This window comes from Arthrobacter sp. SAFR-179 (assembly GCF_059414945.1).
This window is the reverse complement of sequence record NZ_JBPFDM010000006.1, coordinates 57,672-114,742: the sequence shown is the minus strand read 5'-3', so window position 1 is coordinate 114,742 and position 57,071 is coordinate 57,672. Positions and strand designations below refer to the sequence as shown.

Genomic DNA, 57,071 nt, shown 5'->3' with positions numbered 1-57,071 from the left:
CCTTCCACGGCGGCGTCCGCGGCAATCTTGTGCACGCATTGGCCGAACTCCGGGTTGGGGTCCGGCATGAAGTACGCCGAGATGCCCTTGTTGCGTGCTTCCCAGGAGGCGCCGCCGTCGAGCGACCGGTATACGCCGCCGGTGCTCATGGCAACGTGCACCGTTTCCCCGGCCGGCTGGACCACGATCGAATGCGCCGCCGCCCCGCCGTAGCCTGCTCCCCATTCATTGCGGTGCGGGTGGTCCCAAAGGCCGCGGTTCAGCTCGAAGTGCTCACCGCCGTCAGTGGATTTCCACACGGAAATCGGTTCGGCTCCCGCCCACACAACTCCGGGACGCGACTCGGCATCCGGGTAAATCTGCCAGACGCGCTCAAGTGCTGCCCCCGTATCCTCCGGGAACGTGATGGCGCCCTGTTCCGGCTCGGACCAGGTGGCACCGAGGTCATCCGAGTGGGCCACCGTCGGTCCCCAATGCGGGCTGCGGACACCCACCAGGATGCGGGTGCGGCCCTCCCTGGTGTCGATCCCGATGCTGGGGATCTCCGCCATGAGGAAGTGCGGGCCCGTGAAGGACCACTCCTGCCGGTCCGGGCTGGTGGCCAGCCAGAGACCTTTCTTGGTGCCGATTGCCAGGACGAATGATTCTGCCGCCGTTGCCATGGGCTCCATGCAACCACCGGAGGGGTCCGGCCGCAATGGTTTTTACCCCTGCGGTGCCCCCTTCGGACCCGGCAGGGGCTTCAGTCGACGAACTCGGACTGCGTTTCGATGAAGTCCCAGTCCGCAGCAGTCAGTACGGCAGCGGGATTGCCGGGATGCGGGCCGCCGGCTTCGGCAATGCCCTGGAGGACCGGGAGCGGCAGTTCGTCGGCGCGGAGGTTCCCGCGCAGCCACTCCTTGCTGTCGAGGTCCAGGTCCAGCCACCACATGAAGATTTCCATGACGCACGCTCCTTGGGTCGTTTTAAACGTTAGGCGCGGCCCCGACGGCGGACAAGGTGCTGCAGCGGAAGCAGGTGTGTGCAGTCGGGTTTCGGGTACTGGCAAGTAACCTGGCCAGCCGCTGCCCGAAAAAGACGAGTATCCCCTACTGGCGACTGCCCCGGGAGGCGGCCCCTAGCCTGAAATCTCAAAGCAAGCTGACCGTGCTGCTGGGGCATACGGCGTCACCGCTGGCCTTCCTCGCCATGGTCCGTTTCACACATATATGGGGAGAAAACATGAAACGCACCTTAGCCACACTGGGAGTGGTGGGGCTCGGCCTCATCAGCCTCACCGCACCCGCCATGGCCGCGGGGGAAAAAGTCACCGTCTGCCACAGCGACGGCAGCACCTGGGCGCCGTTGGAATTCAATATCAATGGGCTGGGCGGCCACGACCAGCACCCGCTGGACATCATTCCGCCGACGTCGCAATCAGCAGGCAAGAACTGGACCGCTGCCGGAAAGACTCTCTACGTCGCCCAGTGCGCACCGCTGCCGCCCGGCGAAGTGCTCGATCCGGTGGATCCACCCGTCGTCGTCGATCCTCCCGTCACGCCCGTGGAGACGCCTCCTGCAGAGGAGCCGGTCGTCGTCGTCGAGCCCGTGACAGAGCAGCCCGTTGTGCAAATACCGGCAGAAACGCCGGCAGCACAGACACCCGCCGCGGTAGCCCCGGCCGCCGAAACGCCCGCAGCCGTAGCCCCGGCCGCTGCACCCGCACAGCCGGTGCCTGCCAAGCAGGTTGCCGCCGCACCAAAGGCAGCACCCAAGGCCGCCCCGGCCGCAGCCCCGGTCAGCGTCGGCACGAACCAGGGCTACAACGCGCAGACGGCGGTGGGAGCATCGGACGCCGGCTCAGGCTGGCTTGCAGGCGTGGGAGCGCTGGCTGCCGCAGCGGCAGCAGTGGCCGTACGCCGCCGGACCCGTCCAGAGCAGGCCGGCTAGCCGGCAAACCGCCACTACCCGTGGCCCTTTGACAAGGAAGGCGTCCTGCCAGTGCCCGGCAGGACGCCTTCCTTCCAATCCCGCCAACCGTCAGGAGTGCCATGCGCCAGGATCGAAGCCGGCATGCAGCGCCCACGCGGCTCCGCATCCTTCGCTGGAACCGGGGCGATGCGGCTATCCTGCTGTGCGGGTTCCTCGCGTTCCTGTCCTTCACCCTCGGTGCCCCCCTGTTCCACGCGGCGCCGTTCCATCCGGCACCATCGTCAGCGGCCGGGGACACCTCTCCCTCGGCCGCCCTGGTTCCCGGGGGCACCGCTTCGGGCAGCCTTGGCTTAGGAAACGGGGCGGCTCCCATCGCGGAAACCGGCCTGCAGGATGGGTCAGCGCTGCAGGACCCGGCCCCCGGCAGAACGGCAACGGAGGCAGCGGCGGGACCAGAGCTTCCGCCGGCCGCCCAGCCGGTCCGCATCCGTTACCCGTCGGCGGCCGTGGACGTGGCCATCCATCCGCTGGACCTGGACGGCGAAGCCCAGTCCAGCCGGACCATAGAACCTCCAGCCACCAAGGACGGCTACTGGCTCACCACGTTTGGCGTTCCGGGCAACGGCTCCGGCAACACCACCTACATCATCGGCCACAGCTGGGAGGGCGCGGACGCTCCCTTCAACCACCTGAGTTCAGCGGCAGCCGTGGGCGACCGGCTCGAAGTGCAAACAGCGGCCGGAACCATCAGCTACCAGGTGGACAGCATCACTACCTACCTGAAATCAGGGCTCAAAGACAGCCCCGTCTGGGACATGGTGCCCAACCGGCTGGTCCTCATCAGCTGCTACACCGAGGATCCCTGGGGCAAGAACGTGGTGGTCACGGCGTACCCAGCATTGTCCTGAGTCCTTCCTGCTATGCCCCCTGGCACCCGGGGAGTTATGGGCCCAACGTACCTGTTCACAGCCAGCAGGGCGGGCGGACAATTGTCACCATGACATGGGAAAACTTCGACGCCGCCCCGCTGCTGATGGGAATTATGCCTAAACAGCACCCGGAGGTTCTCCGGACTGCGGCCACGCTTGCGGCCCGGCTCTCCGCGCCGCTGGTCTGCGCCTATGTGGACGAAGCCAGCTACCTGGTGGAATGGGATCCCGCCCGTTCCGCCCACCGGCTTTCCCTGCACCCGGACAAAGATGACGACATGCTGGCGCTGACAACGGAGTTGAAGGAACAGGTCCAGGCGGCAGTGGACAAGCTCCCGTCCGACGGCGGGCCCATCCAGTGGTCCTTCCGCACCCTTTCGGGGGACCCCGCCCGGGCCCTGGCCCAACTGGCGGCCGAAGTGGATGCCCCAATGATCATTGTGGGCACCTCCGAACGCGGATTCACGCACCGGCTCTCCGAGGCACTCAACGGCTCGGTGGGGCAATGGCTAAGCCACCACCAGGGCCGCCCTGTGCTGGTGGTTCCCTACCGGATGCCCGCCCACGAGGACAGGCCCTGAGCGGGAGGATTTCGGGGAAAATACCCATGGTGGAGGCCTGCTTAAAGTAAAGCGAAAGTAGTTATTCGTGGTGCTGGCGCAGGGCCGGTACCAGCCAGTAAGCTGATTCAAGCAAGGCCGGTCCACACCACTGGTAACCGGGATTGCCCAAGAGCTGCTCCGGAGTGCGTATCCCCCAATAACGCACTCCGGAGCTTTTTTGTGTCCTGAAACCGCAGGCCGGACCGTTGCCGGATACCCCTCGGGGGTACTTGCGTTGATACCCCTCCGGGGTATAGGTTCAACCTATGAACGCTATCGAAGAAGCCGTCGCCGCCTTGGAAGGTGAAGCCTCGGCCACGGAGGCCAGCGCTGCAGCCCACCACGGTTACACGGGAAACAAGGATGCATACCTTCGCCGGCTGAAGCGCATCGAGGGGCAGGTCCGGGGCATTGCCCGGATGGTGGATGAGGACAAATACTGCATCGACATCCTCACCCAGGTTGCCGCCGTCACCAAGGCCCTGCACGCCGTCAGCCTCGGGCTCGTCGAGGAACACATCGGCCACTGCGTGGTGGGTGCCGCCTCGGAACCGGACCCGGAAGCACGCGCTGAGGCCATCGATGCCAAGGTCAAGGAAGCCGCCGACGCCATCGGCCGCCTCCTTCGCTGACACCATTCCACACCCAAACCCCGGCCACCGCCGGCACCCTACAAAGGAGCAAGCCATGAGCACCACCTCCCCCACCACCACCATCAGCGTCTCCGGCATGACCTGCGGGCACTGCGTGTCGGCCGTCAGTGAAGAACTCGAAGCCCTGGAGGGCGTTGAAGCAGTGGACGTCGATCTGAACGCCGGCGGCATTTCAACAGTGACCATTACCTCAAGCAAGGAACTCCACCCTTCCGAGATCGGGGAAGCCGTCGCCGAGGCGGGCTACCTGGTCGTCGCCAACGAGGCCTAGAAGCCCCAACACCCCCGGAAAGCTGACATGAGCCACCAAGAACTGCTGCACCAACCCGGTACCCGAATCGTCGAACTGGACATCGAGGGGATGACCTGCGCGTCCTGCGTCAACCGGGTGGAGAAAAAGCTCGGGAAGCTCGACGGCGTGTCAGCAACGGTCAACCTCCCGCTGGAATCCGCCTACGTCACGGTCCCAGAGGGCATCACCGACGAACAGCTCACGTCAACGGTGGAAGCAGCCGGCTACAAGGCACACGTCCGCCAGCAGCGCGCTGAAGCCCAGCCCGCAGACCAGACCACCGCGATCCCCGCATCGAGCCTCCGTCCGCGCCTCATCCTCGCCGCGGTGCTGACCATCCCGGTGTTCCTGGTCAGCATGGTCCCCGCGTTCCAGTTCCCGAATTGGGGCTGGATGGCGGCGGTGCTGGCGTTGCCGGTGGTCACGTGGGCGGCCTGGCCCTTCCACCGGGCGGCAGCGGTCAATGCGCGCCATCTGGCCTCCACCATGGATACCTTGGTGTCACTCGGGGTGGCGGCCGCTTACCTGTTTTCGGCGTGGCAGCTGCTGGCGGACCCCCGCATGACGGAGCATCCCGGCATGGAGGGCATGCCCGGGGGCCTGTACTTCGAGGTGGCGTCGGTGGTCACCACCTTCCTGCTCCTGGGCCGGTACCTGGAGGCCAATGCCAAGCAAAAGGCAGGCGACGCGCTCCAGGCCCTGCTGAACCTGGGCGCCAAAGACGCCACAGTCCTGCGTGGCGGCCTGGAAGAGAAGATCCCTGCGGACCGCCTGCAGGTGGGCGATGTCCTGGTGGTCCGGCCGGGCGAGAAGATCGCCACAGACGGCGTGGTGGTGGACGGCGCCTCCGCCGTGGATGCCTCCCTGGTCACGGGTGAGTCCGTCCCCGTCGAGGTGGGCCCGGACAGCCGCGTCACCGGTGCGACCATCAACACCTCCGGCCGCCTGCTGGTCAGGGCAACAAGGGTTGGCTCGGAAACCACGCTGGCCCAGATGGCACGCCTGGTATCGCAGGCACAGACCGGCAAGGCCCCCATCGCGCGGCTCGCCGACCGCATCAGCGCCGTCTTTGTCCCGGTGGTCCTGGCCATCGCCGCCCTGACGTTCATCCTCTGGCTGGTCCTCGCCGGCCCGGGAGCCGACGGAAGCAACCTGCGGGAGGCGTTCACGGCCGCCGTCGCCGTCCTGGTGATCGCCTGCCCCTGCGCGCTGGGCCTGGCCACTCCTGTTGGCCTGTTGACCGGCACCGGCCGCGGCGCCCAGCTGGGCATCCTGATCAAGGGCCCGCAGGTATTGGAGGACACCCGAACCGTGGACACCATCCTGCTGGACAAGACCGGGACCGTCACCACCGGCGTCCTCGCCGTGGACGCCACGGCGGCGTTCCCCGGCTTCCAGGAAGGGGACGTCCTCCGGCTCGCCGGAGCCGTTGAGGCCGCCAGCGAGCACCCGGTGGCCCGCGCCATTGCGGCAGCAGCAGCTTCCGCCGCATCTTTGGCCCATGCAGGGCACGACGGCGGCCCGTCGCCTTCCGCGCACTTGGCGGCAGTTCACTTGCCGGCAGTCCAGGGGTTCAGTTCCGCCCCCGGCGGTGGCGTATCGGGGACCGTCGAGGGCAGGCGCGTGATGGCTGGGCGGAGCGGCTGGCTGGAGCAGAACGGCATTGCCCTGGACGCCGGCCAGCAGGCACAGCTGGCCGCTGCCGAGGAAGGCGGCGCCACGGCCATCTGCGTCGCAGTGGATGGGACACCGGCCGGAATCATCAGCCTCAGGGACACCGTCAAGGAAGGCTCCGCCGCCGCCGTCGACCGGCTGAAGGCGTTGGGCCTGCGGCCCATCCTGCTGACCGGGGACAATGCCGCCGTCGCCGCCCGGGTGGCTGCCGCCGTCGGCATCGCTCCGGACGATGTCCATGCCGGTGTCCTGCCGGAAGGGAAGGTGGAGGCAGTCCGGAAGCTCCAGGCGGGCGGGGCCACGGTGGCTATGGCCGGGGACGGCGTCAATGATGCCGCAGCCCTTGCACAGGCGGACCTCGGAATTGCGATGGGCTCCGGGACTGACGTGGCCATCGAAGCCGCCGACCTGACGGTGATGGGCAACGACCTCGCCCAGGTGGCCCAGGCCATCGAACTGTCCCGGAAGACCCTGGGCACCATCAAAACCAACCTGTTCTGGGCGTTCTTCTACAACGCGGTGGGCATCCCGGTGGCCGCCCTGGGCCTGCTCAACCCAATGATCGCCGGCGCCGCCATGGCGGCGAGTTCGGTCTTGGTGGTGGCCAACTCGCTGCGGCTGCGCAGCTTTGGGAAACGCTGAGGACTCAGGCGGCGCCGTAACGAACCGCGGCGCGCGCCCTGGCCTTGGCTGCTTCGGCCTCCCGGTCCTTCGGTGGAGCCTGCGTCACCAGGGAATCCAGCAGGTGCTGCGTGATGTGGGCTATCTGGTGCACGGCCTCGTCAAAGGCCTCCTGGTTGGCCTTGGACGGTTTGGTGCTGCCGCTGACCTTGCGGACGTACTGCAGCGCTGCCGCATTCACCTCCTCGGACGTGGCGTGCGGCTCGAAGTTGTGGAGGGTTCGGATATTCCGGCACATAACGCCATGCTAGGCTCTTCCAACGCCTGGGATCGACCCCTTTTTTCATGGTCTTCATCCGGCGTCGATGGGGAGCCCGGCATGGGCAGGGCTGCCCATCGACACTGTTGGGGGGCCGGGATAGGTTTTAGGCAATGGATCTTCCGGATGAGCCGGGGGGCCGCTGGGGATGCCGATCTGGTTCGGATCCACTACCTAACAAGGAGAAACTGATGGCTATTTGGGGTGCAGACGTTGAGCAGCTTCGCCAGCTCGGCAGCAAGCTTCAGGCAGGGGCGTCCGAGATCGAGACGCAGAAGTCCACTCTTACCAAGGTCCTGAGCGGCACCGACTGGAAGGGCCCGGACGCTGACAAGTTCCGCCAGGAGTGGTCCGGAACCCACACCACCATGCTGACCAAGGTTGCCGAGGCACTGAAGGAAGCCGGCAGCCAGGCCAAGCGCAACGCCGAGCAGCAGAGCCAGGCATCGAACTAGGCTTATTGCCATATTTTGGCGGGCAGGGACACCGAAAGGTGTCCCTGCCTTTTTGGTTGGCGTCCGACGGCGGCCCCTGGCTTGGCGGGCCTTCGCACCTAGGGTACGGGCTCGACGTCGTTCGCGTGGTCCAGCGGCGACGCCGGCACTTGGGTGACCCTGCCGCCGTCGTTCGAAGCGGTGGCGGGCGAACGCAACTCGTCGAGCCGGACCAGAATGACCCCGCCCACGATCAGCAGGCCGCCCACGAGCTGGATGGCACCGGGAAGTTCCCCCAGCAGCAGCCACGCCCAGACAACGGCGAACAGCACCTCGGTTAGTGACACGAAGGACGCCACTTTGGAACCGAGGGCCCGGGCCGCCATGACGCCCGATACGTATGCCAGCACGGTGGCCAGCACCACCAGCCCGGCCAGCGAAACCCACCACGGCACGGTCCATGGGCCCAGGGCTGTGTCCGCGGTGCCGAAGGCCATGGGCAGCAGACCGGTGGCGGCAGCGAGCCACATGACCGCCGCACCCACCATGAGGCCGCCGGAGGCCAGCACGATGGGCGGCAACGTGTCATTTTCCTTTGCCGTGATGAAGAAATAGATGGCCAGGCAGACCGCGGCCGCCATGCCCCACAGCACCCCCACCAGGTCAACCTTGACCGCTCCGGTGAGGTCAAGCACCAGCACCAGCCCGGCCAGGGACAGCAGCGTCCCGCCGGCGGTCAGCACGCGCGGCCGCCGGCGGCTCGCGGCCCAAAGCCACAGGACGATGATCACCGGGGCCAGGTACTCCAGCAGGAGCGCGACGCCCACGGAGAGCCGGGCCACCGCATTGAAGTAGAACAATTGACAAGCCGCCACCCCAATGAGCCCGAACAGCACGATGATGAGCCAGTTGTCCTTCAACTGGCCCCAGCGGCCCTTCAGTGCCCACGCTGCGGGCAGCGCAAGGATCAGGGCGGCTCCCGTCAGGCGGGCCGTCACGGCAGCCCCCGGCGTCCAGCCGGTTTCCAGCAGCGATTTGGCGAAGGATCCGGACAGGCCAAAAACAGCAGAGGAGAACAGCGCGATACCCAACCCGGAGGCCTGGAAGCCGGTACGCCGGGTGGGCAGTTCCCGTGCGGGGGTGTGGTTTTGGGCGGCAGGCACCGTCGCCTCCTGTCAGGAGTAAAGTGGGGTAACGCCCATGACACTACGCTTGGGTGCTGTAAGGAGTCAACATGGTTTTCGCCCCTGACACTGAAGTGGCGCTGCGGACGGTGGTGAACCTCATCAACACATCCGCAAACGGCAGGGAAGGGTTGGCCTCCGTTGCGGACCTGGACAGCTTCCTGGCCATGGAGGGATTTTCCGGTTCCCGCAGCCGCGATGCCGGGGAACTGGAAAGCGTGCGGCAGTTGCGGCGGGAACTGTGGGCACTGTGGACGGCGGATGAGGACGCCGCCGTGGAGACGGTCAACCGGCTGCTGCGGGACGCCAACGCGCTGCCGCAGCTGATGAAGCACGACGGATGGGACTGGCACCTTCATGCCACAGCGCCGGAGGCACCCCTTGCGGACCGGATGAGCACCGAGGCGGCCATGGCCCTGGCTGATGTGATCCGCAGCAAGGAGATGGAGAGGCTGCGGGTGTGCGGGTCAGAGGACTGCGATGCGGCGGTGCTGGACCTGAGCCGCAACCGGTCCAAGCGGTACTGCGATACCGGCAACTGTGCCAACCGGGCGCATGTTGCGGCCTACCGGGCCCGGCAGGCTGCCGCCGGTTAGCGGTTACGGTGCACGTTGTCCTGGGATCCGGGCTCCGGCGGCATCAAAGTGCCGCAGCTACCGTTGGGGCGTGCCGTCCGTGTCCTCGCCGGATGCGGGCGGGTTCTGGCTGCCGGGAGCACCAAAGCCGTGGCCCGGGGGTGCCTGGGATGGCCTCTTAGGTGCCGAGCTCAGGTTCACCCCTGATCCCTTGCCCAGGTGTTCGGCGTTCTCCTTATAGCTCATCGACAGCATTGCGGCCACCACCAGGGTGGCAATAAAGGCGATGCCGGCGGCGGTGAAGGCAAGGTCGAACCGGGGTGCGCGGGCGCTTCCCCCGGAGGCGAAGATCAGCACTGCAACGAAGGCGACGACGGCCCAGAAAGCCGAAAACATCAGCGGCCCCTTCACCGAGGTCCGCAGCCTGCGCGGTTTTCCTTGATGCTGGTCAGCCACAGTGGTTCCTCCCTGCAGGCGGCGCACGGCCGGCCTGGTTTACGAATTGCGGTGCTGCGCCGGATTTTCTACAGAAAGTAGAAGGGCGCTCCTCCTAGTTTACGGCTTCCCCGCGCCGGCACGGGCATCGTGCCGCAGCGTCAGTCCGGAAAGTACCCACAGGACGCCGGAAATAATGGCGCCTCCACCGGCCACGCCCAGCAGTGCATGGGCGCCCAGGTTGATGAAGAAGGGCAACAGCACTGCAGTTCCGATCCCGATCGCGCCGGACGCGATCCAGTCGCGGGCAAGATCATGGCGCCCCCTGTACTGCAGGCCGCAGGCAAGCTCGAGAATGCCGGCCACGCCCAGGCCCAGGGCTGCGATCACACCGAACAGCAGGTCACTGTGCAGGAGGAGCACGGCAAAACCGGCGCCCGCCAGGACGGCTGCGCCGGCGGACAGCAGCTTGCCGGGCGCCGAATTCTGCGCGAAGCCGGCTGCAGGGACGGTCCGCAGGGAGAGCAGGCCGGACGCCAGGAGGTAGAGTCCACCGGCCCAGCCCATGACCTCCACGGACGGTGACGTCCAGAAGACGGTAATGGCACCAAACACCAGGGCGACGGCGGCGCGGAGCAGGACCGGCTTCCAGAGGTAGTTACGGGGCGTGGTTCCGGGAGCAGCGCCCGCGGGGGTGGATGGTTGCGTCACCGGTCCAGTTTAGTGGCGGCAGCTCGAAGATCTAACCGGGCTGCGTCCCGCCGGATCGTCATGCTGCGCCACGCCCCAGGGCAGAACCTCACTGTCAGGCAGAGCCCAGCACCATCCAGCGGTCCGACCGGGCACGCAGGCCAAGGGTCACGGCACGCGCCGCCATGTACCCCAGCGCGAAGGCCACCCAAAGCCACGCGAGCCCGGCGCTGCCGGCAGCACCCGACAGCGCAACCCCTGCCAGGAGCGGCGCGTAGACCGCAAGGTTCACCAGCCCCGCCAAGGCGAGGTACCGGGCGTCCCCCGCGCCGATCAGCACACCATCCAAAACAAACACGTAGCCGGCGATCGGCTGCCCGGCCGCCAGGATCCAGAGGGCAATGGTGAGCACCTGCTGCACTTCGGGATCCGTGGTGAACAGCACTCCGGCCCACGGGGCGGCCGCTGCCAACAGCAGGCCCGTCACCACGCCGAAGCCCGCACCCCAGCGGATCATCGTCCGGGTCAGCAGCCGGGCCCTGTCCGCATTGGACGCACCAAGCTCCTTGCCAATGAGAGCCTGCGCAGCGATCGCCAGGGCATCCAGGGCGAACGCCAGGAAGGAAAAGATGGTCATGGCCAACTGGTGGGCGGCAAGGTTGACCTCGCCTTGGGCCGTCACCACCAGCACCGTGGCCAGGATGGCGGCGCGCAGGCTGAGCGTGCGCAGCATCAGCCAGGATCCCACCCGCGTCGTGCTGCGGATCCCGCGCCAGTTGGGAAGCAGGCTGACGCCATGCCGGACGGCGCTGCGCCGCACCATCACCACGTAGACACCCGCCATGGCCCACTGTGCCAGGCTGGTCCCCACCGCCGAGCCCACCACGGACATTCCCAGGCCGTACACAAGCCACAGATTCAGGAGGATATTGACAGCGAATCCTGCCGTGGCCACCACCAGCGGCGTGCGGGTATCCTGCAGTCCGCGGAGCACGCCGGTGCCCGCGAAGATCAGGAGCATTGCCACCAATCCGGGCATGGACCAGCGGAAGTAGTCGATGGCAAAGGTCCGGACGCTTCCCTCGGCGCCCATCAGGTCGATCAGCGGCTCGGCCGCCGCGAAGCCCGCCACGGCGAGGAGCACGCCGAGGAGCAATGCCAGCCAGACGCCGTCGCGCCCTGCCGCAAGGGCTTTGCCCAACTGCCCGTCACCAATGGCGCGGGCCACGGCGGGCGTGGTGGAGTAGGCCAGGAAGACCATGAGTCCGACGGCGGTCTGCAGCACCGCGGATGCCAGCCCCACACCTGCGAGCTGGGCAACACCAAGGTGCCCCACGATGGCGGAGTCCGCCAGCAGGAAGAGTGGTTCAGCCACCAGCGCGCCGAAGGCCGGGACGGCAAGGCGGAGAATCTCGCGGGCATGGCCCTGGGTGCCGGTCACGGCGGCGGGAGCGGGTTGTTGGGGCACGGTGCCAGCTTAATGGTGACCGGAGACAGTGAGGCCCGGCATGAGAAAGGCCACAGTCCGTCACAATTAGTTGACAGTTCAACTATTAGCTTGGGAGGGTGGTATCCATGAACCAGTCACGACTCACCACCACCGCCCTCGCCACCCTGCGCATCATCCTCGGCTTCCTGTTCGCAGCCCACGGATGGCAGAAGTTCAATGAATGGACCATCGCCGGCACCCAGGCATCGTTCGCCAAGATGGGCGTACCGGCAGCGGAGGTCATGGCACCCGCCATCGCCGTACTGGAACTCGCGGGCGGCATTGCCCTCATCCTGGGGATCCTCACCCGGATGGTGGCCGCCCTCCTCGCCCTGGACATGCTGGGCGCCCTCTTCCTGGTGCACGCTCCCGCCGGCGTCTTTGCCGCCAACGGCGGCTACGAACTCGTCCTACTCCTGGCGGCGGCCGCATTCGCCCTGGCACTCACCGGCGCCGGCCGGCTTTCCCTGGACCGCGCCCTCTTCGGCCGCGGCAATTCCCGGCTGGCCGTCCTGGCCTAGGAACACCTGCCCCAAAGCGTCCGACGTCGGCTGGACACCAAGGTGCCCGGCCGCCGTCGGGCATTTAAGGCGCTGCCCCAAGGCCCTCCGGACGCGCCGGCCCATCTCCGACAGAACATTCGGGACCCGTCGGGAAAGTTGGGAAAACGCTTGCTAAGGCGGTGTGAGGGCTGGTAAACCATAAGTTGTTGCAGCGAGAGCTGCATCACCCGCACCCAGGTCTCAGTTATCCACAACGGGTATTTCCCCGGAACCTCATTCCCCGCGCTTTGATCCAACTGGAACGCTGGCGCGTACTTGAATCGTTCCAATACCGCTCCCTGGGAACCGCTTTGCCGCTCATCGAAGGAGATGTCAGTGAACAAACCCCCGCAAGCGATCCCCCGGCCCCCGGAAGGGCCGCCATCCCGCAGACGCCCCGCCATGTCCGCCGTACGTGCGCTGACGGCCACAGCAGCGTCAGCCGCCCTGGCCTTCACCGGCCTGCCCGTGGTCCACGCCGAGACTGCACTGCCTCCCGTGGGAAGTGGATTCAAGTTCGACTTTGGCCCCGGCGCAACCGCCGAGGGGTATACAGCCGTGGATGCCGGCGCGCAGTATTCGGCGGCAGCAAAATTCGGTTTTACGGACACCACCGTCACCTCCGGCGCTGACCGCGGGACGGGTGATGCCCTCCGGTCCGACTTCGTCCAGGCCCAGGGCAGTACCTTCCTGCTTGACCTGCCCAATGGCGACTACACGGTAAAGCTCATCGCCGGCGACGCCACGGAAGCGACAAACATCGCCATTACCGCGGAGAAAATCGCCAAAGTCCAGGCCACGGACAAGCCTGCAGGCCAATACCTGGAGATGGAATTCCCCATCTCCCTGGTGGACGGACAACTCAACCTGGACTTCAGCGGTACTGCCGCCAAGATCAATTCACTGGTCATCGCTGCGCGGGCCCCCCGCACGGCTACCACTGACCCCGGCGTCTACCTTGCCGGAGACTCCACAGTCCAGACCTACGATGCCGGGTACGTCCCGCAGGCAGGCTGGGGACAAATGATTGACCGCTACTTCGACAGTGCGGTGACGTTCCGGAACCATGCCATCGGCGGCCGGAGCTCCAAGAACTTCATCAGCCAGGGCAGGCTGGACGAGATCCTTCGGGTCATCAACCCCGGGGATTACCTGATGGTGCAGTTCGGCCACAACGACGCCACCATCGGAGTGGATGACCGCTACGCCTCCCCCGCGGACTACAAGGAATACCTGCGGACCTATGTCCACGGGGCGCGCCAGCGCGGCGCGGTCCCCATCCTGGTCACCCCTGTGGGCCGGCGCGATTACGACGAAGCCACCGGCAAGTTCAACGTCAGCTTCCCGGAATACGTCGCAAAGATGCAGGAGCTGGCAGCCGAAGAGAGCGTGGCCCTGGTGGATCTCTCCGCTTCCAGCCGTGCCTACTACGACGCCATTGGACCCGAGGACACCAAGTCTGTGTTCCTTCATGTGGACGCCGGGATCTACCCCAACCGGCCCACCGGAACCGTGGACAACACGCACTTCCAGGAGTACGGCGCCATCCAGATCGCCCGCCTGGTGGCCAACGGGGTGAAGCAGCTCAACCTTCCCCTTGCTGCGCGCGCCAAGGAAATCGCGCCGCCGTCGTCCGTTCCCGCACAGCCGCAGGGTCTGGTGGCGGGCAGCATCTCGAACGCCGGCGCGCTCTTGAAGTGGCAGCCGGTTGACGGCGCGGACATCTACAAGGTGTACCGGAAGCTGGCAGCCGAACCGGACAGCGAATACAAACTCACCACGACGGCGACGGTAGCCACCGCCAACCTCGCAGGCCTTGCTGAGGGAACGGCGTACAGCATCCGGGTGGCGGCCATGAACGGCAAGGGCCTCTCCGAGCCCAGCTCACCACTGGCAGTCACCACAAAGCTGGCCAAGTACAAGTTTGACTTCGGTCCGGCCGGAGCGCCGGTGGAGCCCGGCTACACCGAGGTCAACCGGACCATGCCCTACACACCCGGGCGTGGATTCGGATTCAAGGACATCTCCGTGCTCAGCGACCGGGACCGGGGCGCCGTCACCAGCAACCTCCTGCGCGACTTCGTACTCAGTGGGTCCAGCTTCGAATTCCAGCTTGACGTACCCAACGGCACCTACGCGCTCAAGACCTACCACAGCGACTGGATCGGCTCCACCAGGACCGACGTGGCCGCCGAAGGCACCCCGTTCGGACAGGTGTCCTCCAGCAAGGCTTCCTCCGCCACCAAGATCATCAACCAGGTCCTGGTCACCGACGGCCAACTGAACCTCACCATCAGCGGTTCCGGCCAGCGGTTGAACGGGCTGGAGGTGACCCCGCTGCTGGTGGGGCCCACCAACCTGCACACCACCGCCGTCAATGCAGCAGCCGAACCGCCCACCGTGGACCTGGCCTGGGACGCGGTGCCTGACGTGAATTCCTACAAGGTCTTCCGGCAGGCATCCTTCGAGACCGAACCCCAGGTCATCGCGTCCGGCGTGAAGGACGCGGCATACCGGGACACCACCGCATTTGCAGGGCTGAACTACAAGTACTTCGTCACCGCCGTCGACAACACCGGCCTGGAATCGGTTCCCTCCAACACGCTGGAAACCGCCCTGGTGGATCCCGCCACCCCGGCGCCCGCAGCCCCCGGCAAGGTGGATGTCAAAGCCGTGGAAAAGACGAGCGTCACCCTGAAATGGCAAAAAATCAAGGATGCCGCGGCCTACCAGGTGTACCGCTCCACCTCCCCGGACGGCCCCTTTGAGTACGCAGGCCGCGCCACTGAGGTCAATTTCACGGACTTCACCGTCCTGACCACCATCCGCTACTACTACCGCGTCACCGCAGTGAACAAGGGCGGCGAATCTGCACCCTCCCCCGTGGTGGGCACGGAGAAGGTCACCGTGGTGAACCGGCAAATGGAGAACCTGGACCGTGCACCGGTGGCCCTGCTCACCGGCGACGGCGTGCGGGTGGGCTGGCGCATGCTGGGCCTGGACCCGGAGCAGGTGGGCTTCCACGTCATCCGCGACGGCGTCCAGCTCACCGACGAGCCGATCCGGGACAGCACCACCTTCCTGGACCCGGCAGGAACGGCTTCCTCCACGTACGTCATCAAGGCCGTGGGCAACGGCGGGGATCAGCTGACCGCAGAGTTCCAGCCAATGTCCCGGAACTACCTGGCCGTTAAGCTCGACAAACCGGCGGACGACTACACAAAGGACGGACAGCCCTACACCTACTCCGCCGGGGACGCCAGCGTGGCGGACCTGGACGGCGACGGGACCTACGAGATTCTCCAGATGTGGTCCCCGTCCAACTCCAAGGACAACTCGCAGTCCGGTTACACCGGAACCGTGTACGTCGATGCCTACAAGATGGACGGCACCAAGCTCTGGCGGATCAACATGGGCCCCAACATCCGTGCCGGCGCCCACTACACCCAGCTGCTCGCCTACGACTTCGACGGCGACGGCAAGGCCGAAGTGGCCATGAAGACGGCTGACGGCACGCGTGACGCGGCCGGAACGGTGATCGGAAACGCCGGCGCTGACTACCGCAACAGCAGTGGCTACGTGCTCACGGGACCCGAGTTCCTCACGGTCTTCCATGGGGCCACCGGCACCATCATGGACACCGTGCCTTACGATCCTCCCCGCGGAGACGTGGGCGCGTGGGGCGATACGTACGGAAACCGGGTGGACCGGTTCCTGGGCGCCGTGGCCTACCTTGACGGCGAGCACCCCTCCATGATGTTCAGCCGCGGCTACTACACCCGGACCGTGCTGGCCACCTATGACCTGGTGGGCGGCAGGATCAGCAAGCGCTGGACCTTCGATTCGGATGTTGCCGGTACCCAGTACCGCGGCCAGGGCAACCACAACATGTCCGTCCTGGACGTGGATGCTGACGGCAAGGACGAATTCGTCTTCGGTTCCATGACCATCGACGACAACGGCAAGCCCCTCTACAGCACCGGCCTGGGCCACGGGGACGCCATCCACACGAGCGACTTCGATCCGGCCCGTCCCGGGCTGGAGACCTTCGCCGTGCACGAGGAAATGGGCGCCAGCGGAAACCTGGGTGCCACCTTCCGGGATTCGAGGACCGGTGAGGTGCTGTGGAGCATCCCCGCCGTCAAGGACACGGGCCGTGGTGCCATGGGAGACGTGGACCCCCGCTATCCCGGCGCCGAGGGCTGGACCATCGGCGGCGACGCTGCCTGGAATTCCCCCGTAGGGCAGATGCGCTCCGTCAAGGGTGAGCTGATCTCGGAAAAGATCCCCGCGGCCAACTTCCTGGCGTGGTGGGACGGCGACCTGCTGCGCGAAATTGTCGACCACGACTGGGATGCAGCAACCAACAGCGGAACACCCAGCATCGCCAAGTGGAACTGGGAAACCCAGTCGAGCGACCGGTTGCTCACCGCAACGGGTGCCAAGTCCAACAACGGCACCAAGGGAACGCCTGCCATCCAGGCCGATCTCCTTGGCGACTGGCGGGAGGAAATTGCCTGGCCCTCGGCGGACAGCACCGAGCTGCGCATCTACACCACCACCGCTTCCACGGACGTCCGGCTCCGGACCCTCATGCACGATCCCGTGTACCGGCAGTCCGTGGCCCGCGAAAACGTGGCCTACAACCAGCCGCCGCACCCGGGCTTCTTCATCGGGGCGGGGATGGAACTGCCGGCCCAGCCGGACATCGTTTACACCCGCCGCTAAGCCCTGCACCCACAGCTGCCCCGTCCGCCGTTTCGGCGGGCGGGGCAGTTTGTTTCGGGCCCAACCGGCCGGTAACCCGGGCCCTCAGTAAGATCGCAGCATGACTGAGACCGGCCGTCCCAACTCCGTGACCCTCCGCTTCCTCGCAGCACCCATGGACGTGGGGCACAGCGGCTCGGTGGACGCGGGGACGGTGCTCGAATGGGTGGACAAGGCCGCCTATGCTGCGGCGGTGGGCTGGGCCAAGTCCTACTGCGTGACCGCCTACGTGGGAAACATCCACTTCGCCGATCCCGTCAACAGCGGCGACATGGTGGAGGTGGAAGCCACCATCGTCTACACCGGCCGGTCCTCCATGCATATCCACACCGTGGTTTCCTCCGGCGACCCGAAGGGCGGCCCTGCCACCATGCGCAGCCAATGCATGGTGATCTTCGTAGCTGTCGGCGAGGACGGCAAGCCCATCCCGGTGCAGCAGTTCGAACCAAGCACCCCGGCTGAGATAGAGCAACGGGACCACGCGCTGGCCAGGATCAAGGTCCGGGAACAGATCGTCGAAGCCATGAACCGGCAGGAATATACGGACGCCGGTACCGCCGAACGCGTGACGCTGAGGTTCGTGGCTGCCCCCACCGACGTGAACTGGGGCGGCAAGGTTCACGGCGGCATCGTCATGAAATGGATCGACGAGGCCGCGTACGTGTGTGCCTCACGCTACTGCGGGATGGATACCGTGGCGGTCTTCTCCGGCGGCGTGCGCTTCTACCGCCCGCTGCTGATCGGCCACGTGGTGGAGGTGGAGGCCCGGCTGGTTTACACCGGAACCAAGGGAATGCACATCGCCGTCCACGTCCGTTCCGGCGACCCGAAAGGCCGCGAACTGGCCCTCACCACGTACTGCCTCACCGTGATGGTGGCGCGCGACGACGAGGGCAACTCCGTGCCTGTTCCCGCCTGGGTGCCGGTCAGTGATGAAGACAAACGGCTGCACGACCATGCGCGCGAACTCCTGGAGATCCGGGGAACGGCGCCGGGCAACCGCCTGCCGAACCACCTGCTCACGCAGGGCTGACCTAGAAGCCGCCACCGCCGGTGTCGCCGGCCATGTTGGCGAAGCGGGAATAGTGACCCTGGAAGGCCACCACGATGTCCTTGGTGGGACCGTTACGGTGCTTGGCCACCAGGATGTCCGCTTCCCCGGCACGGGGTGATTCCTTGTCATAGACGTCTTCGCGGTGGAGCAGGATGACCATGTCGGCGTCCTGCTCGATGGATCCGGACTCGCGGAGGTCAGACACCATGGGCCGCTTGTCCTGCCGCTGTTCCGATCCACGGTTCAGCTGGGACAGGGCGATCACGGGGACCTGGAGTTCCTTCGCAAGCAGCTTTAGTGCGCGCGAAAACTCGGAGACTTCCTGCTGGCGGGACTCCACCTTCTTTCCCGAGCTCATGAGCTGCAGATAGTCCAGGATAACCAGCTTGAGGTCATGCTGCTGCTTCAGGCGGCGGCACTTGGCCCGGATTTCCATCAGGGACATATTGGGGCTGTCGTCAATGAACAGGGGGGCATCATTCATGCGGCCCATGGTGGTGGCGATCTTGGACCACTGCTCGTCCTTGATGGTTCCCTTGCGGAGGTCCTGGAGGCCAATGGTGGCCTCGGCGGACAGCAGGCGCATCGCGATCTCGTTCCGGCCCATTTCCAGGGAGAACATCACCGTGGAGAGATTGTTCTTAATGGCCGCGGAGCGGGCAAAGTCCAGGGCGAACGTCGACTTACCGACAGCAGGGCGGGCCGCGATGACGATCATCTGGCCCGGGTGGAGCCCGTGGGTGAGTTCGTCGAGCTCGTAGAAGCCCGTTGGCACGCCGGTCATGCCCTCTCCGCGGTGGCCGGACGCCTCGATCTCGTCCACCGTGGACTCCATGACGTCCTTCAGAACCACGTAGTCCTCGGCGGTGCGGCGCTCGGCGACGGCGTAAACCTCCGCCTGCGCCTGGTTGACCAGGTCCTCCACCTCTCCGTCCGAGCCGTAGCCCAGCTGGACGATCTTGGTTCCGGCGTTCACCAGCCGGCGAAGGACTGCCCGTTCGGCCACGATCTCCGCGTAATAGCCGGCGTTGGCTGCGGTGGGGACGGTCTGGATCAGTTCGTGCAGGTAGGCAGGGCCGCCGATCCTGTTGATCTCCGCGCGCTTGGTGAGCTCATCGGACACGGTAACCGCATCCGCAGGCTCCCCGCGGCCATAGAGGTCGATGATGGCCTCATAAATGGTCTCGTGCGCCGGACGGTAGAAATCCTGCCCGCGGAGGATCTCAACGACGTCGGCGATGGCATCCTTGGACAGCATCATGCCGCCCAGGACCGACTGTTCGGCAGCAATGTCCTGCGGAGGCTTCCGGCTTGCGTCCGATCCACGGGTTGCCTCGACAGGGTCCAGATGCGCGATTGACAAAGCTGCCGTCCTCCATTTGTGCCGGGCCTGGCGGCCCGGCGATCCATCCTGTTCGCGGCAGCCGATAACCGGCCCCGCTACCTGTCCAGGTCTACCCGCAGGCCCTGACAATCAAGCGCCGGCGAATCCGGACGCCACGCTCCGGCCCGGAGTTATCCCCACAATCCACAGCTTTTCCACAGACACGCGTAGGAGGCGGTCCGCCGGGGGTCCAAACCATGGCAGGAACGCCCTGTTTGGGCCGTGGAGAACAGGTACCCCGCTACGCTAACCGCCGCGGCCCCAGCGGCAAAGCCAGCAGTCCGCACATGCTGTGGATAACCTGTGCACTACAGGGAATACCTTGTGCACAGTCTGTGGGGAACTCTGTGGATATCAACTTTTTTTGCGGCGTTCCATCGCGCTGACCTGCGGAAACACTCGCGCCAGCATGTGGAGTAAATATTTCTTCCACGGAATTTCATCCACAGGCCCCGGAGGGGCACTTGGGGGAAAGAGGGTGGAAGGCGCTGGCCGGGGAGTGTTTGGCCGGCCACGTGTCGCTCCTCATATTCCCGGCCGGACGTTTGACCTGCCGCTACGGGCCCTGTATGCGAAGCAGTGAATATTGCTGTGGATAACTGCGATCTGGAATAAGCTCTACATATGGGCGATCTACTGCTGGTCCTGTTGCCGGCGATAGTTTTGGTGGCGCTTATGTGGGGCATTGCCACCGCCCTGCGGCCGCGCGATGGCGGGACGTCGGAGGCCGAAAAGTACCAGCGCGAACTCGCTGAGCGTTCTGCCCGGCACTACGCGGCCCAGGTCGAAGCGGCCACCGCCGCACGCGCGCGGCTGGAGGCGGCCACCCACCCAAGCCAAAACCGGCAGCAGTACATCCAACAGCAGGAACATGGCTGGGCGAATGGCCAGCCAGGCAACAACACCTGGCGAGGGCCAGGAAGTACATAGAACGGCTCATGAAATGGAATCGCTTGTGGTCCCGGTCCTTATCCTGCTCGCCGTGGTCGCGGGGGTCACGCTCGCTTACCGCGCCGCCCGCAGCCGCAAAGCAGCCCACGCCTCCTCCCACACCCAGCCGGTTGCCACACCGCAGGAACTGGCCCGTGCTGCTGCAGCCCGGCTGTCCGAAGATGAACACCGCCGGCTGTATGCCTTGATCGCGCAGGGCCAGGCCATGGCTGCCATCAAGCTCTACTACGAGGTCACCGGAGAGGGGCTGAGGGCCTCCCGCGACGCTGTAGGGGCCCTTGCGGCACACCCGCAGCCCTACCGGAGCCCGGAGCCGGCGCAGGCGCCCGAGGAGGACGACGACGAGCCACAGCGGTTTCCGTATCGCTACCGCGCGATCGCCAGCAAGGGGGACGTAACCCGCGAAGTGAGCAGCAACATGCTTAACGACGAGATCTACGGCAGGATCCGCACCCTGGCCCGCAGTGGTGACACCGAAGCCGCAGCCACTGCACTAACCAGGCACTCTGACATCTCCCTGAAGCAGGCCCGGGAGTTCATCGCATTGCTGGACGACTGAGACGCTTTCAAAGCAGGCCCGGGCCGCCTACGGTCCATAGGCCAGCATGCAAAAGGAGGCCGGGACCGCATCCTCACGGATACAGTCCCGGCCGTCCTGTTTGCTTACTGCAACCCTGCCTATCCGGCACCGCCAGTGGAATCGTAATAGGACCAGTACCGGTTTGTGGCGTTCACATCAGCGAGCACCAGTAGACCGCTGTTGGCCGTGCCCCGCGCAGAACTGTTGAGGTTCTGCTTCGTGGACGTCACGTTATGCACATACTGGTCGGCGTCCACGATACGGGCGGTCTTCGTGGTAGTGAATTTGATGTCGTTCAGTGGCGTGGATTTCTCGTAGATGGCGCCCCCCGAGCTGGTGCAGACACCGGCGTTCGTGGTGCCGCTCGGCTTTGGATACGTGGCGAAGGTACGCACCTTTTGCGCGGCCTCGTCGATCATGACGATCACCCTGTTCGGGCACTCAGCCACGGTGGCAATCGTGCTTGCAGTCCAGGTTGAAGTCGACGTATTCAATGACAGCAGCTGAATCAGCGGCTGGGACGATGATGTGTACGAGGTTTTGATTGCAGCAAAGACCTTGTCTGCCGTAGCGTCCAGCCACTTCAGGTTCATGTGGTCGTCGCCGCTCCGCTGCCCCTTCACCGCCGCAACCGGCGTGGTCCAGGTGGTTTTGGACGCTCCGTCGACGTGGTAGCTCCAGTACATGCCGTCAGTGGAGTCCCCCACCTGCCTGCTCCACATCACGCCGATCTTGTTGCCGCTATAGGCGATCACAGCCGAGTTATCGTCCACGGACACACTGCTCAATGACGCCGGATGGGCGAACGGTGTGCCCCACGTGGCACCATCCGTGCCAGTGACGTTCATATAGATCCGGTTCCCCTGCTGCCAGGTGGCCCAGATACGGCCTGTGGAGTCCTTATCAATGGAGATGGTCTCGATTTTTTGGTTGTTGATTTGGGTCGATCCCAGACTCGTGTACGACTTGGTGCTCGAGTTGTAGCTGTAGCGCCGCATCGTCGTCGGGAAGTTCGGTTCGGCCGGCAGGCCGTCGTTGACGAACCGGAAGCTCGCGACATACAACGTCTTCCCGTCCCACAGCACGTCATGATGGGTGTTCGCCCGGGACTCGGTCACCACACCCGTACTGGTCCACGACTTTGTCGAGGCATTGAACCGGAAGATGCGGAAGCTGGAACTGGCGGCATCCCACAGGTTCCCCCACCAGATCCCGTCGTTGAACCACAACGAATTTGTTTGCCGCTTGGTACCGGTCGGCGTCCCCGTTCCTGAGTGCGACGGGCCTTCCGTTCCCACGTCACCTGTGGCCGCGGATGCGCCCACGGGTGCCACCAGCCCAGCAAGCACAACCAGCAGCGCTGTCAGCAGTGCGGGCAACCCCAGCCGGGATCGACGCAAGCGGCCGCTCCCAGGACTGGCAGGTCCCCTTCTGCAAAAAGGCCAGGAAGCTCTGGCAGCGTGATCGTGCCCGTCCCCGTCGGATATTTGATGGTCTCTCAACTTCACTCCCCGGTGTTGAATTATCAGTCAACCCCCAGATTGCTCAGTGTTGGCTGTGGAGCCACCAAAAACAATCCCCGGCGCGCCCCCTAAACCCTGCGGCCCCGAGCCCCTAACCCCCGAGTCTCCACAGGGAGTGACGTCAGTTCCATCGCTGGCCCGGCAGGATGCGGGGCCGACCGCCGGTCAGCGGCCCCCGGAAATGCCGGCCAGCAGCTGCTCGAACGGAAGGGACTCCAGCGGGGCGGGCTTCCGGCCGGGCTGCGGCCCCTCGAGCAGTCGCGCGAGCTCAGCGGCGGCCCGCTCGATCCGGTCGGCGAGTGAGGCCCCGCCCTCTTCGGCGGTTCCCCAGTCCTGCGGTCCGGCGAAGACGCCGGTTGCAGCGATGCGTGTGCGGAGGTAGCTGAACAGCGGACGCAGCGCGTAGTCCAGGACCATCTGGTGCCGGTCGGTGCCGCCTGTTGCACCCAACAGTACTGCCTTGCCGTCCAGCGACTTTGGGTCGAGGACGTCCATGAAGGATTTGAAGAGACCACTGTAGGAGGCGCTGAAGACCGGCGTCACGGCAATAATGCCGTCCGCGGCCTCCACGCCGGCAATGACCTCCGCCAGGCGTGGCGCGGCGTAACCGGTGACGAAGTTGTTGGCGATATCCACGGCCAGGTCCCGGAGTTCGACGACGTCCACGGCCACCTCGTAACCACTTGCCCTGAGCTGCCGCTCGGCAACGGCCGAAAGCTGGTCAGCCAGCAAGCGGCTGGATGAAGGTACGCCCAGTCCTGCGGAAAGGACGGTGATACGGCGGGTTTCCATGGCATTCTCCTGGTTCTCGTTCAGCATACATGCATATGCATCTACACTCCTGAACTGCCGGCGGCAGGGAACTATTCCCGGACACCAACTCCAGCCCACTGGATCAGAGCAGGACACTCCCCCGGATGCACGTGGTGGAATCACCGCCCACCCAGATGTCCCCGCCCTCAGCACTGACGTGGATGCGCCCGGACCGGCCCAGGACGGTCCCCTGCGAGGCGACGTATTCCTCCGGCGCCCTGCCGCTTGCAATGAGCCACTGGGCGGCACCAGCGTTGAAGCTGCCGGTGACCGGATCTTCCGCCATGGCATCACCAGGGAGGAAGGTGCGGACTTCGAAGTCGGTACCGGCGCCGGGCTCGTGGGGCCCGATGACGCCGAAGCGGGCAGCCGCAGCGCCTCGGCCAGCTGACGGCGCACGGCTGCATCCACCGGGCCGGAACGTGTCAGCGGCGGTGCCGCGAAAGCCAGCCTCCCGCCGTCGCGCTTTATCCGGACCAGCCCGGCGGCGCACTCCTGCACCAGGTGGCCGTCCGACTGGGGTACTCCCCCGGCCTGCAGCCAGGCGTGCGCCGATCCCAGCGTGGGATGGCCTGCGAAGGGGAACTCCTCGGTACCGGTGAAAATCCGGACCCGGTAATCCGCGAGGGGATCCTCGGGGGGCAGGAGGAAAGTGGTCTCCGAAAGGTTGGTCCAGTTGGCGAAGTGCTGCATTGTTGCCGTATCCAGCCCTTGGGCGTCAAGCACGACGGCGAGCGGGTTGCCGCGGTAGGCCTGGCCGGCGAAGACATCTACTTGGTGGAAGGGGCGGCTGCGCGGTGTCGGTTTCACCGGAGCAGGCTACCACCGGACAACGAAAGACCCCCGCCGCCTGAACCGGCGACGGGGGTCTTCTGATGCAGTTGAGGACTACTTTCCTGCAACCACGTCGAGTTCGATCACAGCAGCAACGTCAGCGTGGAGGCGGACGTTGGCCTGGTAGGAACCAACCGACTTGATGTGGGCGGGCAGTTCAACCTTGCGCTTGTCGATCTTGCCGAGGCCGGCGGCCTCAACAGCGTCGGCAACGTCGCCCTGCTTGACGGTGCCGAACAGGCGGCCGGACTCGCCGGCCTTGACGACCAGCTTGACCGGCTTTGCGGACAGTGCAGCGGCCTGCTTCTGAGCATCTTCCAAGGAAGCGTGCTCGCGGGCGGCGCGGGCAGCCTTGATGGACTCAACCTGCTTCTCGCCACCCTTCGACCAGGTCAGGGCGAAGTTGCGGGGCAGCAGGTAGTTACGTGCGTAACCATCCTTGACCTCGACAACATCGCCAGCAGCACCGAGACCGGTTACTTCGTGGGTCAAAATGAGCTTTGCCATGTTAGTTAATCCCTTCCTTAGCCGCGGCCAGCGCCGGAGTAAGGCAGCAGAGCAACTTCGCGGGCGTTCTTGATTGCCTGGGCGATCTTGCGCTGTTCCTGCACCGTGACGCCAGTGACGCGACGGGCGCGGATCTTTCCGCGGTCGGAGATGAACTTGCGCAGCAATGCTACGTCCTTGTAGTCGATGACAGTGATGTCAGCGGCCTTCAAGGGGTTGGACTTTGGTTTGGGCTTACGGAGTTCAGCCTTAGCCATCGTGGAGCTCCTATTCTATGGAGCCCGTGGATATTGATCCACGGGATGGTGGTGGTCCGACGGCGGCAGTACCCTGGGTGCCTTTCGGCACCCCGGCAGCCCCGCGCCGGGCCGTTGTTTGGGTTTTAGAAGGGAGGTTCGGAATCGGGGCCGTTGCCCCAGCCACCTGCATTGGAGACGCCGGGCGTAGCCCAGGGGTCGTCCTGTGCAGCCTGCTGGTTGCCGCCGCCCCAGCCTCCGCCGGCGTTGCCGCCCTGGTTTCCACCAGAGTTGCCGCCGCCGAAGCCACCGCCGCTGTTGCCGCCGCCGAAGCCGCCCCCACCCTGTCCGCCTGAGCGCTGGGTGCGGTTGACCTTGGCATTGGCGTAGCGCAGGCTGGGGCCGATCTCGTCGACCTCAAGCTCGATGACGGTGCGCTTTTCGCCTTCTTTTGTTTCGTAGGAACGGCTCTTCAAGCGGCCGGTAACGATGACGCGCATACCCTTGGTCAGGGATTCGGCAACGTTCTCGGCTGCTTCACGCCACACAGCGGCGCGGAGGAACAGGGTCTCCCCGTCCTTCCACTCGTTGGACTGGCGATCAAAGGTACGGGGGGTGGAAGCGATGGTGAAGTTCGCTACTGCCGAACCGGACGGTGTGAACCGCAATTCCGGGTCATTGGTGAGGTTACCGATGACCGTAATGGTGGTCTCGCCTGCCATCTACTGCCTCCTTGTTCGATCCTGGGTGAAGAGTGCGTGTCCTGCGGGGTAAAGAATGAAGAAAGGTGCTGAATTACTCAGCAACAACCTTCTGCTCTTCGGGGCGGGTGATCTTGGTGCGCATGATGGTCTCGTTAAGAGACAGCTGGCGGTCAAGTTCCTTGGCGGTTTCCGGCTTGGCGGTGAAGTTCACCACGGCGTAGATACCTTCGGACTTCTTCTTGATGTCGTAGGCCAGACGGCGACGGCCCCAGATGTCAACCTTTTCGATGGTTCCACCATCGTTGGTGATGACGTTCAGGAACTTCTGAAGCGACGGCTCAACGGTACGCTCTTCGACCTCGGGGTCGATGATTACCATCAATTCGTAAGGACGCATATGTGAACCCACCTCCTTTGGGCTAAGCGGTTACGGCATTTCCGTAACAGGAGGTTCATTTGCGATTCCGTGCGATGCCCCGCTTCCGGAACGGAGGCAGGACGCAGCACAGACTTCAATATCTTAGTGCATTTGGACCCGATAGGCGATTCGCGCTTGACTCAAGGTTAGTGGCGTGTTGCAGCACGTGCAGTCCGTGCCATGGGCTATGTGGAAAACCAGGCCTATCATCTGACGTATGCGTCGACCCCTGATGGCCTTTGGCATGGCGGCCCTGTTCCTGTCCGGGTGCTCGCCTACTTCAGCCCAACCCATGACGGACTCCGCCGCGGCACAGCTGCACTGGGGCATGCCGATTGCCGGCGACGAGTTCAACTACGCCGGGGCTCCGGACGCCGCCAAGTGGTCCGTGTACGACAGTGACGGCCACGCGGGGAACGGCATTCGCAGTCCCCGGCAGGTATTGGTGGATGGTTCCAAAATGGTCATCACCGGAACGCCGGACGGGACAACCGCCGGGATCAGCGCCAGGTTCGGCCTGCAGCAGTACGGCCGCTGGGAGGTCCGCGCGGCCGGTTCCGGTGACGATGAATACCATCTGGTGTCGATCCTGTGGCCGGACAGTGGAAATTGGCCTTGCGACGGCGAAATCGACTACGCAGAGACAACGGGCGACTGGAACCGGATCAGTTTCTTCCATCATTACGGATGTTCGAACTCGAAGACGTCCATTGCCAAGGCCCTCGACGTCAACGAGTTCCACAACTACGCAGTTGATTGGTCTCCCCAAGGCATCGTTGGCTACATCGACGGGGTGAAGTGGTTTGAAGACAACGACCCCGCCCACCAGCCTCCCGGTTCAATGCACCAGACGCTGCAACTGGACTGGTTTCCGGACAGCACTCCCAACGGACCCGGCGAGATGCGGGTGGACTGGGTCCGCGTTTATGCGCAGGGTACCCCCTCTACCTGACCCCTGAAGGGGCTAAACCCCCAACGTACGTAATGCGGCAGTCAGAGCTGCCCCTCCACCCCCGGCCCTGCCGAAAGCACGCCTTTCCCCACGTAGGAGGCGATACAAAAGGCGAGTACTCACTACCGGTGTTTACCTGCCCGGCCTCACCTACGCTCGATTCTGCCGGCGGCGTTTCACGGCCGGGGGTTTCGAATCCGTCTACGGGCACTGGGTGGATTGGCCCGGGCCGGAGCTGAATTCGGCCGACACCAATCAGACAGGGGAGGACTATGAGCACCAGGCGGGCGAAGGCACTGCACTTCGACATTCACGGCCGCGTCACGATCAGCGTCGACGCGATGGCCCCCACGGCCAGGCAGCTTCAAAGCATGTTGGCGTGTTTCGCCACCGATACCGAACGGCAGCCCGACATCATCGTTGACGACCAGCCGGAACCAATGCCCGATGCCGGTTTGGTCGAGCATGAGCTGGCGTATACCGACAACAGCGTGCGATTCCAGGCTGACCGGGTACAGGTGGTCAGGGATGCAGATCAGTGGCGCGTGCACGGGCCGGGGGAACTGTTGACTTCCGTGGTACCGGTTCTCGATGCCGCCATGATCGGTAAGGGAGCGGCGATGATCCATGCCGCAACCATGGCCTATAAGGGCCACGCAATCGCGCTGCCCGCCGCCGGCGGCACCGGCAAGACGAGCACCGCCGCCAAGTTGATGCGGCGTGAAGGGTGGTCGTTCATGGGCGACGACTGGGCATTCCTCGCAGAGGACGCGACGCTGCTCGGTTACGCGAAGCCCATGTTCATCAAGCCGCATCACCGCGCAATCTACCCGCACCTTTTCGAAGGAGCGCGCAAGCCGCTTGTACCTTCACGGTTCTCCGGGAGCATCGGACGCCTCACCACCGTGGTGCACCCGTTCGTTATCCGCTATCCGCGCCTGGCAGACTTCTCCCGGCGGTGGTCTCCCGAGCACAGGATGGTCACCCCGGAGGCCGCGTTCCCGGGCCGGAAAGTGACCACCTCGGCACCACTGGCCGCAGCCATCTATGTCGAGCGCTACGAGGGTTCACGCTCCCGGGTGGTCGAGAGGTCGCGGGACTGGATGGTGGACCGCATGATCGGCAACTTCCACATCGAGATGGCCGGCTTCTCGCAGCGGGTTGTGACCGGCCTGGCCGCCACATCCGTGGTCCCATGGCGCGAGCACTTTGCGGCGAAGGGGCTGGTCTTGAGTAAAGCCCTTGACGGGCGTCCCTGCCACCTGTTCCAAATCCCATCCGCCTACTCGGCGGACCAGGCATCGGACGATATTGTCCGGCACCTGGACGAGCTGCTTCCGTCGATCCTCGACGAGCAGGCCTAAAGGGGGACACCGTGGGCTACAGTACAGCAGACGTCACCGCGGTCGTCCCGGCCCGCAACGCGGAGCAACTCCTTCCGCGCTGCCTGGAAGCCCTGCGCCAGTCCGGTGTCGCCGAAATCATCCTGGTGGACGGGTTGTCCACCGACCGCACTGTCGAAATCGCCCGTGCGGCCGGCGCCCGGGTACTCAGCGACGAGGGGCGCGGCCTGCCCTGGGCCCGCACCCTCGGTGTCCAAAGCAGCAGCACCCGCTGGGTCCTGCTCGTGGATGCGGACGTGGTCTTCGGTGCCACGGGGGTCGCGGACCTTCTCATTGAGTTGGTGGAGGACGGATACGACGCTCTCCAGGCAGGCCTGGAGAGCGTCGCCGGCCCCGGTTACTGGGGGCAGGCCCTGGCGCACCACCATCGCACCGGACGCAGCCGCAACTGGTTCGGACTTGTCGCGACGCTCGTTGACCGGGACCTGATGCTGGGCCTTGGCTTCGACGACGCATTCAAGTCGGGCGAGGACATCGAACTGCGGTGGCGGATGCGGCAGTCAGGGATGAAGACCGGGGTCTCACAGCGGGTCATGGTTGAACACAGGTTTGCCGCAGACGACTTTGACTTCGCACTGGACCAGTTCCTCATGGACGGTACGGGACTTGGACGGATGGTCCGCAAGCATGGCTGGGGCGGTGCCAGGCTGGCGCTCCTGCCCGCTGCCGCGGCAGTCCGCGGCAGCGCACTAAGCCTCGCCTCAGGCCAACCGAAATGGCTGCGTTATTACATCGCCTTCTGCTGGTACAACTATGCGGGTATGGCGAGGGGTTTAGGTCGTGACGGCTGAACGTGAGCTCGTTCCAACGGATGCCCCTCCCGTCGTCCGGCACTCCCCCCTGCGAAGTTCGCTCGGACTCGTCCTGGCCAAGGCCGCCCAGACGGGCACGGGGTTCGCCTTCTGGGTGGTAGCGGCGCACGCGACGTTCGACCGCGAGGTGGGGCTTACGACTGCTGCGGTTTCAGCGGTGATGATTTGCACCCAGCTTGCCGTCCTGGGCACCGGATCCGCTGTCATCGTCTCGGTGGGACGGGGGGAGCCGCCCGCGCGGGTGCTGGACGCAGCGTTCGGCATCGTGGGCGTGGCAGGAACCGTGCTGGCCCTAGGCTACCTCGTGCTGGAGTTGTTCGTGGCGCCGGACACGGCCCCGATGTCCGTCCTCTTCTGGATGACATTCATCGTCGCCGCCGTCACAGGAACCATGTGTACAGTGCTGGACCAGGCGCTCGTAGCCCTGGGGCGCGGCAGCAGTGCGACGCTGAGGTACACCCTGGGCGGCATAGTCTCGCTTGGGGCCGCTGCAGTGGTGGCATGGCTGGCCCACGGCGCTTCGGCCGACGTCCTGATGGCCTGCTGGACTCTCGGCTCGGCCGCCTCCTGCATCATCGGAGCCATCCAGTTGAGAAGACTGGTCGGCTACCGGCCGCGTCCCTCCCTGCACCCTGCACGCGGGCGTTTGCTACTGAAGATGGGAATTCCAAACCAACTCCTCACCCTCACCGAACGCGCCCCCGGGCTGGTGCTGCCACTCCTGCTTGCGCACCTGGTGTCACCGGAGGTGGCGGCTTACTGGTATCCCGCCTGGATGATGGCCTGGGCTGCCTACACCGCACCAATGCTCATAGGCATCGTCCAATTCTCCGAGGGTGTCCGTGAACCAGCCCGTCTGGCGGCAACCACCTGGGCCAGTTTCCGTTGGTCCCTTCTGTTTGGTGGCCTCGCTGCCATGGTCCTCATCGTCCTGGCCCATCCACTGCTTCATCTGCTCGGTGACAGGTACGCCAATGCCTCCACCAGCACCCTGCGGTTGCTGGCCGCCGGGGTGGTGGCATATGCAGTGCTGCAGGCCTACAACTCCGTTTGCCGGGTTCTGGGCCTCTATACAGAATCCATTGCGGTCGGGGTGATCCTCGGAGCGGCCCTATGCTCCTCAGCCCTGCTGGCCGCCGGCAACGGCTCCAGCGCCATGGCCCTTGCGTGGCTGGTGGTGCTCTCCGTCGGGGCCGTCATCATCGGAATCCGGCTTATAGCTATTCTCCGCCGCACCAAAAAGGAGGCATCATGACCAGCACGCTCAAGGAGACCATCCGCCCCCAGGCGCGCTGGAAACCCCGCGACATCTGGTGCGCGGTGGCAGGCGCCGTATCGCTCGCACTTGCAGCGTGGGCCGCCTCCACGGTGGTACTGCCCGTCAACAGCGATGTGGGGCTCGTCGGCGTGCTGCCCTTCCCGTTCTGGGCGGGGGTCCTGATCCTCAACGTCGCCTTCGTCATGGCGCTGCGGGGGGATGCCGCAGGCCCCGCACGCAGCCCGGTCATGGTGTGGCTCCTGGTGGTACTGGTGCTCGTTCTCTTCGGCGCCGCAGTCTTCGTGACGGACGTACCCCGGGGTGAAGTCGCGTTCCGCCATCTCGGCATCGCGGACGCCCTGTCGCGCAATGTGGCGATCGACCCCAACATCGACGCGTACTTCAACTGGCCGGGCTTCTTCGCCCTCCTGGCGACCGTGCTCGGGGCCGCCGGGCTCGATCCCGTGACCCTTGCACTCTGGGCACCGGTATTTAATGTGGGTCTGTGGCTCGTGGGCGTGGCCGTGGTGACACGCTGCCTCACGAGCGACCCGCGACGGCGCTGGCTGGTGCTCTGGCTCTTCTGCCTCGGCAACTGGCAGGACCAGGACTACCTTTCCCCCCAGGCTTTCGGCTTCTTCCTCTACCTGGTAGTAGTGGCGCTGGCCCTCGGTCCGCTGGCCGCAAAGGCCCCGCCTTTCCGCGGCTTCCGGCGCGCCGACCTCGCAGCGTGGTGGCGCGGCCGGTACCCGGCCGAGCCCCGTCCGGGGTACCGGGTGGCTGCCCTGGCCGCAACCCTCCTGCTGATCGTGGTCATTTCTGCGAGCCACCAACTCACGCCGTTCATGGTACTTATCGCCCTCACCGCCCTTACCTTGAGCGGACGTCTCCTGCCCAGCAGGCTGCCCCTGATTGCCGGCGTCGTACTGATGCTCTGGCTCGTCTTTCCCGCAAGCACGTACCTCGTGGGACACCCGCCCCTGGCGGACGCAGGCTTGCAGACCGCCATTGACGCGAATGTCGTCGACCGGACGAACGGGACTGCCGGCCACGTGCTGGTGGTGCAGGTCCGGATAGCCCTCACCCTCCTGCTGTGGACCCTCGCCGCAATAGGAACGGTGCGCGACTGGCGCAGGCGGCGTCTTGACATCCGGGTGCTCCTGCTCACCGTCACCCCGGTCTTCCTTTTTCCCGCGCAGTCCTATGGAGGGGAGATGCTCATCCGCATATCGCTGTTCGCGCTCCCCTTCGTTGCGCTGCAGGCGTCTTCGGTCCTGCTTCCCACGAACATTGGATACAGGCCCTCTTCCCGGGTTGCGGGAGGCCTTATGCTCACCTGCCTGGTGCTTGCAGGGATGACCGTGACCGGCCGCTTTGGCAACGCTCAGTACGACGTGTTCACCGACGACGAGATAGCCGCCATCACCACCCTGGACCGCATGGCGCCCCCTGGCTCGGCCATCATCTCGGCTGCCCATCCAACACCCTGGCGCAACACGGACTACCTCGGACACCGCTACCGGACCATTGAGGACCTCTGTCCACCCGATTTGTCCGCCGCAACGTGCGGGCCAGTGGTCTACCACTACGCCAAGCACAATGCTGCCGGCAGCTATCTGCTCCTCATGAGTTCGGCGGAGTCGAGCCTGGTCCTCCAAGGTCAGACCACCCCAGGCGGATTCGATGAGCTGGAAGCCTGGCTCGATGCCCAGGACGGCGTTGAGCTCGCCTACAGCAACAACAACGCACGCGTATACAGGGTGGAGCCATGAACTTCCGAGAATTGAGCCGGCCTACGCTGGCGCTGGGCATTGCGGCCGTGGTGCTGTCCCTGGTCACGCTGATCGGGTTGCCGACACCGCTGCAGACGGTCGCCGCGATAGGAGTCCTCATCCTGCTCCCGGGCCAGGCGCTGGCCCGGCTTATCCCCACCACCGACGCCGCGCTTGGCGTGCTCCTCGTCCTGGGACTCGGCCTGGCCACGCTCACTGCGGTGTCCACGGCCATGTTCTACCTCACCGTATGGTCGTGGCAGGCGTGCGTCGTGGCAATGGCCGTCATTACTGTCCTCGCCTGCCTGGCGCGGGCACGGCAGGAGGTTGCATCATGATGGAGCTGGCAGGAGTGCTTGCAGCCGCCGTGCTGCTCGTTACCCTCGTAACCCTCGAGGTCCGGCGGCTTGGACCAGACACCGGACCAAACACCGGGCAAACCACCGGCCCTGCGGTCCAAAACCGGGCAAGGAACACCAGGATCGCCGTTGGTGTCATGTGGGCGGCCTTCCTGCTCCTCCTCCTGCCGCGCGTCCTCGGACTGCTTACGTGAGCCTGGGCCGCGCGGCGCGATGGTTGCTTCTCAGCGACCTCCACCTGGACGCGGGCGACGACGATCCCCGCCACCCGGGCAGGGTGTTGCCTGAGTTCATCCGCCGCCAGGTGCCGGCAGCCCCAGGCCCGCAGCAGCACCTGGTCTTCGTTGGTGACACCTTCGAACTCGCCGGGTTGAACGAGGATGAGAGCCTGGCCCGGCTTGAATCCATCCTCGCCCGGCACCCGGACACCTTCCGGGCGCTGGAGGCGTGCGCGGCGAGTGGCGTCCAGCTGCACTTCGTGTGCGGGAACCATGACGTGGAGCTGGCCCGGCCCGCCGTGGCCGGGCGGCTGTCCGCGCTGCTGGCGCCGGACGACCCCACACGGGTCCGGGTGCACCCGTGGCTCCTCTACGTCCCCGGCGTACTCGTAGCCGAGCACGGGCATCTGCACCACGCACTGCACCGGATACCCGAGGTGCTGCGCACGGCAGTCAACGGCACTGATGAGCTGGACTTGCCACCCCTGGCCGCCTGGCACGCCCAACCGACGGGATCGCGCTTGAACCGTGCCGGCGCCGTCGCCCGGGCCTGCCTGGCGTCAGAGCGCGCGGAACGCCGTATCCGCCGCCCCGAATACGACGAGCTGCTGCAGACCGAATCGCAGCGGCTCAGGCTCAATGGGACGGCAGTACGCGAGCTGGCACGCCTGTCCCGGTTCCGGACGGTGCAGGCGCTTCCGCTCACCGCAACCCGCATGGTGCTTGCGGCCACCGGACGTAATGCCAGGGGCGGGCAGGCTCCTGCTGCGGCAGCCCGGGTGGCTGGAATTCTTGACACGCACTCCTCCACAGTTGCCTGGTACATTTCCGCCCACACGCACCGGGCGCTTGAAGCGGCGCTGGAAACATCGTCAACCCGGTACATCAACACCGGCACCTGGTCCTCGGACATCCGTGGCCAGGGCCCGGATGTCCTGGACCGCCAGGCCTTCCCCTATGCGCTGATCGATGTGGCCGGGGACGGGACCACCAGCGGCGGGCTGCGGTACTGGAACCCGGACGGCCGCTGACCCCCCACCTTTGCAGTTTTGCAGCGCGGCAGATTGCTTTATGGCGCCGTGGGATGGCAGGCGCAGGGAACTGATGGATCTCCCAATAGGAAAGACCTCTTAGGTTTGCAGCAACCTAAGAGGTCTTTCCTGTTGGCGACGTAAACCTTGCCTAGAAATCCACGCTCATTGGACTTCCCTCCACACCGCACCCTGAGGAGTGGCGCTGGTCAGCTGGGTGGAGGAGGAGTGGGCCAGCCGGCGGCCACGCAGGTAGCCGGCCGAGGTGAAGGCCAACACCGCCAGGACCGAACCCGCACGCCCCAGTCCCATGGGGTTGTCGCCCCGGCTCCAATCACGGATTCCCGAGAACACCGCCCTTGGGAGGGTGCTGCGGACATAGCGCCGCTCGGGACCCAGGGCCCGCTTGTGCCCCACAACGTGGCTGACCTGCGCCTTGGAGAGACCCTCCGACCAGGACCTCGAGAGCATGTAGCGCACAGTCCCCCGCTCCTCCGGCACGTGATGCCGCACCAAGGCCGCGGGCTCGTAAACGATCCTGGAGCCGGGAGTGCCCATTGTGGAGCGGATGCAGATCTCTGTCTCCTCGCAGCCAAGCGGCAAGTTGCCCTGCCGGCCAAGCGCAATGTTGAAGCCGCCAACTTGCCGGAGGACGTCCAGCCGGAAGGACATGTTGGCCCCGATGAGGTTCCGGACTTCGGAGGCAACAGTGGGCATTCCCCGGTGGCTGCATCCTACGATCCAGTCCAGTTCCTCACCGAAGTAGCCCGGGCGGCCCCGGTCCCATACGGGCTCGACGCGGCCGCCAACGGCCAGCACATCGGGATCGTCGTAAAGGACCAGCAGGCGCTCCAGCCAGTTGGGCGTTGCCACGGCATCGTCGTCGAGGAAGGCCACGATGTCGCCCTCGGCCAGTCCAACACCTGTGTTACGGGCGCCGGAGAGGCCGGGAGGGCCTTCGCTCTGCACCACTGTCACGTCATCCACAATCGCCAGGAGCCGCTCGTACAGGTCCTCATTGTGGTCGACGACCACCAGGATCTCCTGGGGGGCCACCGTCTGGGCGCGGACAGACTCGATAACATCCAGCAAAAGGTCCCAACGGCGCTCGGTGTAGGCGCAAATCACGATCGACACGCTCGGACGGACAATACGATCCAACATGTCAGGCCCCCTGAACCAATGCAAGAATGCTCTGCGGGTCGGTTGGGGTCCGCGGAACGCTGACGTTGGCATAGGCGTACTTGACCCGACGGAGAGCTTCGGGCCGGGCGCCGGCCGTGGGTGCCTCCCACATGACGCATTCGTGGGCCAGCTTCCGCAGCACCCGCCAGCCGTCGCGGAACGTCTGCAGGTTGGACGCTCCGGAGATCCGGTCAAGTTCGATGCTGGGAACCTCCGCGATCCGAAGCCCTGCCCGGGCCGCCCGGACGATCAGCTCAGTCTCGATTTCAAATCCGTCTGATTCCAGCTGCAGGATCTCGAGGCATTCACGTCGAAACGCAATATATCCGTAGCAAAGATCGGAGTAATTGCTGTGCAGCACCGCATTGGCCAGCTGGGTCAGCGCCTGGTTGCCGGCTTTCCGCAACCGGGTGAGGTCTTCCGATCCCCCACCGGTGACATGGCGCGAGCCTTTGACGAAGTCATAGTCATGCTGGAGCGGGGAAACGAACCATCCGATCTCCTGCGGGTCCATGCTGCCGTCCGCGTCGAGCATGACAATGATGTCACCCGAGGCGGCGGCGAACCCTGATCGAAGGGCCACGCCCTTCCCCTTGCGTGGCTCATTGACAATGACAAGATTGTCGCGGATGGCCTGGGCTACCCCCACGGTGTTATCGGTGGACCGGCCGTCCACGATGATTACTTCATCAACGTAGGACGGCATCCTGCGAAGGACCCATGGAATGTTCCTGGCTTCGTTCAGTGTTGGAATGACGACGCTGACGGAGGCCTTACCGGGCTCCGCGCCCTGCATCGCTAGAGTTATTGGGAGCTGGATGGAAATGGACAAATACCTCACCACTTCATGACGTGTGCGGATAGTTACAATGAACCCGCCCGCTTGGAAGCCGAGCGCGACTTTGACGCTTTATCCGGTCATGGGTCTGGTCTCGGGCCCCAGCTCTCGTTAGCCTTTGACTCTGGCCGTGACGAAAGCCTATTTGGGCCTCTTTCGAGTGTCACCAGTAGCGAGTACTCAGTTTCTGCAGCCAGGTTCCCTGCAATAAGGCAAGTACAGGGTTATAGGACTGATGCGGATATTAGGTATAGGGGATATTGCGTTCCGCAGGCTTTTAAGTAGGGGGCGGGGCATCCAAATCTTCGTGATTCACCCTGGACAAGTGGTGCGAATGCGGCCACCGGCACCGCTGTCCGCGGGTCCCCGGGCGTCAGCGGCGGCCGGCGGCAAGGCTCCACCAGCGGAGGCGGAGCCTTGAGCGATTATGACCGCAATCTTGATGCAATCCAGCGGCAATTAGCGTGGCATAGGGTTTATATTCGCATGTATCGGCCCGCGCATTGGGGTGGCGGGGCCGGCATTTAATCCGGCAGTACAAGAAAGCGGTCTCCTTCTTCGACGATTGGGGACGCCATGCCGCTTGTGGGTCGAAACAAAGAAATTGACCGGATTCTTTCCGCGATCCGGGGGCCCAAGGAAACGGCCTTGGCAGTCATCGGCGGCCGGGGCATGGGCAAATCAGCCCTGTTATCCGGAATACGTTCCCTCTCCGATTACCGGACCGTCTTCCTGTCCCCCAGCGCCGCCGAGTCGGGCTGGCCGCTGTCCGGACTGACCGCCCTCCTGAATGAAATGGACGATCCGGTCCTTAACCGGGCCGCTGATGATCTGATGCGGTCCAGCGCGGAGGCAATGACGGTGCCTGCCGTGTCCGCCATGCTGCTCAGCAGCCTGCACCAGCGCCCATCATCGCGGACCATCATCGTGATCGACGACGCCGACGCACTGGATCCGGCCACCCAGTCAGTCATTGGGTTCCTGGCACGGCGGCTGGCCGGCACGGAGGTGGTGTTGATCGCCGGCATGCGGGAAGAACGTCCCGGCAGCCCGCTCAGCGGCCTTCCCGCGCTGCACCTGCGGTCATTGAGCCACAGCGACACGGTGCGCATGCTGGAAGGCCTCCCGACTGGAAGGACCACGACGGCGGCGGCCCACGCAGTTGCCGCAGCCACCGGCGGCAACCCGCTTGCCGCCGTCGAACTCCATAACCGTCTGCTGGCGAGGTACGACGATGGCAGGCATGCCCTCCCTGTCCCGCTGTCCACCCAAAGCAGCTTTGACGCAGAATACGCATCAGCAGTGGGGGCATTGCGCTCCGGCGCGCGTACTCTGCTGGACCTGCTCGCCCTCTCCTTTCACAGCGACGTCTCCACGATCGTGAAAATCCTCCCGGAGGTGTGGACTGCGACGGATGAACTGCTGACGGCCGGCCTGGTGAAGAGATCGGGACAACACCTCTGGATCGCGGACCAACTGCTGCGGGGCCATGTCTACGCGGCCATGCCGCCGGATGTCCGCACCGCCAACCACCTTGCCATGGCGGAAGCGGCACGGGACACGGATCGCCAAGGCCACAGCTGGCACGTGAGCTTTACCGCCTTGGACGTTCAGACTCCGTTCCAGCTGCTCCGCCACGCAGTGGACCTGGTCCGGGGAGGAGAAGTGCCTTTCGCCGTGGAGTTCATCGAGCGGGCCATCACCCTCAACCCGTCGGAAGCGGAAACGGCTGAACGCCTGACCGGCTTGGCCGAACTGCTCTTCACCCGCGGCGAATTGGTGTACGCGCGCCGCTACGTGGAATGGGCGCAGGGCGTAACGCGCAACCCCGCCCTGATCCTGCGGCTGACCGGGCTGTCCTTCGAAATCCAGTTCGTCCAGGGCGCCGCCGTGCGGTGCAGCATGGTGCAGCGGCTCGTGCAGGAGTTCGGCCAGCACCATCCGGAATATTCAGCGGGTTTGCTGGCCGTCGGCGCCCTGTATTACGCGGAGCGTTGGGAGCTGAAAGAGGCCGCTGAGCTGCTGCGGCAGGGCGGCGCATTCCGCGGCTCCGCATCCGTGCAACACCTGGCCATGGCCGAGCACGCCAAACTCCTGCTCGAATCCCTCAGCGGCACGAGGCCCAACCCCGCGCGCAGGCACGAGCAGGCAGGCGGGCACGAGCAGGCAGTCCGGCACGAGCAGGCAGGCGGCCACGCCCGGCAGGGCAGCGCCCGGCCGGCGGGCCTCCTGCTGCGCGGCCGGGCACTCACCTATGCCGAGCAGCACGAAAGCGCACGTGAAGCCTTCGCGATGCTCAACGGCTCCACCGCACCGGAGCACGCCAACTGGCGGCACACTGGAGCCCTCATGGCCATTGATAATGAGATCCGGGCCGGCAATGTGGGAGCGGCCGTCAGGCTGATCGACGAACTTGAGCTGTCCGAACCCGGGATGAATTACCACCGCGGGACGCGGCACCTGTTCCGGGTTTGGCGTGCCTATTCCCTGGGTGACGACGAACTCGCGCGCACCGAGGCCAGTGAAGCGCACCGTTATGTGCAGGCCGGCGGCCATCCTGCCCTGACGGCACAGCTGGCGGGCTGCCAGGGCCACTTTGCCCTCCTGCGGGGTGATCTGGCGGAGTCTGTTGCCCAACTGTCCAGGGCAGCCGAGATTGGAACGGGGCTGGGCAATCCAACCCTGCTGCGCTGCGAGGCGGACCTGGTGGAGGTTCTGGTCCGCCTGGGCCGGCACCGCGAGGCCACGCAGGCACTGCAGCGGCTCGAAAGCCGCTCCGTGGGGCTGCGCTCACCGTGGCTGCTGATGGTGGTTGCCCGGAGCCGCGCCATGCTTGCCGATGGCGAGCAGTCCCTGCAGCTCTTCGGCCAGGCGCTGGAGGACAGGAACGGGAACAGGCTTGAACGGGGCAGGACCCTGATGTGTTACGCGGAACGGCTGCATGCCTTCGGCCGGCTGCGCCACGCTCGGGAGGCCTTGCTTCGGGCCAAGGTGATGTTTGATGAGGCCGGGGCAGATGCCTGGACGCAGCACGTGGACGCCCTTCTGCTGGACGAACGGTGGGAGCCCGCCCGCCCGCAGGGTAATCCGTCGATGCTGCTGCTCGCAGACCATGAGCGGTCGCTGGCCATGATGGTGGCCCGGGGCATGCGCAACAAGGAAATAGCGGCCACGCTGTATGTTTCCGTCCGTACGGTCGAAGTACGCCTCACGGCCATCTACCGGAAGCTCGGCGTCGAGTCCCGGGCACAGCTGACCGCCCTTGCTGCCGGCAAGGGAACCACGGCTGCGCAGCCGTACGTCCTGCCCGTCCTGTAAGTGCGCAGCTACCCGCAGTTTCCACATGGTTCTCGGGCGGAACCCACAACGCTTTCCAGGTCCAACCGGAGGATACGGGCCGGAGAATATCCTTGTGCCACGTTGGGAGGACGTCAGGCACGGCCGGAAAGGTACAGCATGGAGCGGACCCCAGTAACGACCCCCCGGCAGACTGCTGCCTGAGTGTTCACGTGAGCGAACTGATCCTGGTAAGTGCCAGCGGCCTGGCGCGTGAAGTGCTGGCCATGGTCCGCAGCAGCGGCCAGTATGACGTCGTTGGGCTGCTCGACGATGACAGGGAGATGGCCGGTGTCACGGTGGACGGCGCTCCCGTCCTCGGCAGCATTGATGATGCGGTGAACTACACGCACGCCTTCTTCCTGGTGTGCATCGCCGCGAGCAAGGAACGCGAGGCGGTGGTGTTGCACCTGGCCTCCCTCGGGATCGGCGAGCCGAGGTACGGCACTGCCGTGGATCCTTCAGCCCAGTACCCGGAAGGCTGCCGGGTGGGGCGCGGCAGCATCCTCCTGCGCAACGTGACCCTGACGGCCGCCGTCACCCTGGGTTCCCATGTGGTGGCCATGCCATCGGTCACGTTTTCCTACGACGTGGATGTATCCGACTTTGCGACGTTTGCCGCCGGCGTTTCGCTGGGGGGTGGCGTCAGGATAGGCAAAGGCGCCTATCTCGGCTTGAATTCGAGCGTCCGGGAACGAAAGTCGGTGGGAGACTACGCAACGATCGGCGTGTGCGCGGGGGTGCTCAGCAATGTTCCCGACGGCGAAACCTGGGTGGGCGTGCCGGCCCACGAAATTGACCACGGAACGTTCAGCTACGGCAGGATCCGTTAGCGCTGCGCGGCAGTCCGGAAGAACAGTTCCGTCACGGCGGCGAGGCGGTGCGGATCTTCGACCCCGCACAGCTCCCGCGCTGAGTGCATGGACAGCAGCGGCACACCGACGTCCACCGTGCGGATCCCCAGCCGGGTTGCGGTGAGCGGCCCGATGGTGGAGCCGCATGGCACCACGTTGTTGGACACGAATTCCTGGTACGGAACGCCGGCTTCGCGGCAGAGCCGCGCCCAGAAGGCGGCTCCAAAGGCGTCGGTCGCGTAACGCTGGTTGGCGTTGATCTTCAGCAGCGGGCCGCCGTTCAGCACGGGGTGGTTGGCGGGGTCGTGCCGCTCCGGATAGTTGGGGTGGACCGCATGCCCGGCATCGGCAGAGAGGCAGAACGACGCCGACAGGGCCTGCCGCCGCTGGCTCACCGTTGCGCCCAGGCCGTCAGAGATCCGTACCAGCACGTCCTCGAGGATGGGCCCGCAGGCCCCTGAGCGGGAGTTGGAGCCGATCTCTTCGTGGTCGAAAGCGGCAAGGACAGCAATCGGGCCGGCTTCAGCTGCGGTCCCCGCATGGGCGGCCAGCGCCGCCAGGCCGGCGTGGGTGGCTGAAAGGTTGTCCAGCCGCCCTGATGCGAAGAACTCCCCCTTGCCCCCGAAAACCGCAGGCGCCTGCGTGTCTGCAATAACGACGTCGTACCCGCCAATCTGCCCCGGATCAACGGATGCGCCGGCAACGGACGCCGCCAGCACACCCAGCAGGTCGGAGTCCGTTGGATTCCCCAGCCCCCACACCGGGTTCATGTGGCGCTGCTTGTCCAGGGTCAGCCCCTCGTTGACGGCCCGGTCCAGGTGGATGGCCAGCTGCGGGAAGCGAAGCAGCGGCCCGGTGGCCGTAAGGTGCTCGGTGCCGTCAAGCAGCACCAGCCGGCCCGCGAGCCGCAGCTCGCGGTCCAGCCAGGAGTTCAGCAGGGGGCCGCCGTAGATCTCCACCCCGGCCTGGAGCCAGCCGTGGGCACCGGTGGTGGGCTTGGGCTTGAGCTTGAACGACGGCGAATCGGTGTGCGCGCCCAGGATGTTGAATCCCGTGGATGGTCCCGCACCTTCGGGGACCACCCACGCGATCAGGGCGCCGTCACGGATGATGAAGAACGAACCGGGCCCGCCCTCCCACGGCTGTAGCTCATCCAGGCGGGTGAACCCGGCTTCCTCCAGCCGCCTGCCCCCCTCATGCGCAGCGTGGAAGCTCGACGGCGAGGCGCTGACATAGGCGCCAAGGTCCTGGATGTGGTCTGCGGCAGAGGAAGGCAAAGGCATGGTCCCGAGTCTAGCGAAGCGCTTACTCGGCAGGTGCCGATGCAGCCTCGGCTGCCACGGCCGGCTGTCCGGCGGTGGCCGGGCCCTTCCCGCGGTAGCGCAGGACGCCCACCACCACCACGACGGCGGCCAGGGCAAGCGAGAGCAGCAGGGACTCCCTGGTGGATTCGACGATCACCATGCCGATCAGCAGGGCCACGATGCTGATGATCGCTGCCCAGGTGAGGTACGGGAAAAGCCACATCTTCAGCTGCAGGTCCTTCGCTGCCGCTCCCATCCGGCGCCGCAGGACCAGCTGCGAGGCGGAGATGACCAGCCACACGAACAGTGCGATGGCACCGGAGGTGTTGACCAGGAAGAGGAACACCGTGTCCGGGGCAATGTAGTTCAGGCCCACCGTGACGAAGCCAACCACCGTGGAGGCGAGGACGGCGGCAGCGGGGACGCCCCGGCGGGAGATGCGGGTCCAGGCACGCGGTGCGTCACCACGGGTGGACAGGGAGAACAGCATGCGGCTGGCGGTGTAGAGGCCGGAGTTCAGGCAGGAGAGCACGGAGGTCAGCACCACGACGTCCATGATGGTTCCGGCGCCGGGGATGCCGAACAGTTCGATGACCGCTACGTAGGGGCTCTTGGCCACGGAGGCCGAGTTCCATGGAAGCAGGGTGACCACCACGGCGATGGAGCCGATGTAGAAGACCAGGATGCGCCACACCGTGGACTTCACGGCCTTCTTGACGGCGTCCACCGGGTTTTCGGATTCGCCGGCGGCAATGGTGGCGATTTCGGCACCAAAGAAGGAGAAGACCACCACGAGGATTCCGGCCAGGACAGCGCCCGGACCATTGGGCATGAAGCCGCCGTTGTTGATCAGGTTGCTCAGGCCGGGGGCCGGGACACCGGGGATGAGTCCCAGGATTGCGGCGGCGCCGAAGATCAGGAAGAGGATGATCGCTGCCACCTTGATGGAGGCGAACCAGAACTCGAACTCGCCGTAGGACTTCACCGAACCGAGGTTGGTGAGCGTCAGCAGCACCATGAGGACCAGGGCCCAGACCCACTGGTCAATGCCCGGCACCCACCGGTGCATGATGGCCGCACCTGCGGTGGCCTCGATGCCCAGGACGATGATCCAGAACCAGGCATAGAGCCAGCCGATGCTGAACCCCGCCCAGCGGCCCAGTGCCTTGTCCGCGTACGTGGAGAAGGAGCCGGTCTCCGGGTTTGCCGCGGCCATCTCCCCCAGCATGCGCATGACGAGGATGACCACCAGGCCCGCGGCGGCATAGGCGACGAGGATGCCGGGGCCCGCCTGCTGGATCGCGGCGCCCGAGCCGACGAAGAGGCCTGCACCAATGACGCCGGCGATGGCGATCATGGACAGGTGCCTGGGTTTCAGGGACTTTGAGAGTTGCTGGTCAGCATGCATGGAAGCGCCGTCCTGTTGGGGGAATAGCAGAGGTTGAGCGGGTGCCGTGGCGGGCCACCGGGGACCGTGTGGTGCACCACATCGTCGTTTCACCCTAGGTCCGCCATTATGCGCCGTGCTTTGTGCACTCCAACAGACCTGGTTGCGCCCAACAGGACGTGACTCCAAGCAGGAACCGTCAGGGGCAAATAAAGTTTCCTCACAGGCACTTTTGTAATGTGCCGGAAACCACGCGCCGTTCGTTCCCTGCTGGGAGGGTGCCGGGGTTTTCCCCTAGACGTCCCGCCGTTTCAGCAGGACTGCGGCGAGCACGACGGGGATGACCACCCAGCCGCCGAGGACCAGGGCCGCCTGCCAGGCTTCCAGTGTGTCGGGAACGTGCTGGGCGGCCGTCAGCGGCTCAACCGTGTTGCCCGGCAGGTACTTCCGGGCCTCCTTGAAGAAGTCCCCGGGGATGAGCTGGAAAGCGATGGGCGCCACGAAGAAGATACCCACCAGGCTCATGATGCCGCCGGCGGAGTTCCTGATCAGCGTGCCGAGGGCCATGCCGATGGCGGCGACGGCCGCCACGTAGATGCTGTTGACCAACAGGAGCTTCACCGACTGTGAGCTGCCGGGATCCAGCGTGAGGCCGTAGTTGTCCAGAATGGGCACGGCCACCAGTGCGGCCATCCAGGTGGACACAGCGGTAACCACGAACGATGTCACCATGACCACCACGAGCTTTGCCGCGAACGCAGGCAGCCTCCTGGGCACGGCGGCAAAGGTGGACCGCGCCATCCCCGTGGTGAATTCCGAACTCATGAGGAGCACGCCGAGGGACCCCAGGATCAGCTGGGCGAAGGCGATGCCGGAGGTGGGCACACCGACGGCAAGGTCGCCGCCCTGCGATGCCATCCGGGCTGCAGCCTGCGGATCCCGCGTGGCGGCATCCGCGAACTGGCCGGTCCCCCACGCGGACAGGGCACCGAACCCGACCATGACCACCACGGTGGAAGCGAGCAGGATCAGCGTGGAAAGCAGGGTGCGGAACTTGATGACTTCCGAGTTCAGCACCCGGAGGAACGTGGGGCCAGGCAGGGAGCGGCCGCCGTTGCGGACGTTGCGGCTTCCGGCGGATGCTGCAGGTTCGGGCGAGGACGTGGATTCAGTGGCCATTGCGCTCATTACTTGCTGACCTCCGCAGCGGGAAGGGAGTGGTATTCGACGTCGTCCTTTGTCAGTTCCATGTAGGCCTCCTCGAGGCTGGCGACGAGCGGCGTGAGTTCGTAGACCATGACCTGGTTTTCCAGGGCAGCTGCGGCGATGGTTCTGGGCTCCAGGCCCGTCACTTCGAGCAATTCCCGTTCGGGGACGTCGATGGAGGCTCCCCGTGCGGCGAGAAGCTGGTGGAGCCGGTCAGGTTGATCCGTGCGCACGCGGACCCGGGACTGGCCCTTGCCGGTGATGATGTCGCGGATGGGTGCGTCGGCTATCACGCGGCCGCGACCAATGACGATCAGGTGGTCCGCGGTCTGCGCCATCTCACTCATCAGGTGGCTGGAAAGGAACACCGTGCGTCCCTGCCCCGCGAGGTAGCGGACCAGGTTCCGCACCCAGACCACGCCTTCCGGGTCCAGTCCGTTGACGGGTTCGTCGAGGATGAGGGTCTGCGGGTCCCCCAGCAGGGCCGCGGCAATGCCCAGCCGCTGGCCCATTCCCAGGGAGAAGCCGCCGGCCTTCTTCCGTGCCACCGCGTCGAGCCCCGTCATTTCAATGACCTCATGCACCCGGGACTTGGGGATGCTGTGGGTGGCAGCCATGGCCAGCAGGTGGTTGTAGGCACTGCGGCTGGTATGGACGGCCTTGGCGTCCAGCAGTGCACCCACTTCGCGCAGGGGCGCCTTGTGCCGGACGTACGGAAGGCCGTTCACGGTGACAGATCCCGACGTCGGCCGGTCCAGCCCCATGATCATCCGCATGGTGGTGGACTTTCCTGCGCCGTTCGGGCCCAGGAAGCCGGTGACTTGCCCTGCCCTGACGGTAAAGCTGACACCGGTTACGGCGGTTTTGGCACCGTAGACCTTGGTCAGCCCGTTTGCCTCGATCATGGAGAATCCTTTGCACGGCAGCGCGCGGCTGCGGACGGTGGTTGGTGGGTGTTCATGCCCTACGCTACCGACGCCGGGGCAGGTTTTTCCGGGAATCAGGGATGATTCAGGGGCGAATCAGGGTTGGCCGCCTGCCGCCACTACTGGTCAGCGGCGCGGCGAGTAGTACGTCAGGGCCCGTGGCCGGATCCGGTAGGACACACTGCGGACTCCGGCCAGCGCTTCTCCATCCACTGCCAGCGCCATGGGCGAACCGCCGGCATCAATCCTGACCTGCGTGGCCTCCCGTAGATGGGTAATGCTGGAGCTTGCCACCGTCCCGGTCAGCACGGACCAAAGCAGTCGCACCCGCGCAAAGGATTCATCGGCGGTAATCATCCGCACATCCAGCACGCCGTCATCCATCACCGGCCGGAAAAGGGGTGCATGGTCCCGGGGGTAAAACCGTCCCCGGCCCAGATAGGCGATCCACACCTTGTGCACCACTCCGTCCACGGACAGGGTGATGGGGGTGCCCGCAGCAAAGGTCCTGAACATCGCCACGACGCCGGCCAACGGCTTCCCCAGCGCCGGCTGCAGGTGCTCGCGCCGACGCACGAAGTTCGGGTACAGGCCGATGCTTGAGGTGTTGAGCATGACCATTTCGGATACCTCGGGGCTTCCCGCCAGGCCACGTTCCGCAGTGACCACACCGATGTCAGCCAGGGCCGCTTCACCTTTTCCCGCCGCTTCCACGGCATCCTTCAGGCTTCCTGTCCCCGCGTCGCGGGCAAAATGGTTCAGGGTACCCCCCGGCAAAACCAGCAGGGGGATGGAACGTTCGACGGCGGCGGCGGCCGCCGCTCCGACGGTTCCGTCCCCGCCCCACACGCCCAGGGCACGGGTGCCGGGGAAATCAGCGGTGGCGGCAATCCGCTGCAGCAGGTCCTCATCCGGCTGCACAGTGTTTATATGCGCCATGGGAAATACTTCTTTGAGCGCCGAGGCGGTTTCTTCCTTGAACGATCCACCCAGAGTGTTGACCACAATGCTCAAGCCCTCGCCGTCCGGCAGTTCGGGTGCACTGGTCCAGGCCCTCGTGGTCTGCGGTATCGGCGGACGGACCGGCCACCAATGCCGGGTCACCAGGGCGGCGCCGGCACCCAGCGCTGAACCGAAGAGGACGTCCGAGGGCCAGTGGGCACCGGTGTGCACCCTTGAATAGGCAACTCCCAGGGCGGCGGGAGCCAGGGCGGCACCCACGGCGGGGCGAACAAGGCCGGCGCCGACGGCAAACGCTATGGCAGACGCTGAATGCCCCGACGGCATGGAGGAGCTTGTGGGCTGCGGATGCACGAAGCGGAAGACCGGCAGATGTTCGGGGAGCGGGCGGGTCCGGGGGAGCAGCGTTTTGAACACCACGTTGGTGACGGCGGATGCCACCCCTTGGGCGAGGAGGCCATGCAGTGCGGCCCTCCGCGTCCTGCCTGGAAAGAGCGCCAGGACGGCCGCCGCCCCCATCCACAGTTTGCCCTTGTTCGCCGAGGCTGAGAGCCGGCGGAAGAACACGTCATGGTTGCCGCCCGGCAGGTTGGATACATGCTTGAGAAGGTATCTATCGAGGCGGCTGATCCAGCTTCGTCCCCGCGGCCGTGCACTTAGCATGTGATCACCCTAACCCCAACGGCTACTCCCGCTCGGCGGCTTGCTCCTCCGTCCGCAAGGGCCTGGCGGCTCCGGCCAGGAGCAGGGCCACCAGGATGGGCGCCATGATGGCCAGCAGGGCGGTGTGGATGCCGGTGAGGTCACCGAGGTAACCCAACAGCGGCGGTCCGGCGAGGAAGGATATATACCCGAGCGTGGATACGACTGAAACCCGAGCGGCGGAGTGCTGCGGGTCATCGGAGGCAGCGGACATGCCCATGGGGAAGGCCAACGCGGCACCAACGCCCCACAGGGCCGCGCCGATGCCGGCGAGCCAGATGTTGGGGGCCAGCACAAAGAGTCCCAGTCCGGCAGCTGCCGCGGCCATGCTGGCGCGCAACACGGCGACCCGTCCGTACCTGTCGATGACGCGGCCGCCGAGGAACCGCATTGCCGTCATGGCCAGGACGAAGAGGGCGAACATGAGCGCACCGGTTGACTCGGAGGCCGCGAGTCCGTCCACCGAGGCCTTGGCAATCCAGTCGTTGCCCGCGCCTTCAGTGAGCGTGGCGCCCAGGACAACCACTCCGATCAGCAGCGTCCTGCTGTCCCGCCAGGCGGAGGGTCCCTTGGCCGGCTTCAGTTCCCCTTCGGCGGTGGCCGTCGAGATGTGCGGAAGGAAGAAGCGTGGAACCACCAGGGCCACAAGCACCACCACCGCGGCAATCACCAGGAGATGCAGCGGAAGGTCGATGCCCAGGGTGGAAAGCCCTGCACCCACGAGGGCTCCAACGAATGCGCCGCCGCTGAAGGCCGCGTGGAACTGGGGCATGATGGTGCGGCGGAGCTTATGCTCCACATCGGCCCCTTCGATGTTTTGAGCCACGTCCCAGAGCCCGATGCCAATGCCGAAGAAGAACAGCGACACCGCCGTTCCGGGAATGGACGTGGCTGAGAGTGACAGGGCAATGCCCACGCCGGCCGCCGCAGCCAGCAGGCCGGCAAAGCGGACCGTGTTGGCGGTACCGATCCTGCCCACCACCAGCCCGGCGGTGGGGAGCGCCAGCAGGGAGCCCACGGCCGTGCACAGCAGCAGCGTGCCCATTTGGCCGGACGTGATGTGCAGCGTTTGCGTGACGGCAGGTATCCTGGCCGCCCAGCTGGCGAAGACCAGTCCGTTGATGCCGAAGACCACGAACGTGGCTGCGGCGGCGGCCCTCAGGCCGGCCTGCTGTTCGGTGCCGGTATTGGTGCTCATACGCTCACTACTTCCACAGAGTATTTTTCGAGTTCGGCTTTGTCCCTGGCGCTGAATTGCCGGTCCGTCACGATCACATCCACCCGGTCCAGGCCGGCGACGAGTACCCGGGCATTGGCCTGCCACTTTGCTGCTGAGGCGGCCACCACCACGCGTGCCGCAGATTCCAGGCCAGCCTTCTTGACCGCCGCATCGTCGAGGTCGTGGGCCAGCAGGCCGTCGTGGAAATCCACGGCGCAGGGCGTGACCACCGCGGTGTCAAAACGCAGTGACCTGATATTGGACTCGGCCAGGGGCCCGCGGAGACAGAGTTCGCCGGGCACCACGCTTCCGCCGGGAAGCAGCAGGGCTGGGCGGGCACCCCCGGCACTGTCCCCGCCGGCGGCAGCGTTGAGGGCCTGCAGGGACATCGGCATCAGGGTCAGTTCCCGGCCAAGCGCGGCCCGTGCCACCTCCGTCGCGGTGCTGCCGCTGTCAAGCCAGACGTGTTCGCCCTGGACCAGCAGGCCGGCCACCGCAGCTGCGATGCGCTTCTTGGCGTCCCGGTCCTCCAGCTCGCGCTGTCCGTAGCCCGGGTTCTGCCCATGGCCGATCAGGCTCCTGGCACCGCCGTGGACCCTGCGGAGGACGCCATGGCCAGCGAGTACTTCGAGGTCCCGGCGGATGGTTGCACCGGAGGCGGCGCAGGCCTGCATCAGGTCTTCGACGCTCACCTCGGGCTGCCGCCGGAGGATTTCGGCAATGGTTCGGTGCCGTTCGTCGGTCTTCATGAGCAAATGCTAACAGTCAATGATCATTTGCTCAGTAAGAAGGAGAGATACCCTGCTTGCTCCATCAGTTACGGCTGCTGATCCATCGGTATAACAGCCATATCTGATGGAGCAACCTCTCAGCGGGCCCGCTGCACCCTTTGTTCGTCCCATACCGGCTCGGCGGACTCGTACACTTTCCCGTCGGAGCCGAACACCAGGAATCTGTCGAAGGTCCGCGCGAACCAGCGGTCGTGGGTGACCGCCAGGACGGTTCCTTCAAAGTGGTCAATGGCCCGTTCCAGTGCTTCAGCGGAATGCAGGTCAAGGTTGTCCGTGGGTTCGTCCAGCAGCAGCAGGGTGGCGCCGCTGAGCTGCAGCAGAAGGATCTGGAACCGTGCCTGCTGCCCGCCGGAGAGGGACTCATACTTCTGTTCCGACTGCCCTGCCAGTCCGTAGCCGTCCAAGGCACCGGCGGCTGCCTCCCGGCCAAGGCCGGAACGGTGTTCATCGCCGCGGTGCAGGATTTCCAGCAGGGTCTTGCCCAACAGGTCGGGACGGACGTGGGTCTGGGCAAAGAAGCCGGGCCGGATCCTGGCCCCAAGTTTTACGGTGCCTTCGTGCGGCACGTCCGCGATTTCAACATCGGAAACCGGCAGGTGCTCGCGTTCGGGGTCGGTGCCGCCGGTGGCCAGCAGCCGCAGGAAGTGTGATTTCCCGGAGCCATTGGAGCCCAGCACGCCCACGCGGTCGCCGAACCAGACCTCCGTGGAGAAAGGCTTCATCAGCCCCGTCAGTTCCAGCTGCTCCGCCACGATGGCACGCTTCGCGGTCCGCCCGCCCTTGAGCCGCATCTGCACGTTCTGCTCGATGGGCAGCGCCTCGGGCGGCCCCACCTCAAGGAACTTTGCCAGGCGGGTCTGGGCGGCGTGGTACCGGTTGGCCATATCGGAGCGGAAAGCGGCCTTGTTCTTGTACATGTTGACGAGTTCCTTGAGCTTGATGTGCTCCTCGTCCCAGCGCTTCCGCAATTCCTCGAACCGTGCATTCCGGTCCGCCCGCGCTTCCACATAGGATCCGAAGCCGCCGCCGTGGATCCACGCGGCGGCCCCGTTGATGCCGGGTTCCAGGGTGACAATGCGCCCGGCGGCGTTGTTCAGCAGTTCCCGGTCGTGGCTGATGAAGAAGACGGTCTTCCTGGACTCATTCAGCTTCTCCTCCAGCCAGCGCTTGCCGGGCACGTCAAGGTAGTTGTCCGGCTCGTCCAGGAGGAGGAGATCGTCCGGGCCGGCGAACAGGGCTTCGAGCACCAGCCGCTTTTGCTCGCCGCCGGAAAGGGTCGACGCCGGGCGGTGCTGTGCGCGGTCAAAGGGCAGTCCCAGCGCGGCCATGCAGACCTCATCCCAGACAGTCTCGACGTCGTAGCCCCCGGCGTCCCCCCAGTCCACGATGGCCTGGGCGTAGCGCATCTGGGTGGGTTCGTCGTCGTGCTCCATCATGGCCAGCTCGGCATCATCAACCTCGCGGGCGGCGGCAGCCAGCGCCGGGGGAGCGGCAGACACCAGGAGGTCCCGGACGGTGGAGCCGTCCCGTACCTGCCCCACGAACTGGCGCATGATGCCCATGTTTCCGGAGCGTCCAATGACGCCCTCGTCCGGGACCAGGTTGCCGGCGATGATCCGGAACAGCGTGGTCTTGCCCGTGCCGTTGGGCCCAATCAGGGCGGTCTTGGTGCCGTCCGGAACCTTGAAGGTCACCCCGTTCAGGAGCTGGGTACCGTCGGAGAGGAAGTAGTCGATGCCGGAAACGTCAATATGGGCCACACCGTCAATCCTCCCACGGCCGTCCCTAGCCGGCGGCGGTGAGGAACTGCTTCAGCAGGGGACCGGAGGTGGTGGCGCCCAGGCCGCCGTCCTCCACGAAGACCGCCACGGCCAGGTCACCGTGGACCGCCACGATCCAGGCGTGGGTCTTTGGCGGATTCTCGGTGCCGAACTCAGCGGTTCCGGTCTTCGCCCCCACTGGTGCCCCGGGAACGCTGGAGAGGAAGCCTGCGTGGCCTGACGTGACCACGGCCCGCATCATGTCTGCCAGCGACGCGGCCTCTGCGGCCGTGATCGGCTTGTCAGAGGCCGTGGAGGGTGCCTCGGCCGTGGCGGTGGCGGACGGTGCGGCGGCGGGAGCAGTGGAGCCGGCCGTGGTTCCGGCAGCTGGCGCCCCGGCGTCGGCGTTGAGGACCAGTTGCGCGGAGACGGGGGCGCCCTTGGCCACCGAGCCCGCCATGATGGCCGCGGCCAGGGGCGAGAGCAGTACCTTGCCCTGGCCGATCATGGACGCTGCGTGTTCGGTGCCTTGGGCCTGCCCCGGAACGGAACCGAGAAAGGCTTCGGCGCCGAGTTTCGGCGCCTCGACCGCAACACCCATGGATGTGGCAGCGGCTTCAAGCTGGCCCTGCGACACCGCGTCCCGCTGGGAAATGAAGGCCGTGTTGCAGGAGTGCGCAAAGGCGTCCCGCAGGGTCACTGCCCCCAGGGAGGCCTCCGGGTACCCTTCGGAGTTCTTGAAGGTCCGCCCGTCCACGGTGAGCGTGGGGGTGCACTGGACCGTGGAGTCCGGCGTCATCCCGTTGCGGAACATGGCCAGTGAATCCACCATCTTGAAGATGGAACCCGGGGCGTACTGCCCCAGCATGGCGGTGTTGTAGCCGTTGCTGCCCGGTCCGGAAGCCGCTGCCAGCACGGCGCCGGTGGAAGGCCGAAGGGCCACGATGGCTGAGGCCGGCCCCACTCCCTCCAGGGTGCTCTCGGCCAGGGTCTGCAGCCGCGGATCAAGGGTGGTCTTCAGCGGCGTCCCCGGCTTGGGTTCCACCTGGAAGAGGACGCGGCGGGGGTCGGTGCCGGCGGATTGGATTTGTTCGCGCGTGAGGTCGGCGCGTTGGGCACGGATGACCACGGCGTCTGATCCGCGGAGCTGTTCGTCGTATTGCTGCTGGAGCCCGCCGATGCCCGTGACATCACCGGGAGCCAGGCCACCATCCGAAGCTTCGATCTGTTCGGCGGTGGCTTCCCCCACCGAACCGAGCACGGCACGGGCAAAGGTCCTGCTCGGCGCCAGGGGAATCGATGCCGGGATGCCGCGCGCGCCCGGGATGGCGCTGATCTGCTCATCGGAGACGGTCCGGCCTTCCTGACGGAGGGTGATGGCGCGAACAAAGGCCTGGGCACCGGCCGCCTTGACCTGCTGCACGTAGGCGGCGGGATCCACCCCTACAAGGGCCGCCAGTTTGCCGGCGGAATCGGCAGGGTCCGCGCCGCCCAGTTGGGGCTTGTCGATGCCCACGTCCACCACGGGACGGTAGGTCACCAGCGGGACGTCCCCGGCGCCAAGGATGTCGGCACGCTGGGGCGACTGGGATCCCTTGGTCACAATTTCGCTGTCCCCGAGGCCAGGCGCCAGGAGACCCGGATTCCAGACGGTGAGCCATTTGTCCCCGGACTTCTTGAAGTTTGCCGGGATGGTGTACTTCCACTCAGCGTCGCCGAACTTCCAGGTGTAGTCCAACGGTGCGGAGGCCTTGTCGCCATCCAGCGTGAGTCCGCCCGCCTGGACCTCGGGCTTTTGCGGATCCAGGGCCGCGAAGACCTGGTGCAGCTGGTCGTTGGCTGCAGCGGCGTCCTTGCCGTCAAACGCAACCGATCCCACGTCCAGGGTCGAGACCGCCTTGGCCAGCTGTTGTGCCGCCGCTTCGGCTCCGGACTTTCCGTCGTCGCAGGCCACCAGCGACGTGCCCAGAATGAGCGCAGCTATGGCAAGCGAAAGTTTTGTTGATTTCCCCATGGCGCCATTATCCCCCGGGCCGGACGCCAAGCACGCCACCGGTGTCTTCTGCCCTTGCCGCTTCGGAGCCTAGAGACCCAGGTCAGGCACCGGCAGTTTGAAGACATCCTTCAAGGCGTGCTTTGCGGCGTGCATCCCGGGCATGCCCGTGACCCCTGGACCGGGCGGTGTCGACGACGAACACAGGTAGACGCCCAGCAGCGGCGTCCGCCAGGGGACCGGGGACACTACCGGCTTCTGGACAAGGCCACGGACGTCCATGATGCCGGCGCTGAAATCGCCGCCAATGTAGTTGCGGTTGTACTGGGCCAACTCCGCCGCGGTGATGGCATGTGACTCCACCACCAGGTCGCGGAAGCCCGGCGCGAACCGTTCCAGCTGGGCAGCAACCTGGTTGGTCATGTCCTTCGTGGAGCCGGAGGGAACATGGCAGTACGTCCACAGTGTGTGCCGGCCTGCCGGCGCGCGGTGGGGGTCGAAGCGGGACGGTTGGGCCACGAGCACATAGGGCCGTTCAGGGTGCCGTCCCGCGCTTACCTCGTTCTCCGAGCGCGCCAGCTCGGCCCGCGTGCCGCCCACGTGCACCGTGCCGGCGTCGGAAAGTCCGCTGGCCTGCCATGGCACCGGCCCGGACAGGATGAAGTCAACCTTGCACGAGCCATTGCCGTAGCGGAAGCGTTCAAGGGCGCGCCGGTAGCGTCGGGGAAGTGAGGGGCCTGCCATGTCCAGCAGCCCCCTGGGTGCCACGTCAAGCAACGTTGCGCGGGTGGCAGGAAGCTGCTCCAACCGGTCTATGGGGGTTCCGGTGTGGATGACGCCCCCGTTGGCGCGGATGTCGTCCGCGAGTGCTGCCGCGATGGAGGCGGAACCGCCGCGCGGGATGGGCCACCCGCCGGCGTGCCCCAGGGCGCCGAGCATCAGCCCGGCTCCCGAGGCCGCCAGGGACGGCAAATGGGAAACGGCGTGGGCGGCCACCCCACTCAGGAGGGCGGGCGCCAGTTCCTCCCGGAACCGAAGGTTCCACAGCCCGGTCCCCTGTTCCAGGGTCCGCAGTCCGTAGACGCCGGCCACCAGCGGGTTCCGGGGGATCCGGAGGAGCTGGTTTTGGGTGAAGTCCATGACGTCGTCAATATGGCGGACCAGCGGTTCCATGAGCCGCCGGTACGCGGGCCCGTCCTGGCCCAGTCCCTCGGCCGTCCGGTCCATCGATTTGTAGGCCAGGGCTGCCCGGCCGCCTTCCAGCGGTGAACCGAAGGACACGTCCGGGGTGATGAGGTCCACCCTGCGGGGCAGCTCGAATGCCCGGAAGAACGGGGAGGCCAGGGCCATTGGATGCACTGCGGAGCAGACATCGTGGAAATACCCGGGCTGCATCAACTCCGTGGTCCGCGTTCCGCCGCCAATCTTTGCTGCTGCTTCGAAGACCTCCACAGAAAGTCCGGCCCGCGCCATGACCGCAGCTGCCGAGAGTCCGTTCGGGCCCGAGCCCACTACCGCCACGTCAGGCACGGGTCCCCTCCTTCGAAGTGCGGAATGAGGCCCGGCGCAGTGGCTTAAGCCGGATCCGGTCCCGTGCGTTGGCGAACGGCCCACCGTGCGGATCGTCGAGGTGGTGGCGGCGGATGGGATCGTACGTGGGGTCGTAGATGTCCCACACGACACGTGCCATCAGGTACGCCACCGCGGCCATGTGCGCGGCGACAGCCAGGACGTAGTAGGGCATGTCCAGGTTGTGCTGGGAGGAACCTGCGCTGGTCACCTGTCCAAGGTACATCCAGATCGCGGCCCAATGCAGGGCTTCGATGCCCTGCCAGACAAGGAAGTCGCGCCACCGTGGCCTGGCCAGGGCCAGCAGCGGAATGAGCCACACCACATACTGGGGCGAATAGACCTTGCCGGTGAGGATGAAGGCCGCGACGATCAGGAACACCAGCTGCGCCAGGCGGGGGCGGCGGGGAGCGGTGAGGGCAACAGCGGCAATGCCTGCGCAGGCCACGGCAAAGAACCCGGCGGACAGTATGCTGACGGGGCCGGCGCCAAGCCCGGACCAGCCCAGTCGGTCCGCCACCAGGTTGTAGGCGAACCAGGCTGAACTGTATCCGGCGCCGCGGTCTGCGCTGTACTGGAAGAAATAGGCCCAGCCGGCAGGGTTGGCGGCGGCAAAGGGGAGATTGACCAGGACCCACGTTGCGGCCGCGCTGCCACCGGTCACCAACAGCGGTCGCCACCGTCCCGTGCGCACGGCAAGCAGCAGGATGGCCCCCAGCACCAGGAGCGGATACAGCTTGGTGGCAGTGGCGAGGCCAATCATGACCCCGGCGGGGACCAGCCGCTGCCGGGCGAAAAAGTACATCCCGAATGCCAGCAGGCACGCAGCCCAGAGGTCCCAGTTGATGGTTCCGGCCAGGACGATCCCCGGGGCCACTGCCACCATAGCGGCATCCCAGGGCCTGCGGCCGGGCATGCGGGCAATCACCAGCACGGTGGCCATGGCCACCGCCGCGAGCAGCACGGCATTGATGTCAAAGTAGCCCAGGGCCCGCGCACTGGCCTCTCCACCGGGCACCAGCCAGGCCGTCACCCCCGCGATCAAGCCGAGGAGCACCGGGTATTCGAACTGGCTGCCGCTGCCCAGGATGGGAAAGATACCCTCCGCCATGCCGCGGTTCCGGAACAGTTCGGGGAAATCCGAATAGCAGGTGGCATAGAACTGCGTGGGGGTTTCCCAGCCGTTGGCCCTGCAATACCCTTTCAGCAGGATCCCCACCAGGGCTGCCAGCGCCGTGAGGACAATGAGCACCCGTTGCACCGAGTAGACACCGGGGGAGACCACCCCGGGATCCGACCTGCTACCCAGTGGGCCGCCGATCACCTCGGTGAATTTCTGCAACAGTGCATCGCTGCGGCTGGGCACCACGATTCGGGGCCGTCGTCCACCGTCCGGCGCCTTGGTCTCGTGCATGGCATCGAGCTTACAGCCGGCCCCGTCCCGCGGGATCGGGGCCGGCCGTCAGCGCAGGCCGCCCAGCTGCTGGTGCATGAGCACGAAAACGTCGTTCCTATGCTGTTCCAGCAGGGCCGTGTTCAGGGAACTGCGGCGCTGCAGGGGGCGGGACAGGAGCCCCATGATTTTTTGCATCAAGGGAGCCACCTCCTTTCTCTGTAATATGGCCGAAAAAGCGCATAACAAATTAGCGCCGCATAACGCAGCGCAAAAGCGGCGCGAATTAGGGCGCAGAAAAACCCATTGATGGGATTAGCGGGAATTGCGCGATAGGCACAATTATGAAGCGGAGCACCGCGGGCCAAGGGCCAAGCACGACCCCGGGACAGAGTTCTGAAGAACGCTGGATTATGCGGCTGCGCAGCGGCTTCCGGGGCAGCAGCAGTTGCGGAAAGCCAGCCGAACACTCAGCGGGGAAACCTGAGGGTCCTGCCAAGACGCATTCCCGGCCCGGGCCGCGCGGAGCGGGTGTCCGGGAAGCCGGCGCCTCTTAGCGGCGTCGCAGCAGGCCCGGGAGGGCCGCCGCCCGGCGGAAACCGGAGTTGACCGAAGCCACGCATGCGTCATCAGCAAAGGCCGGGAATGCATTGATGGGGGCATTCCATTCGCCAGTCAAAGTCATCATTATCCCAACCTCCTTTTCTGCTGTCCGCTGCGTGGGGTGCAATGCGGTCTATGACCCCTGGCAGATGGCCGCGGGGTCAGGAATAAAGGTACCCCAGGATTCCAGGGAAGACCAGCAATTCCAGGGAAAAGGAGAAAACTTTTTGAATAAGGGGGATTAGAGGCCCCAGCGCACAATAGCGGGGGTCTTTTTATCCCAGCCAAGTGTGCAGACTTTCGCCGTGCCGAGAATGAAATGCCGGCCTTCGGTGGGCGGCAATTCCAGCCAGCGCGCCGTGAGGATACGGGAGAAGTGTCCGTGCGCCACGATCAGCACGTTGTCCATCCCGGATTCCAGGATCCGGCCGATGATCTTGTCCGCCCGCGCCGCCACCTCGTCGAGCGTCTCACCGTTGGGCACGCCATGTGTCCAGATCAGGTAGTCGGGATTGTCCTTGCGGATCAGGTCCGAGCTGATCCCCTCGTAATCGCCGTAGTTCCATTCGACGGCCAGCGGTTCATGCCGGGCATCAGGGAAGCCGGCGAGTTCGGCCGTCCGCCGAGCCCGACGGAGCGGTGAGGTGAGCACCAGGTCGAAGTCGACGCCGTCCAGCACCTTGCGGGCCTCCACCGCCTGCTGCTCGCCCTCCACCGTCAGGGGAAGGTCCGTCAGGCCGGTGTACTGCCCGCTCTTGGACCATTCGGTTTCGCCGTGCCGGAGGATCCAGAGCTGGGGGCGCGGGGCAAAGGCGGGGTTGGTCACTTGGACTCCTCAACGGGGGAAGGTTCGACGACGGCGGGAGAGGCTTCGGGGCCCTGTGCGGCAGGTGCGGATTCAGGCTGTTCGCCCCACCAGCGGAGCAGCCGCGCCTCGGCTTCTTCGGTGGGCAGTGGTCCATATTCCATCCGTTCATTCAGGAGGAACTTGTAGGCGCGGCCCACCACCGGCCCCGGCTTGATGTCCAGCAGGGCCATGATCCGGGCTCCGTCCAGGTCCGGGCGCACCGCGTCCAAAGACTCCTGTTCGCGGAGGGCCGCAATTCTGGCCTCGAGGTC

54 protein-coding genes and 1 pseudogene (2 of these 55 cut by a window edge) are annotated in these 57,071 nt (G+C 65.7%); 23 read left to right on the top strand and 32 right to left on the bottom strand.

The window, feature by feature from the left end; translation table 11 throughout:
* Window positions 1–671, bottom strand: the 5' portion of a protein-coding gene (locus tag ACR65K_RS11875; protein WP_440152974.1) for a WD40/YVTN/BNR-like repeat-containing protein. Its footprint begins 439 nt before the window's first position; the window shows 671 of its 1,110 coding nt (coding positions 1–671); the start codon lies at window positions 669–671; the stop codon falls past the left edge of the window.
* Window positions 672–742: 71 nt separating this feature from the next.
* Complete coding sequence (locus ACR65K_RS11870) at window positions 743–943, bottom strand: hypothetical protein (protein ID WP_142032552.1); 201 nt, start codon at window positions 941–943, stop codon at window positions 743–745.
* A 278-nt stretch (window positions 944–1,221) separates the two neighbouring features.
* Here ACR65K_RS11870 and ACR65K_RS11865 point away from each other — a divergent pair, with 278 nt between their 5' ends.
* From ACR65K_RS11865 to ACR65K_RS11840, 6 genes are all read left to right on the top strand, one after another.
* On the top strand, window positions 1,222–1,929 hold the full coding sequence (locus ACR65K_RS11865; protein ID WP_440152973.1) for a hypothetical protein: 708 nt from the start codon (window positions 1,222–1,224) through the stop codon (window positions 1,927–1,929).
* Between the two features lie 101 nt (window positions 1,930–2,030).
* The gene (locus tag ACR65K_RS11860) at window positions 2,031–2,819 is read left to right on the top strand and encodes a class F sortase (RefSeq protein WP_440152971.1); all 789 of its coding nucleotides are present in this window, start codon (window positions 2,031–2,033) and stop codon (window positions 2,817–2,819) included.
* 89 nt (window positions 2,820–2,908) lie between these two features.
* A complete protein-coding gene (locus ACR65K_RS11855; protein ID WP_440152970.1) occupies window positions 2,909–3,421 on the top strand; it encodes a universal stress protein in 513 nt (170 codons plus the stop codon).
* A 287-nt stretch (window positions 3,422–3,708) separates the two neighbouring features.
* Window positions 3,709–4,074, top strand: a complete 366-nt coding sequence (locus tag ACR65K_RS11850) for a metal-sensitive transcriptional regulator (RefSeq protein WP_440152968.1) — start codon at window positions 3,709–3,711, stop codon at window positions 4,072–4,074.
* A gap of 55 nt (window positions 4,075–4,129) precedes the next feature.
* Window positions 4,130–4,366 (top strand): heavy-metal-associated domain-containing protein, encoded by a 237-nt coding sequence (locus ACR65K_RS11845; protein ID WP_056335849.1) that lies wholly within the window; start codon window positions 4,130–4,132, stop codon window positions 4,364–4,366.
* Between the two features lie 27 nt (window positions 4,367–4,393).
* Window positions 4,394–6,703, top strand: a complete 2,310-nt coding sequence (locus ACR65K_RS11840; protein ID WP_440152966.1) for a heavy metal translocating P-type ATPase — start codon at window positions 4,394–4,396, stop codon at window positions 6,701–6,703.
* Between the two features lie 4 nt (window positions 6,704–6,707).
* Here ACR65K_RS11840 and ACR65K_RS11835 read toward each other — a convergent pair whose 3' ends face one another.
* Window positions 6,708–6,980, bottom strand: a complete 273-nt coding sequence (locus tag ACR65K_RS11835) for a DUF2277 domain-containing protein (protein ID WP_056335855.1) — start codon at window positions 6,978–6,980, stop codon at window positions 6,708–6,710.
* Between the two features lie 212 nt (window positions 6,981–7,192).
* Here ACR65K_RS11835 and ACR65K_RS11830 point away from each other — a divergent pair, with 212 nt between their 5' ends.
* Window positions 7,193–7,456, top strand: a complete 264-nt coding sequence (locus tag ACR65K_RS11830; RefSeq protein WP_056335858.1) for a WXG100 family type VII secretion target — start codon at window positions 7,193–7,195, stop codon at window positions 7,454–7,456.
* Window positions 7,457–7,554: 98 nt separating this feature from the next.
* Here the strand turns inward: ACR65K_RS11830 and ACR65K_RS11825 are convergent, their stop codons facing one another.
* A complete protein-coding gene (locus ACR65K_RS11825; protein ID WP_440152965.1) occupies window positions 7,555–8,598 on the bottom strand; it encodes an EamA family transporter in 1,044 nt (347 codons plus the stop codon).
* Window positions 8,599–8,669: 71 nt separating this feature from the next.
* Here ACR65K_RS11825 and ACR65K_RS11820 point away from each other — a divergent pair, with 71 nt between their 5' ends.
* On the top strand, window positions 8,670–9,215 hold the full coding sequence (locus ACR65K_RS11820; RefSeq protein ID WP_440152963.1) for a CGNR zinc finger domain-containing protein: 546 nt from the start codon (window positions 8,670–8,672) through the stop codon (window positions 9,213–9,215).
* A gap of 57 nt (window positions 9,216–9,272) precedes the next feature.
* Here the strand turns inward: ACR65K_RS11820 and ACR65K_RS11815 are convergent, their stop codons facing one another.
* The 3 genes from ACR65K_RS11815 to ACR65K_RS11805 all read right to left on the bottom strand — a co-directional run bounded on the left by ACR65K_RS11815 (window position 9,273) and on the right by ACR65K_RS11805 (window position 11,760).
* The gene (locus tag ACR65K_RS11815) at window positions 9,273–9,650 is read right to left on the bottom strand and encodes a hypothetical protein (RefSeq protein WP_056335864.1); all 378 of its coding nucleotides are present in this window, start codon (window positions 9,648–9,650) and stop codon (window positions 9,273–9,275) included.
* A 99-nt stretch (window positions 9,651–9,749) separates the two neighbouring features.
* Entirely contained in the window at window positions 9,750–10,340 is a 591-nt protein-coding gene (locus ACR65K_RS11810; RefSeq protein ID WP_056335866.1) for a hypothetical protein, read from the bottom strand.
* Window positions 10,341–10,434: 94 nt separating this feature from the next.
* Entirely contained in the window at window positions 10,435–11,760 is a 1,326-nt protein-coding gene (locus tag ACR65K_RS11805) for an MATE family efflux transporter (RefSeq protein ID WP_440153086.1), read from the bottom strand.
* Window positions 11,761–11,894: 134 nt separating this feature from the next.
* Between ACR65K_RS11805 and ACR65K_RS11800 the strand changes: the two genes are divergently transcribed.
* From ACR65K_RS11800 to ACR65K_RS11790, 3 genes are all read left to right on the top strand, one after another.
* Entirely contained in the window at window positions 11,895–12,329 is a 435-nt protein-coding gene (locus ACR65K_RS11800) for a DoxX family protein (RefSeq protein WP_440152962.1), read from the top strand.
* A gap of 423 nt (window positions 12,330–12,752) precedes the next feature.
* On the top strand, window positions 12,753–17,078 hold the full coding sequence (locus ACR65K_RS11795; RefSeq protein WP_440152961.1) for a rhamnogalacturonan lyase family protein: 4,326 nt from the start codon (window positions 12,753–12,755) through the stop codon (window positions 17,076–17,078).
* A gap of 100 nt (window positions 17,079–17,178) precedes the next feature.
* Window positions 17,179–18,150, top strand: coding sequence for an acyl-CoA thioesterase (locus tag ACR65K_RS11790; RefSeq protein ID WP_440152960.1), 972 nt, complete (start codon window positions 17,179–17,181; stop codon window positions 18,148–18,150).
* A gap of 1 nt (window position 18,151) precedes the next feature.
* Here ACR65K_RS11790 and dnaB read toward each other — a convergent pair whose 3' ends face one another.
* On the bottom strand, window positions 18,152–19,534 hold the full coding sequence (gene dnaB / locus ACR65K_RS11785) for a replicative DNA helicase (RefSeq protein WP_056335884.1): 1,383 nt from the start codon (window positions 19,532–19,534) through the stop codon (window positions 18,152–18,154).
* 645 nt (window positions 19,535–20,179) lie between these two features.
* Here dnaB and ACR65K_RS11780 point away from each other — a divergent pair.
* Together ACR65K_RS11780 and ACR65K_RS11775 are read left to right on the top strand one after the other, a co-directional pair.
* Window positions 20,180–20,485 (top strand): hypothetical protein, encoded by a 306-nt coding sequence (locus ACR65K_RS11780; protein ID WP_056335886.1) that lies wholly within the window; start codon window positions 20,180–20,182, stop codon window positions 20,483–20,485.
* A 13-nt stretch (window positions 20,486–20,498) separates the two neighbouring features.
* Window positions 20,499–21,065 (top strand): hypothetical protein, encoded by a 567-nt coding sequence (locus ACR65K_RS11775; RefSeq protein ID WP_440152957.1) that lies wholly within the window; start codon window positions 20,499–20,501, stop codon window positions 21,063–21,065.
* Window positions 21,066–21,184: 119 nt separating this feature from the next.
* Here the strand turns inward: ACR65K_RS11775 and ACR65K_RS11770 are convergent, their stop codons facing one another.
* The 7 genes and pseudogenes from ACR65K_RS11770 to rpsF all read right to left on the bottom strand — a co-directional run bounded on the left by ACR65K_RS11770 (window position 21,185) and on the right by rpsF (window position 26,100).
* Window positions 21,185–22,486, bottom strand: a complete 1,302-nt coding sequence (locus ACR65K_RS11770) for a hypothetical protein (protein WP_142118568.1) — start codon at window positions 22,484–22,486, stop codon at window positions 21,185–21,187.
* 288 nt (window positions 22,487–22,774) lie between these two features.
* Window positions 22,775–23,401, bottom strand: coding sequence for an FMN reductase (locus tag ACR65K_RS11765; protein ID WP_440152956.1), 627 nt, complete (start codon window positions 23,399–23,401; stop codon window positions 22,775–22,777).
* A 103-nt stretch (window positions 23,402–23,504) separates the two neighbouring features.
* Window positions 23,505–24,232: pseudogene (locus ACR65K_RS11760) on the bottom strand (PhzF family phenazine biosynthesis protein).
* Between the two features lie 78 nt (window positions 24,233–24,310).
* Window positions 24,311–24,763 (bottom strand): 50S ribosomal protein L9, encoded by a 453-nt coding sequence (rplI, locus tag ACR65K_RS11755; protein WP_018769834.1) that lies wholly within the window; start codon window positions 24,761–24,763, stop codon window positions 24,311–24,313.
* 17 nt (window positions 24,764–24,780) lie between these two features.
* Window positions 24,781–25,020 (bottom strand): 30S ribosomal protein S18, encoded by a 240-nt coding sequence (gene rpsR, locus ACR65K_RS11750; protein ID WP_003800144.1) that lies wholly within the window; start codon window positions 25,018–25,020, stop codon window positions 24,781–24,783.
* Between the two features lie 125 nt (window positions 25,021–25,145).
* The gene (locus ACR65K_RS11745; protein WP_056335900.1) at window positions 25,146–25,721 is read right to left on the bottom strand and encodes a single-stranded DNA-binding protein; all 576 of its coding nucleotides are present in this window, start codon (window positions 25,719–25,721) and stop codon (window positions 25,146–25,148) included.
* Between the two features lie 73 nt (window positions 25,722–25,794).
* Window positions 25,795–26,100, bottom strand: a complete 306-nt coding sequence (gene rpsF / locus ACR65K_RS11740; protein WP_015939036.1) for a 30S ribosomal protein S6 — start codon at window positions 26,098–26,100, stop codon at window positions 25,795–25,797.
* A 238-nt stretch (window positions 26,101–26,338) separates the two neighbouring features.
* Between rpsF and ACR65K_RS11735 the strand changes: the two genes are divergently transcribed.
* From ACR65K_RS11735 to ACR65K_RS11700, 8 genes are all read left to right on the top strand, one after another.
* Window positions 26,339–27,073 (top strand): glycoside hydrolase family 16 protein, encoded by a 735-nt coding sequence (locus ACR65K_RS11735; protein WP_235565191.1) that lies wholly within the window; start codon window positions 26,339–26,341, stop codon window positions 27,071–27,073.
* A 272-nt stretch (window positions 27,074–27,345) separates the two neighbouring features.
* Complete coding sequence (locus ACR65K_RS11730) at window positions 27,346–28,437, top strand: hypothetical protein (protein ID WP_056335904.1); 1,092 nt, start codon at window positions 27,346–27,348, stop codon at window positions 28,435–28,437.
* An 11-nt stretch (window positions 28,438–28,448) separates the two neighbouring features.
* Window positions 28,449–29,267 (top strand): glycosyltransferase, encoded by an 819-nt coding sequence (locus ACR65K_RS11725; RefSeq protein ID WP_440152952.1) that lies wholly within the window; start codon window positions 28,449–28,451, stop codon window positions 29,265–29,267.
* The gene (locus ACR65K_RS11720; RefSeq protein ID WP_440152951.1) at window positions 29,257–30,543 is read left to right on the top strand and encodes an MATE family efflux transporter; all 1,287 of its coding nucleotides are present in this window, start codon (window positions 29,257–29,259) and stop codon (window positions 30,541–30,543) included. Before ACR65K_RS11725 ends, ACR65K_RS11720 begins: the two co-directional genes overlap by 11 nt.
* Window positions 30,540–32,318: a glycosyltransferase gene (locus ACR65K_RS11715; RefSeq protein WP_440152950.1), complete on the top strand. Its 1,779-nt coding sequence runs from the start codon at window positions 30,540–30,542 to the stop codon at window positions 32,316–32,318. Before ACR65K_RS11720 ends, ACR65K_RS11715 begins: the two co-directional genes overlap by 4 nt.
* A complete protein-coding gene (locus tag ACR65K_RS11710; RefSeq protein WP_440152948.1) occupies window positions 32,315–32,656 on the top strand; it encodes a hypothetical protein in 342 nt (113 codons plus the stop codon). Before ACR65K_RS11715 ends, ACR65K_RS11710 begins: the two co-directional genes overlap by 4 nt.
* On the top strand, window positions 32,653–32,871 hold the full coding sequence (locus ACR65K_RS11705; RefSeq protein ID WP_440152947.1) for a hypothetical protein: 219 nt from the start codon (window positions 32,653–32,655) through the stop codon (window positions 32,869–32,871). Before ACR65K_RS11710 ends, ACR65K_RS11705 begins: the two co-directional genes overlap by 4 nt.
* Window positions 32,868–33,926: a metallophosphoesterase family protein gene (locus ACR65K_RS11700; protein WP_056335921.1), complete on the top strand. Its 1,059-nt coding sequence runs from the start codon at window positions 32,868–32,870 to the stop codon at window positions 33,924–33,926. The genes ACR65K_RS11705 and ACR65K_RS11700 overlap by 4 nt, the downstream gene beginning before the upstream one ends.
* Before the next feature lie 165 nt (window positions 33,927–34,091).
* Here ACR65K_RS11700 and ACR65K_RS11695 read toward each other — a convergent pair whose 3' ends face one another.
* Both ACR65K_RS11695 and ACR65K_RS11690 read right to left on the bottom strand, forming a co-directional pair.
* Window positions 34,092–35,090: a glycosyltransferase family 2 protein gene (locus tag ACR65K_RS11695; RefSeq protein WP_056335925.1), complete on the bottom strand. Its 999-nt coding sequence runs from the start codon at window positions 35,088–35,090 to the stop codon at window positions 34,092–34,094.
* 1 nt (window position 35,091) lies between these two features.
* A complete protein-coding gene (locus ACR65K_RS11690) occupies window positions 35,092–35,907 on the bottom strand; it encodes a glycosyltransferase family 2 protein (protein ID WP_056335928.1) in 816 nt (271 codons plus the stop codon).
* Between the two features lie 618 nt (window positions 35,908–36,525).
* On the opposite strand from ACR65K_RS11690, the gene ACR65K_RS11685 reads away from it, so the two are divergent.
* Window positions 36,526–39,267 carry a helix-turn-helix transcriptional regulator gene (locus ACR65K_RS11685; protein WP_440152945.1) on the top strand — a complete coding sequence of 914 codons (2,742 nt, stop codon included), beginning with the start codon at window positions 36,526–36,528 and terminating at the stop codon, window positions 39,265–39,267.
* 191 nt (window positions 39,268–39,458) lie between these two features.
* Window positions 39,459–40,118 carry a PglD-related sugar-binding protein gene (locus ACR65K_RS11680; protein WP_440152944.1) on the top strand — a complete coding sequence of 220 codons (660 nt, stop codon included), beginning with the start codon at window positions 39,459–39,461 and terminating at the stop codon, window positions 40,116–40,118.
* Here ACR65K_RS11680 and ACR65K_RS11675 read toward each other — a convergent pair.
* From ACR65K_RS11675 to ACR65K_RS11605, 15 genes are all read right to left on the bottom strand, one after another.
* Window positions 40,115–41,422 carry a M18 family aminopeptidase gene (locus tag ACR65K_RS11675; protein ID WP_440152943.1) on the bottom strand — a complete coding sequence of 436 codons (1,308 nt, stop codon included), beginning with the start codon at window positions 41,420–41,422 and terminating at the stop codon, window positions 40,115–40,117. The two genes, ACR65K_RS11680 and ACR65K_RS11675, sit on opposite strands and share 4 nt — an antisense overlap.
* A 22-nt stretch (window positions 41,423–41,444) precedes the next feature.
* Window positions 41,445–42,851: an amino acid permease gene (locus ACR65K_RS11670; protein WP_440152942.1), complete on the bottom strand. Its 1,407-nt coding sequence runs from the start codon at window positions 42,849–42,851 to the stop codon at window positions 41,445–41,447.
* A 273-nt stretch (window positions 42,852–43,124) separates the two neighbouring features.
* Complete coding sequence (locus tag ACR65K_RS11665; RefSeq protein ID WP_440152941.1) at window positions 43,125–44,018, bottom strand: ABC transporter permease; 894 nt, start codon at window positions 44,016–44,018, stop codon at window positions 43,125–43,127.
* Complete coding sequence (locus ACR65K_RS11660; RefSeq protein ID WP_440152940.1) at window positions 44,018–44,941, bottom strand: ABC transporter ATP-binding protein; 924 nt, start codon at window positions 44,939–44,941, stop codon at window positions 44,018–44,020. Before ACR65K_RS11660 ends, ACR65K_RS11665 begins: the two co-directional genes overlap by 1 nt.
* A 147-nt stretch (window positions 44,942–45,088) precedes the next feature.
* Window positions 45,089–46,585, bottom strand: a complete 1,497-nt coding sequence (locus ACR65K_RS11655; RefSeq protein WP_440152938.1) for a bifunctional phosphatase PAP2/diacylglycerol kinase family protein — start codon at window positions 46,583–46,585, stop codon at window positions 45,089–45,091.
* A 22-nt stretch (window positions 46,586–46,607) separates the two neighbouring features.
* Window positions 46,608–47,822, bottom strand: coding sequence for an MFS transporter (locus ACR65K_RS11650; RefSeq protein ID WP_440152936.1), 1,215 nt, complete (start codon window positions 47,820–47,822; stop codon window positions 46,608–46,610).
* Window positions 47,819–48,592: a DeoR/GlpR family DNA-binding transcription regulator gene (locus ACR65K_RS11645; protein WP_440152935.1), complete on the bottom strand. Its 774-nt coding sequence runs from the start codon at window positions 48,590–48,592 to the stop codon at window positions 47,819–47,821. The genes ACR65K_RS11650 and ACR65K_RS11645 overlap by 4 nt, the downstream gene beginning before the upstream one ends.
* 119 nt (window positions 48,593–48,711) lie before the next feature.
* Entirely contained in the window at window positions 48,712–50,394 is a 1,683-nt protein-coding gene (locus ACR65K_RS11640) for an ATP-binding cassette domain-containing protein (RefSeq protein ID WP_440152933.1), read from the bottom strand.
* A gap of 25 nt (window positions 50,395–50,419) precedes the next feature.
* Entirely contained in the window at window positions 50,420–52,408 is a 1,989-nt protein-coding gene (locus ACR65K_RS11635; RefSeq protein ID WP_440152931.1) for a penicillin-binding transpeptidase domain-containing protein, read from the bottom strand.
* Between the two features lie 69 nt (window positions 52,409–52,477).
* Window positions 52,478–53,917 (bottom strand): phytoene desaturase family protein, encoded by a 1,440-nt coding sequence (locus ACR65K_RS11630; protein WP_440152930.1) that lies wholly within the window; start codon window positions 53,915–53,917, stop codon window positions 52,478–52,480.
* On the bottom strand, window positions 53,910–55,370 hold the full coding sequence (locus ACR65K_RS11625) for a glycosyltransferase family 87 protein (protein WP_056335967.1): 1,461 nt from the start codon (window positions 55,368–55,370) through the stop codon (window positions 53,910–53,912). Before ACR65K_RS11625 ends, ACR65K_RS11630 begins: the two co-directional genes overlap by 8 nt.
* Before the next feature lie 48 nt (window positions 55,371–55,418).
* A complete protein-coding gene (locus tag ACR65K_RS11620; RefSeq protein ID WP_268760610.1) occupies window positions 55,419–55,547 on the bottom strand; it encodes a hypothetical protein in 129 nt (42 codons plus the stop codon).
* A gap of 355 nt (window positions 55,548–55,902) precedes the next feature.
* Window positions 55,903–56,037, bottom strand: coding sequence for a hypothetical protein (locus tag ACR65K_RS11615; protein ID WP_268760611.1), 135 nt, complete (start codon window positions 56,035–56,037; stop codon window positions 55,903–55,905).
* Window positions 56,038–56,193: 156 nt separating this feature from the next.
* Window positions 56,194–56,778: a histidine phosphatase family protein gene (locus tag ACR65K_RS11610; RefSeq protein WP_018769863.1), complete on the bottom strand. Its 585-nt coding sequence runs from the start codon at window positions 56,776–56,778 to the stop codon at window positions 56,194–56,196.
* Window positions 56,775–57,071 carry the final stretch of a CCA tRNA nucleotidyltransferase gene (locus tag ACR65K_RS11605; RefSeq protein ID WP_056335970.1) on the bottom strand. It continues 1,212 nt past the right edge of the window, so 297 of the gene's 1,509 nt are visible here — the last part of the coding sequence; its start codon lies beyond the right edge, outside the window — the gene reads right to left on this strand; the stop codon is at window positions 56,775–56,777. Before ACR65K_RS11605 ends, ACR65K_RS11610 begins: the two co-directional genes overlap by 4 nt.

Coding starts and splice junctions, on each gene's coding strand:
- ACR65K_RS11870 (WP_142032552.1), bottom strand. CDS start 943: ATGGAAATCTTCATGTGGTGGCTGGACCTGGACCTCGACAGCAAGGAG.
- ACR65K_RS11840 (WP_440152966.1), top strand. CDS start 4,394: ATGAGCCACCAAGAACTGCTGCACCAACCCGGTACCCGAATCGTCGAA.
- ACR65K_RS11665 (WP_440152941.1), bottom strand. CDS start 44,018: ATGAGCGCAATGGCCACTGAATCCACGTCCTCGCCCGAACCTGCAGCA.
- ACR65K_RS11710 (WP_440152948.1), top strand. CDS start 32,315: ATGAACTTCCGAGAATTGAGCCGGCCTACGCTGGCGCTGGGCATTGCG.
- ACR65K_RS11745 (WP_056335900.1), bottom strand. CDS start 25,721: ATGGCAGGCGAGACCACCATTACGGTCATCGGTAACCTCACCAATGAC.
- ACR65K_RS11790 (WP_440152960.1), top strand. CDS start 17,179: ATGACTGAGACCGGCCGTCCCAACTCCGTGACCCTCCGCTTCCTCGCA.
- ACR65K_RS11835 (WP_056335855.1), bottom strand. CDS start 6,980: ATGTGCCGGAATATCCGAACCCTCCACAACTTCGAGCCGCACGCCACG.
- ACR65K_RS11865 (WP_440152973.1), top strand. CDS start 1,222: ATGAAACGCACCTTAGCCACACTGGGAGTGGTGGGGCTCGGCCTCATC.
- ACR65K_RS11650 (WP_440152936.1), bottom strand. CDS start 47,822: ATGAGCACCAATACCGGCACCGAACAGCAGGCCGGCCTGAGGGCCGCC.
- ACR65K_RS11820 (WP_440152963.1), top strand. CDS start 8,670: ATGGTTTTCGCCCCTGACACTGAAGTGGCGCTGCGGACGGTGGTGAAC.
- ACR65K_RS11635 (WP_440152931.1), bottom strand. CDS start 52,408: ATGGGGAAATCAACAAAACTTTCGCTTGCCATAGCTGCGCTCATTCTG.
- ACR65K_RS11715 (WP_440152950.1), top strand. CDS start 30,540: ATGACCAGCACGCTCAAGGAGACCATCCGCCCCCAGGCGCGCTGGAAA.
- ACR65K_RS11855 (WP_440152970.1), top strand. CDS start 2,909: ATGACATGGGAAAACTTCGACGCCGCCCCGCTGCTGATGGGAATTATG.
- ACR65K_RS11765 (WP_440152956.1), bottom strand. CDS start 23,401: ATGGAAACCCGCCGTATCACCGTCCTTTCCGCAGGACTGGGCGTACCT.
- ACR65K_RS11685 (WP_440152945.1), top strand. CDS start 36,526: ATGCCGCTTGTGGGTCGAAACAAAGAAATTGACCGGATTCTTTCCGCG.
- ACR65K_RS11655 (WP_440152938.1), bottom strand. CDS start 46,585: ATGCTAAGTGCACGGCCGCGGGGACGAAGCTGGATCAGCCGCCTCGAT.
- ACR65K_RS11695 (WP_056335925.1), bottom strand. CDS start 35,090: ATGTTGGATCGTATTGTCCGTCCGAGCGTGTCGATCGTGATTTGCGCC.
- ACR65K_RS11670 (WP_440152942.1), bottom strand. CDS start 42,851: ATGCATGCTGACCAGCAACTCTCAAAGTCCCTGAAACCCAGGCACCTG.
- ACR65K_RS11795 (WP_440152961.1), top strand. CDS start 12,753: ATGTCCGCCGTACGTGCGCTGACGGCCACAGCAGCGTCAGCCGCCCTG.
- ACR65K_RS11625 (WP_056335967.1), bottom strand. CDS start 55,370: ATGCACGAGACCAAGGCGCCGGACGGTGGACGACGGCCCCGAATCGTG.
- ACR65K_RS11730 (WP_056335904.1), top strand. CDS start 27,346: ATGAGCACCAGGCGGGCGAAGGCACTGCACTTCGACATTCACGGCCGC.
- ACR65K_RS11780 (WP_056335886.1), top strand. CDS start 20,180: ATGGGCGATCTACTGCTGGTCCTGTTGCCGGCGATAGTTTTGGTGGCG.
- ACR65K_RS11800 (WP_440152962.1), top strand. CDS start 11,895: ATGAACCAGTCACGACTCACCACCACCGCCCTCGCCACCCTGCGCATC.
- rpsR (WP_003800144.1), bottom strand. CDS start 25,020: ATGGCTAAGGCTGAACTCCGTAAGCCCAAACCAAAGTCCAACCCCTTG.
- ACR65K_RS11860 (WP_440152971.1), top strand. CDS start 2,031: ATGCGCCAGGATCGAAGCCGGCATGCAGCGCCCACGCGGCTCCGCATC.
- ACR65K_RS11850 (WP_440152968.1), top strand. CDS start 3,709: ATGAACGCTATCGAAGAAGCCGTCGCCGCCTTGGAAGGTGAAGCCTCG.
- ACR65K_RS11830 (WP_056335858.1), top strand. CDS start 7,193: ATGGCTATTTGGGGTGCAGACGTTGAGCAGCTTCGCCAGCTCGGCAGC.
- ACR65K_RS11705 (WP_440152947.1), top strand. CDS start 32,653: ATGATGGAGCTGGCAGGAGTGCTTGCAGCCGCCGTGCTGCTCGTTACC.
- ACR65K_RS11775 (WP_440152957.1), top strand. CDS start 20,499: ATGGAATCGCTTGTGGTCCCGGTCCTTATCCTGCTCGCCGTGGTCGCG.
- ACR65K_RS11845 (WP_056335849.1), top strand. CDS start 4,130: ATGAGCACCACCTCCCCCACCACCACCATCAGCGTCTCCGGCATGACC.
- rplI (WP_018769834.1), bottom strand. CDS start 24,763: ATGGCAAAGCTCATTTTGACCCACGAAGTAACCGGTCTCGGTGCTGCT.
- ACR65K_RS11675 (WP_440152943.1), bottom strand. CDS start 41,422: ATGCCTTTGCCTTCCTCTGCCGCAGACCACATCCAGGACCTTGGCGCC.
- ACR65K_RS11660 (WP_440152940.1), bottom strand. CDS start 44,941: ATGATCGAGGCAAACGGGCTGACCAAGGTCTACGGTGCCAAAACCGCC.
- ACR65K_RS11645 (WP_440152935.1), bottom strand. CDS start 48,592: ATGAAGACCGACGAACGGCACCGAACCATTGCCGAAATCCTCCGGCGG.
- ACR65K_RS11615 (WP_268760611.1), bottom strand. CDS start 56,037: ATGATGACTTTGACTGGCGAATGGAATGCCCCCATCAATGCATTCCCG.
- rpsF (WP_015939036.1), bottom strand. CDS start 26,100: ATGCGTCCTTACGAATTGATGGTAATCATCGACCCCGAGGTCGAAGAG.
- ACR65K_RS11690 (WP_056335928.1), bottom strand. CDS start 35,907: ATGCAGGGCGCGGAGCCCGGTAAGGCCTCCGTCAGCGTCGTCATTCCA.
- ACR65K_RS11735 (WP_235565191.1), top strand. CDS start 26,339: ATGCGTCGACCCCTGATGGCCTTTGGCATGGCGGCCCTGTTCCTGTCC.
- ACR65K_RS11620 (WP_268760610.1), bottom strand. CDS start 55,547: ATGCAAAAAATCATGGGGCTCCTGTCCCGCCCCCTGCAGCGCCGCAGT.